The organism is Bradyrhizobium sp. LeoB3, assembly GCF_055456055.1.
The window spans coordinates 1-40,739 of record NZ_JBVBEF010000072.1; the positions used below are offsets into that span (position 1 = coordinate 1).

The 40,739-nt window shown below is 64.0% G+C and carries 40 protein-coding genes; 21 read left to right on the top strand and 19 right to left on the bottom strand.

Annotated features, from left to right (window positions below):
* Positions 1 to 419 precede the first annotated feature (419 nt).
* Together ACZXDY_RS32710 and ACZXDY_RS32715 are read right to left on the bottom strand one after the other, a co-directional pair.
* Complete coding sequence (locus ACZXDY_RS32710; protein ID WP_464348355.1) at positions 420 to 794, bottom strand: response regulator transcription factor; 375 nt, start codon at positions 792 to 794, stop codon at positions 420 to 422.
* On the bottom strand, positions 791 to 1,660 hold the full coding sequence (locus ACZXDY_RS32715) for a S1C family serine protease (protein WP_464348356.1): 870 nt from the start codon (positions 1,658 to 1,660) through the stop codon (positions 791 to 793). The genes ACZXDY_RS32710 and ACZXDY_RS32715 overlap by 4 nt, the downstream gene beginning before the upstream one ends.
* Before the next feature lie 179 nt (positions 1,661 to 1,839).
* On the opposite strand from ACZXDY_RS32715, the gene ACZXDY_RS32720 reads away from it, so the two are divergent.
* Both ACZXDY_RS32720 and ACZXDY_RS32725 read left to right on the top strand, forming a co-directional pair.
* Positions 1,840 to 3,069: an amidohydrolase family protein gene (locus ACZXDY_RS32720; protein WP_464348357.1), complete on the top strand. Its 1,230-nt coding sequence runs from the start codon at positions 1,840 to 1,842 to the stop codon at positions 3,067 to 3,069.
* 50 nt (positions 3,070 to 3,119) lie between these two features.
* Positions 3,120 to 3,521, top strand: a complete 402-nt coding sequence (locus ACZXDY_RS32725) for a DOPA 4,5-dioxygenase family protein (protein WP_464348358.1) — start codon at positions 3,120 to 3,122, stop codon at positions 3,519 to 3,521.
* 146 nt (positions 3,522 to 3,667) lie between these two features.
* Here the strand turns inward: ACZXDY_RS32725 and ACZXDY_RS32730 are convergent, their stop codons facing one another.
* Positions 3,668 to 4,111 (bottom strand): MarR family winged helix-turn-helix transcriptional regulator, encoded by a 444-nt coding sequence (locus ACZXDY_RS32730; RefSeq protein ID WP_028162613.1) that lies wholly within the window; start codon positions 4,109 to 4,111, stop codon positions 3,668 to 3,670.
* Positions 4,112 to 4,297: 186 nt separating this feature from the next.
* Here ACZXDY_RS32730 and ACZXDY_RS32735 point away from each other — a divergent pair, with 186 nt between their 5' ends.
* The 8 genes from ACZXDY_RS32735 (at position 4,298) to ACZXDY_RS32770 (ending at position 12,970) form a co-directional block, all read left to right on the top strand.
* Complete coding sequence (locus tag ACZXDY_RS32735; protein ID WP_464348359.1) at positions 4,298 to 5,476, top strand: substrate-binding domain-containing protein; 1,179 nt, start codon at positions 4,298 to 4,300, stop codon at positions 5,474 to 5,476.
* 158 nt (positions 5,477 to 5,634) lie between these two features.
* Positions 5,635 to 7,149, top strand: coding sequence for an amidase (locus ACZXDY_RS32740; RefSeq protein WP_464348360.1), 1,515 nt, complete (start codon positions 5,635 to 5,637; stop codon positions 7,147 to 7,149).
* Between the two features lie 36 nt (positions 7,150 to 7,185).
* Positions 7,186 to 8,043 (top strand): branched-chain amino acid ABC transporter permease, encoded by an 858-nt coding sequence (locus ACZXDY_RS32745; protein ID WP_282529974.1) that lies wholly within the window; start codon positions 7,186 to 7,188, stop codon positions 8,041 to 8,043.
* A gap of 4 nt (positions 8,044 to 8,047) precedes the next feature.
* Entirely contained in the window at positions 8,048 to 9,268 is a 1,221-nt protein-coding gene (locus ACZXDY_RS32750; RefSeq protein WP_464348361.1) for a substrate-binding protein, read from the top strand.
* Between the two features lie 7 nt (positions 9,269 to 9,275).
* Complete coding sequence (locus ACZXDY_RS32755) at positions 9,276 to 10,370, top strand: branched-chain amino acid ABC transporter permease (RefSeq protein WP_028162608.1); 1,095 nt, start codon at positions 9,276 to 9,278, stop codon at positions 10,368 to 10,370.
* Positions 10,357 to 11,091: an ABC transporter ATP-binding protein gene (locus ACZXDY_RS32760; protein ID WP_464348362.1), complete on the top strand. Its 735-nt coding sequence runs from the start codon at positions 10,357 to 10,359 to the stop codon at positions 11,089 to 11,091. Before ACZXDY_RS32755 ends, ACZXDY_RS32760 begins: the two co-directional genes overlap by 14 nt.
* Positions 11,084 to 11,785 carry an ABC transporter ATP-binding protein gene (locus ACZXDY_RS32765; RefSeq protein ID WP_464348363.1) on the top strand — a complete coding sequence of 234 codons (702 nt, stop codon included), beginning with the start codon at positions 11,084 to 11,086 and terminating at the stop codon, positions 11,783 to 11,785. The genes ACZXDY_RS32760 and ACZXDY_RS32765 overlap by 8 nt, the downstream gene beginning before the upstream one ends.
* 312 nt (positions 11,786 to 12,097) lie before the next feature.
* On the top strand, positions 12,098 to 12,970 hold the full coding sequence (locus ACZXDY_RS32770; RefSeq protein WP_464348364.1) for a DUF2778 domain-containing protein: 873 nt from the start codon (positions 12,098 to 12,100) through the stop codon (positions 12,968 to 12,970).
* 261 nt (positions 12,971 to 13,231) lie between these two features.
* On the opposite strand, the gene ACZXDY_RS32775 is transcribed toward ACZXDY_RS32770, so the two are convergent.
* The 9 genes from ACZXDY_RS32775 to ACZXDY_RS32815 form a co-directional block, all read right to left on the bottom strand.
* The gene (locus ACZXDY_RS32775) at positions 13,232 to 14,278 is read right to left on the bottom strand and encodes a uroporphyrinogen decarboxylase family protein (protein WP_464348365.1); all 1,047 of its coding nucleotides are present in this window, start codon (positions 14,276 to 14,278) and stop codon (positions 13,232 to 13,234) included.
* A gap of 37 nt (positions 14,279 to 14,315) precedes the next feature.
* The gene (locus ACZXDY_RS32780) at positions 14,316 to 15,185 is read right to left on the bottom strand and encodes a fumarylacetoacetate hydrolase family protein (protein ID WP_464348366.1); all 870 of its coding nucleotides are present in this window, start codon (positions 15,183 to 15,185) and stop codon (positions 14,316 to 14,318) included.
* Entirely contained in the window at positions 15,182 to 15,847 is a 666-nt protein-coding gene (locus ACZXDY_RS32785; protein ID WP_464348367.1) for a polysaccharide deacetylase family protein, read from the bottom strand. Before ACZXDY_RS32785 ends, ACZXDY_RS32780 begins: the two co-directional genes overlap by 4 nt.
* A gap of 11 nt (positions 15,848 to 15,858) precedes the next feature.
* Positions 15,859 to 16,659 (bottom strand): ABC transporter permease, encoded by an 801-nt coding sequence (locus ACZXDY_RS32790; protein ID WP_464348368.1) that lies wholly within the window; start codon positions 16,657 to 16,659, stop codon positions 15,859 to 15,861.
* Positions 16,660 to 16,667: 8 nt separating this feature from the next.
* Positions 16,668 to 17,474 carry an ABC transporter ATP-binding protein gene (locus ACZXDY_RS32795; protein WP_051396585.1) on the bottom strand — a complete coding sequence of 269 codons (807 nt, stop codon included), beginning with the start codon at positions 17,472 to 17,474 and terminating at the stop codon, positions 16,668 to 16,670.
* The gene (locus ACZXDY_RS32800; protein WP_464348369.1) at positions 17,453 to 18,208 is read right to left on the bottom strand and encodes an ABC transporter permease; all 756 of its coding nucleotides are present in this window, start codon (positions 18,206 to 18,208) and stop codon (positions 17,453 to 17,455) included. The genes ACZXDY_RS32795 and ACZXDY_RS32800 overlap by 22 nt, the downstream gene beginning before the upstream one ends.
* Position 18,209: 1 nt before the next feature.
* Positions 18,210 to 19,181 carry an ABC transporter substrate-binding protein gene (locus ACZXDY_RS32805; RefSeq protein ID WP_028162598.1) on the bottom strand — a complete coding sequence of 324 codons (972 nt, stop codon included), beginning with the start codon at positions 19,179 to 19,181 and terminating at the stop codon, positions 18,210 to 18,212.
* A gap of 53 nt (positions 19,182 to 19,234) precedes the next feature.
* Positions 19,235 to 19,957: a GntR family transcriptional regulator gene (locus ACZXDY_RS32810; RefSeq protein WP_464348370.1), complete on the bottom strand. Its 723-nt coding sequence runs from the start codon at positions 19,955 to 19,957 to the stop codon at positions 19,235 to 19,237.
* Positions 19,958 to 20,178: 221 nt separating this feature from the next.
* Complete coding sequence (locus tag ACZXDY_RS32815) at positions 20,179 to 22,137, bottom strand: putative bifunctional diguanylate cyclase/phosphodiesterase (RefSeq protein ID WP_464348371.1); 1,959 nt, start codon at positions 22,135 to 22,137, stop codon at positions 20,179 to 20,181.
* 303 nt (positions 22,138 to 22,440) lie between these two features.
* On the opposite strand from ACZXDY_RS32815, the gene ACZXDY_RS32820 reads away from it, so the two are divergent.
* Positions 22,441 to 24,054: a GMC family oxidoreductase gene (locus ACZXDY_RS32820; protein ID WP_464348372.1), complete on the top strand. Its 1,614-nt coding sequence runs from the start codon at positions 22,441 to 22,443 to the stop codon at positions 24,052 to 24,054.
* Between the two features lie 155 nt (positions 24,055 to 24,209).
* Here ACZXDY_RS32820 and hemE read toward each other — a convergent pair whose 3' ends face one another.
* A complete protein-coding gene (gene hemE, locus ACZXDY_RS32825; protein ID WP_464348373.1) occupies positions 24,210 to 25,253 on the bottom strand; it encodes a uroporphyrinogen decarboxylase in 1,044 nt (347 codons plus the stop codon).
* A 126-nt stretch (positions 25,254 to 25,379) separates the two neighbouring features.
* On the opposite strand from hemE, the gene ACZXDY_RS32830 reads away from it, so the two are divergent.
* Positions 25,380 to 25,601 carry a hypothetical protein gene (locus tag ACZXDY_RS32830; RefSeq protein WP_028162593.1) on the top strand — a complete coding sequence of 74 codons (222 nt, stop codon included), beginning with the start codon at positions 25,380 to 25,382 and terminating at the stop codon, positions 25,599 to 25,601.
* Between the two features lie 149 nt (positions 25,602 to 25,750).
* On the opposite strand, the gene ACZXDY_RS32835 is transcribed toward ACZXDY_RS32830, so the two are convergent.
* Complete coding sequence (locus ACZXDY_RS32835) at positions 25,751 to 25,981, bottom strand: SlyX family protein (RefSeq protein WP_208821557.1); 231 nt, start codon at positions 25,979 to 25,981, stop codon at positions 25,751 to 25,753.
* The gene (gene trhO, locus ACZXDY_RS32840; RefSeq protein WP_464348374.1) at positions 25,974 to 26,723 is read right to left on the bottom strand and encodes an oxygen-dependent tRNA uridine(34) hydroxylase TrhO; all 750 of its coding nucleotides are present in this window, start codon (positions 26,721 to 26,723) and stop codon (positions 25,974 to 25,976) included. Before trhO ends, ACZXDY_RS32835 begins: the two co-directional genes overlap by 8 nt.
* A 165-nt stretch (positions 26,724 to 26,888) precedes the next feature.
* Here trhO and ggt point away from each other — a divergent pair, with 165 nt between their 5' ends.
* The 6 genes from ggt (at position 26,889) to ACZXDY_RS32870 (ending at position 33,872) form a co-directional block, all read left to right on the top strand.
* A complete protein-coding gene (gene ggt / locus ACZXDY_RS32845; protein ID WP_464348375.1) occupies positions 26,889 to 28,475 on the top strand; it encodes a gamma-glutamyltransferase in 1,587 nt (528 codons plus the stop codon).
* Positions 28,476 to 28,718: 243 nt separating this feature from the next.
* Positions 28,719 to 29,339 carry a (2Fe-2S)-binding protein gene (locus ACZXDY_RS32850; RefSeq protein WP_464348376.1) on the top strand — a complete coding sequence of 207 codons (621 nt, stop codon included), beginning with the start codon at positions 28,719 to 28,721 and terminating at the stop codon, positions 29,337 to 29,339.
* A gap of 13 nt (positions 29,340 to 29,352) precedes the next feature.
* A complete protein-coding gene (locus tag ACZXDY_RS32855; protein WP_464348377.1) occupies positions 29,353 to 30,369 on the top strand; it encodes an FAD binding domain-containing protein in 1,017 nt (338 codons plus the stop codon).
* 2 nt (positions 30,370 to 30,371) lie between these two features.
* On the top strand, positions 30,372 to 32,645 hold the full coding sequence (locus ACZXDY_RS32860; RefSeq protein ID WP_464348378.1) for a xanthine dehydrogenase family protein molybdopterin-binding subunit: 2,274 nt from the start codon (positions 30,372 to 30,374) through the stop codon (positions 32,643 to 32,645).
* 145 nt (positions 32,646 to 32,790) lie between these two features.
* On the top strand, positions 32,791 to 33,177 hold the full coding sequence (locus ACZXDY_RS32865) for an FKBP-type peptidyl-prolyl cis-trans isomerase (protein ID WP_245287222.1): 387 nt from the start codon (positions 32,791 to 32,793) through the stop codon (positions 33,175 to 33,177).
* Between the two features lie 188 nt (positions 33,178 to 33,365).
* A complete protein-coding gene (locus ACZXDY_RS32870) occupies positions 33,366 to 33,872 on the top strand; it encodes a cupin domain-containing protein (RefSeq protein ID WP_464348379.1) in 507 nt (168 codons plus the stop codon).
* A 12-nt stretch (positions 33,873 to 33,884) separates the two neighbouring features.
* On the opposite strand, the gene ACZXDY_RS32875 is transcribed toward ACZXDY_RS32870, so the two are convergent.
* From ACZXDY_RS32875 to ACZXDY_RS32890, 4 genes are all read right to left on the bottom strand, one after another.
* Positions 33,885 to 34,337 (bottom strand): hypothetical protein, encoded by a 453-nt coding sequence (locus ACZXDY_RS32875; RefSeq protein ID WP_464348380.1) that lies wholly within the window; start codon positions 34,335 to 34,337, stop codon positions 33,885 to 33,887.
* A gap of 67 nt (positions 34,338 to 34,404) precedes the next feature.
* The gene (dld, locus tag ACZXDY_RS32880; protein WP_464348381.1) at positions 34,405 to 36,210 is read right to left on the bottom strand and encodes a D-lactate dehydrogenase; all 1,806 of its coding nucleotides are present in this window, start codon (positions 36,208 to 36,210) and stop codon (positions 34,405 to 34,407) included.
* Between the two features lie 139 nt (positions 36,211 to 36,349).
* The gene (locus ACZXDY_RS32885) at positions 36,350 to 36,544 is read right to left on the bottom strand and encodes a reverse transcriptase domain-containing protein (RefSeq protein WP_464348382.1); all 195 of its coding nucleotides are present in this window, start codon (positions 36,542 to 36,544) and stop codon (positions 36,350 to 36,352) included.
* Between the two features lie 175 nt (positions 36,545 to 36,719).
* Positions 36,720 to 38,246, bottom strand: a complete 1,527-nt coding sequence (locus tag ACZXDY_RS32890; protein ID WP_464348383.1) for an amidohydrolase family protein — start codon at positions 38,244 to 38,246, stop codon at positions 36,720 to 36,722.
* 238 nt (positions 38,247 to 38,484) lie between these two features.
* On the opposite strand from ACZXDY_RS32890, the gene ACZXDY_RS32895 reads away from it, so the two are divergent.
* From ACZXDY_RS32895 to ACZXDY_RS32905, 3 genes are all read left to right on the top strand, one after another.
* Positions 38,485 to 39,510, top strand: coding sequence for an alpha/beta hydrolase (locus ACZXDY_RS32895; protein WP_464348384.1), 1,026 nt, complete (start codon positions 38,485 to 38,487; stop codon positions 39,508 to 39,510).
* Between the two features lie 198 nt (positions 39,511 to 39,708).
* The gene (locus ACZXDY_RS32900; RefSeq protein WP_028162581.1) at positions 39,709 to 40,134 is read left to right on the top strand and encodes a VOC family protein; all 426 of its coding nucleotides are present in this window, start codon (positions 39,709 to 39,711) and stop codon (positions 40,132 to 40,134) included.
* A 26-nt stretch (positions 40,135 to 40,160) separates the two neighbouring features.
* Entirely contained in the window at positions 40,161 to 40,649 is a 489-nt protein-coding gene (locus ACZXDY_RS32905; protein ID WP_464348385.1) for a VOC family protein, read from the top strand.
* Positions 40,650 to 40,739 lie beyond the last annotated feature (90 nt).

The following is a 40,739-nucleotide window of genomic DNA, read 5'->3' on the forward strand; positions in this document are numbered from 1 at the left end:
CCGTGCTTTTTGTTGCACGGGACCCACGGGTGCAACCAGCACCCGGCTTTCCCTGCGCCCTCTGATATCGAGGAGGGTGAAACGGACGCAAAGCTCGGACGCAACGCGCCGCGAGAATGCAGATTCACATCCCCTCGCTGTTTGACAATTGAATCAGAACCTTCCTCCCGTCGTCCCGGGCTTGCGCGCCGCGGCGAAGCCTCTTGGCGTAGCCGGGACCCGGGACCCATAACCACCGGCCTTTGTGGTGTGCTCCGCTGCAACCGCTTGCTCGCGCCACAACACGACCCTGCGGTTATGAGTCCCCGCTTTCGCGGGGACGACGGAGAGAGCTGCCTGAGGGCAAGGCGACTTGCCCGCCGTAGCTCGTGACCACTATCGCGAGCGCGGTAGATGCAATTTAACCCGATCTCATCGCGCTACAGATGGATCACCCCGCGCCGCGCCGCATGCGCCACCGCATCGGTGCGGCCGGTGGCGTCGAGCTTGTCGAGCAGCGAGCTGACGTGGAATTTGGCGGTGTGCACGGATATCCCGAGCTGCCGCGCAATCGTTTTGTTCGAGGCGCCCTCGGCCATCAGCGCCAGCACGTCGCGCTCGCGCGGCGTCAGCTCGATCTCCGATCGTTCGCCCGCAGGCTGGCCGCGCGAGACCAGCGCGACGCCCGCTGCTTCGCCCGGCGCGGCAAGGCGCAAGCCGGCGACGCCGCCGAGCAGCGAGGCGAGCCGGTCCGCAAGTGCGGGATCGCTGACGTCGATGGCGATGAGGAGGGGAGGCGAGGTCTGTTCGCTCACGTCTCCGGCCTTTCCCCGACTGTCAGCTTGACCCGCACCGGCTCGCCGCCACGCCGCACCGCGACGTCGACGGTGGCGCCGACGCTGTCGGGCCCGAGCGCCCTGAGCAGGGCCCGCACGCCGGAAATCTTCTCGTCGTTCCAGCCGACGATCACGTCGCCTTGCCGGATGCCGGCGGCCGCCGAGGGGCCGGCCTTGTCGACGCTCATCACCATCGCGCCAATGCCGTCGTCGAGCTTGACCGGCTGCAGGCCGAGCCCGAGATAGCCGCGCGCGATTCGGCCATGGGTCTCCAGCCGGCCCGCCACGCGCGCGATGGTCGCGGCCGGAATGACAAGGACGCGCCGCGCGCCGAGCACGGCCATGCCGATGGCGTCGCCGGAGGCGTTGAGCGCGAGCCCACCCTCGTGGCTGGGCCTCAGGCGGACGTCGAGCTCGATGCGCGCATCGATGTCGCCGCCGCGCAGGCTCCGCCAGGTGCCGCCGACCAGCGATATCAGGCCGAGCGCCGCCGCGGGCACGCCACGCTCGGCGGCGACGACCAGCGCCAGCGATCCGAGCGCCGGTACCGCCGATGAAAGTTTGGTCGGCGCGATGTTGGAGGTCTCGACCCGCAACAACGCGACATCGGTGGTGTGATCGCGTCCGGCGATGGTTGCAGTCCGCTCCGTTCCGTCGGCAAAGCGGACGATGACCTCGCCTTCTTCTGCAAGCGCCTCGTCGGCGGTGACGACCAGGCCCGCTTTCCAGACAAAGCCCGAAGCACGCGAGCGGTGCGAGTGCACGGAAACGATGGCCGGCGCGACGCGGGCGACGATGTCGGCGATCGCGCCGGAGAATGTGGCAAGCACTGAGGGATCGGACATGGTAAAACTCCGTTGGATTTTCTCCGATCTGGGCACGCTCCTGCGCCGTTGGAAACTGCCCGGGTGGGCAGGCGTGAACCGCCGCGCCGGAACGGTATCCTTCTTGCATCAGATGTGCATTGCGGCCCTCGATACGAGGCCCAGCTTCTCAATTCTCCTTCCTGACTGGAATTCCCGATATGACTGACCTCTTGATCCGAAATGCCCGCTTGCTGGGCCAGGGCGACGCGCTTGCGGACATCGCGATTTCGGATGGCGTCATTGCCGAGATAGCGCCTCGCCTTGGCGGAGATGCCCGCCTGACGCTGGACGCCGGTGGAAACCTGGTGACGCCGCCTTACGTCAACGCGCATCTGCATCTTTGCAAGGTGTGGACGCTGCCGATGATGACGGAAGCAGCGCTTGAGGCCTATCACGGCGGCGGCATGAACGAGGCGGCGAAGGCGATCGATCTCGCCGCCGCGGTGAAGGAGACATACGACGCGTCCTGGATCATCCCGAACGCCAGGCGTGCGGTCGCGCTGGCGGCGCTGCATGGCAATCTGCACATCCGTGCCTTTGCCGATGTCGACACCAAGGCGCGGCTCGAGGGCGTCAAGGCACTGCTGGCGGTCCGCGAGGAATTCCGCGATATCGTCGATCTCCAGGTCGTGGCGTTCGCGCAGGACGGGCTTGCGCGCGAGCCGGGCGCCGACCGATTGATGCGAGAGGCGATGGCGATGGGCGCTGACGTCGTCGGCGGTATTCCCTGGATCGAATCCAATGCCGACGACATGCAGGCCCACATCGATTTCTGTTTCGATCTCGCCGCCGAGTTCAACGCCGACATCTCGATGTTGCTGGACGACGTCGGCGATCCCAACATGAAGACGCTGGAATCGATGGCGCGCCAGGCGATCGCGCGCGGCTATCAGGGACGCGCGCTGGCGCATCATTGCCGGGCGATGGCGCTCTATCCGCAATCCTATTTCGGCGAATTGACCGAGCTGTTGCGGCAAGCGCGCGTCAGCATCGTCAGCGACCCTCATACCGGCCCGTTGCATGCGCGGGTCAAGGAGCTCCTGCAACGGGGCGTCAATGTCTGCCTCGGGCAGGACGATATTTCCGATGCCTACTATCCATTCGGCAGGAACAACATGCCCGAGGTGGCCTTCCTTGCCGCGCATCTGTTGTGGATGACGAAGGAGCGGGACATCGATACGCTGTATGATATGATCACGTCGCGACCGGCAGCGGCGATCAATCTGGCGAAGTACGGAATCGAGGCGGGCTATCCTGCCAACCTTGTTGTGCTCGACCACCCTGATGTCACGAACGTGCTTCGCTTTCACGCGCCTCCGGCCGCCGTCGTCAGCCACGGACGCGTGATTGATCTTGCCCATATGCGCGACCTGGCGCAGATCAAGTGAAGGATCGGTCGGAAGGTTAAAGACGGATGAGCGATTTGCAGGAAGGTGCCATGCCGCGGTCGGCCGGCGAGATCGCGAGCTATCACGCCCATATCTACTACGATCCGGCCACAACGAGGCCGGAGGCCGAGCGCTTGAGGACATGGATCGGCGAACGCTTTTCGGTCACGCTCGGCCGATGGCACGACGTCAAGGTCGGGCCGCACGATCAGGCCATGTACCAGGTGGCTTTCGCCGCGGAAGTCTTTGCCGAGTTCGTGCCGTGGCTGATGCTCAACCACGGCAGCCTCAGTATCCTTGTGCATCCGAACACGCGCAATCCGCGCCGCGATCATCTCGTTGATCCGCTCTGGATCGGCCGCCCGCTCGCCGTGCACGGCGAGAAGCTGCCGGAAGAGAGCGAACTCGAGCAGGCGCCCCCGCCGAACACGACGCCGCATCTTCGGCCGTGAGTTTTGTGGTTTCGTAGGGTGGGCAAAGCGACTTCTTGCTCGATGGTTCAACAAGCGATGACAGAAGCGTGCCCACCGTCACGAGCGGAGCGCTTGATGGTGGGCACGGCGCTGACGCGCCTTTGCCCACCCTACAAGTTCACAACTCAATTCGCGCTGTCGATCAGATTTTCCAGCAGCCGCTTCAATTCGTTGGTGGACTTGTTGCCGTAGTTCTCGACGATGTGCGCTTCCTGGCTCATGGCGAGCGAGTTCAATCGCTGGCACAGAATTTTTCCGCGCTCGGAGCAGAACATCAGCACCTTGCGGCGGTCCTTCGGGTCCTGGACGCGGTAGACGAGGGCGTCCGACACCATGCGGTCGACGATCTTGGTCAGGGTCGGGTGGTTGAGCAGCACGGCTTCGGCGAGCTCGCCCATCGAACGGCCGTTGCCGTCGAACAGGACCTTCAGGATTCGCCACTGCTCGACCGGCACACCCTCCTTGGCCAGCCGCGATTCAAGCTGCCGGTTGATTTCCCGGTTGGCTTGCGCGAGCAGGTAGGCGAGATGTTCAGTGAGCGGGGTATCTTGGCTTGGCGGTTTGGCCACGATCGAAGACTTTGTTTTGACCCTGATGAGCGAATGACTGGCGCTGATTGCCCGTTCTATATGCATGGCAATTGTTGAAGTTTCAATATTTTCGCCTAGGATATTTGTCGAACGGGTGGGACAACCGGCGGCGCCGTGCATCGATGCACCGCGCGACAAGGGGCGAAGTGTCGGACAGGAGTGGGCGTGCTCTCAACAGTCAGCGTCAACAGCGGCGGCGCCCCCATGCCGCCCTTCGTGTTCAGAGGCCTGTCGGCGCCAACGACCGATCCCTCCTGGCATCCCGCTGATGTCGGCTTCAGCAAGCGAGGTGGCGCCCACAACAAATTGAGGGTCGCGAACTTCCTCACCTTCTCCGGCTCGCCGGGAATTTGGGGGCCGGCCACCACCAACGCGGTGTTGCTCGCGGTCTCCGAGATCAATCGTCGCGGCGGCATTTTGGGCCGCGAGATCGAATTGACGGTGCTGGATGCCGGCGGCCCGATCGAGGATGTCGTGCGCCGTGCCGCGGAGGCGGTCGCCCTTGACGAGGTCGACGTGATCATGGGCTCGCATATCAGCGCGGTCCGCGTCGCGCTGCGCAAGGTCACCGGCGGCCGGGTGCCCTATATCTACACGCCGGTCTATGAGGGCGGCGAGCGCACGCCGGGGGTGATGGCGATCGGCGAGACGCCGCGCTGGCAGAGCCGGCCCGCGATCCACTGGCTCGCCGATGTCAAGAAGGCCTCGCGCTGGTATCTGATCGGTAGCGACTATGTCTGGCCGTGGCAATCGCATCGTGCGGTGAAGAAATATATCGCCGAGTCCGGCGGGCAGGTGGTCGGCGAGGAGTTCGTCCCCGTCGGCGAGGACAATCATTCCGCCCATCTCGACCGCATCCGTGCCGCGCGTCCCGATGTCGTGCTGATCTCGCTGATCGGCACCGACAGCATCACCTTCAACCGCGCCTTTGCCGAGAGCGGCCTGGCGGCAACGACGCTCAGGCTGGCCGGCGCGATGGACGAGACCGTGCTGCTCGGCATCGGCGCCGACAACACCGAGAACCTGTTCTGCGCGTCCGGCTATTTCATCGGCATCGGCTCGCGCGCCAACGATGACTTCCTCAGTCAATATCGCGCCACGTTCGGCCCCATGGCACCGCCGATCGGTTCGGTCGCGCAATCCAACTACGAGGGTCTCCGCTTCCTGCAGGCGGCGGCCGAGCGCGCGGGCTCGCTGGCGTTCAAACCGCTGCTCACTGCGGGACGCAACATCGTCTATACCGGCGCCCGCGGGCCGATCACCATTCGCAGCGGCCGCGCGGAGATGCCGATGTATCTCGCCGAGGCCGACGGCCTCGATTTCAAGCTGATCAAGACGATCTGACGCACGCAAGGGATTGCGTCCGCGCGCGCCGTTCTGCAAAATAATTCTTGAAAAGGAAAATATTTCCGTCTGTAATACCCGGGCGGCCTCGGGTGGGACCGCGTCTTCGCATGCATTCCGCGGCCGCGCGCCATCATCAAGCTTCCAGGGAGAGTGTCTTGTCCGTCGTGCTTCCGACCCCAACGCAACTTCGCGCGGTCGCCGCGCAATGCGGCCTCGCGCTTTCCGACGAAGACGTCGCTTCGTTCCGCGGGCTGATGCAAAGTTCGGTCGACGCCTACAACCTCGTTGCTGCAATGCCCGACGAGGTACCGCCCGTGAAATATCCGCGCACGCCCGGCTATCGGCCGAGCCCGGAGGAGAATCCGCGCAACGCCTGGTACCGCAAGGCGACGGTGAAGGGCGCAGATTCCGGCAAGCTCAAGGGCAAGAAGGTCGCGCTGAAGGACAACATCATGCTGGCCGGCGTGCCCATGATGAACGGCTCGTCGACGCTCGAAGGTTATGTCCCCGATTTCGATGCGACGATCGTGACGCGCATGCTGGATGCCGGCGCGGAGATCGCCGGCAAAGTGCATTGCGAATCCTTCTGCATCTCCGGCGGCAGCCACACCAATTCCACCGGGCCGGTGCATAATCCCTACAAGATGGGCTATTCGGCCGGCGGATCGTCATCGGGCAGCGGCGTCGTGGTCGCGCTTGGCGAGGTCGACATGGCGATCGGCGGCGACCAGGGCGGCTCGATCCGCATGCCGTCCTCGTTCTGTGGCACCTATGGCATGAAGCCGACCTGGGGGCTCGTGCCCTACACCGGCGTGATGCCGATCGAGGTCTTCGTCGATCACACCGGGCCGATGACGGCAACGGTGGAAGACAACGCCTTATTGCTCGAAGTGCTCGCCGGCGACGACGGCTACGATCCCCGCATCAAGGCGCCCAAGGTCGATGAATATACCAAGGCGCTCGGCCAGGGTGTGAAGGGATTGAAGATCGGTGTGCTCAAGGAAGGGTTCGAGCAGGCCGGAGCGGAGCCCGCGGTGAACGAAAGCGTCCGCGAAGCGGCGAAGCGCTTCAAGGATCTCGGCGCCTCCGTCACCGACGTGTCGATTCCAATGCATCTGCTCGGCCCCGCGATCTGGATGCCGATCGGCACCGAGGGGATGACGCAGACCATGATGTACGGCGACGGCTACGGCCTGAGCCGTCCCGACCTCTATTCGACCTCGCTGATGGATTTCCACCGCGGCTGGCGGCGACAGGCGGATTCGCTTTCGGAGACCACCAAGCTGTTGCTGCTGTTCGGCACCTACATCAACAACACGTTCGGCCCGCGCCATTACGGCAAGGCCGTCAACGTCTCGCGCCGGTTGACGGCCGCCTATGACGCGGTGTTCAAGGACTACGATCTGCTGCTGCTGCCGACCACGCCTATGAAGGCGACGCCGCTGCCGCCGGCAAATCCGAGCCGTGAGGATTATGTCGCGCGCGCGTTCGAGATGATCTCCAACACCTCGCCGTTCGACATCTCCCATCATCCGGCGATGTCGCTGCCGTGCGGCATGGTCGATGGACTTCCGGTCGGCTTGATGCTGGTCGGCCGCCACTTCGAGGAATCCACCATCTACCGCGCCGCGCATGCCTTCGAGCAGTCCGGCGACTGGAAGAAGATGTGAGGGAACTGCCGTTGCACTTCGGCCGGATCGCGATGCATGGGTAGCGCATTCGTCGCCGCTTTCGAAATCCTGAGCTTCGGCGCGATCATCGTCCTTGTCGTGCTGGGGCTCGGGATCATCGCCAGCATGATGGGCATCTTCAACTTTGCGCAGGGCGAGTTCGTCCTGCTGGGTGCCTACATCACCTATCTCGCCTATAGCCATGGCCTCCCGGTCTGGGTCGGCATGGCGGCCGCGCCGTTTCTGGTCGGCGCGCTCGGCTTCGTGCTCGAGGCGCTGATCATCCGGCGCTTCTACGCGGCGCCGATCGTCGCGATGCTCGGCACCTATGCGCTCGGCCTGATCATCCGCGAATGCGTGCGCGGCCTGATCGGCGGGCTCTATCTCTCGGTGCCGGAGCCGATCGGCGGCTCGATCGATCTCGGCACCGTACACATCTCGGCATGGCGCTTCACCATCATCGTGATCACGATCCTGGTGATGATCGGCTGCTATCTCTTGCTGTCGCGCACCACGTTTGGCCTGCGGGTGCGTGCCACGCTGGAGAATCCGGCGCTGGCGCGGGCCTCCGGCATTTCCACCGCTGCGATGTACGGCACCACCTTTGCCTTCGGTGCGGCGCTTGCAGGGCTCGCCGGCGCGCTGCTGGTGCCGGTGTTCAGCCTGTTCGCCGATCTCGGCATCCGCTTCCTGATCCAGGGCTTTGTCGCGGTCATGGTCGGCGGCGTCGGCTCGTTCATCGGCCCGGTCGCGGGCGCGGCGGTGATCGGCACGCTCAGCGCAGCGCTGCCATGGGTGATGGCGCCGGTGATCGCCGACATCCTCGTCTTCGTGCTTGCCATCGTCTTCATCAAATTCCGGCCGCAAGGCCTGCTTTCGGGAAAAGGGGTCTAGTCTCATGCGTAGCGATCACTTGAAGTTAAGCCGGCGTCGTTTCCTGCAGAGCTTTGCCTTTGCCTCCACCGCGATCGCGACCGGCGTAGGAAGCTGGGTCATCCGTCCCGAATGGGCCAATGCCGCCGAAGGCCCGATCAAGGTCGGCATCGCCACCGACCTCACCGGCCCGATCGCCTATGCCGGCAATGCCGATGCCAACACGGCCAAGATGGTGGTCAAGGAGATCAACGATGCCGGCGGCCTGCTCGGCCGTCCCATCGAGCTTTTCATCGAGGACACCGCGTCCAATGAGTCGGTCGCGGTCGGCAACGTCCGCAAATTGATCCAGCGCGACAAGGTCGATCTCGTGCTCGGCGGCATCACGAGCTCGATGCGCAACGCGATCAAGGACCCGATCGTCGCCCGCGGCAAGACGCTCTACATCTACCCGCAGCTCTACGAGGGCAAGGAATGCACGCCCTATCTGTTCTGCACCGGGCCGACGCCGGCGCAGCAATGCGACGAGTTCATCCCCTGGCTGATCAAGAACGGCGGCAAGCGCTTCGCGCTGCCGAGCGCCAATTACGTCTGGCCGCATACCCTGAACGTCTATGCGCGCAAGGTGATCGAAGCCAATGGCGGCGAGGTGATCTTCGAGGAATATTACCCGCTCGACCAAGTCGATTTCAGCGCCACCGTCAACCGCATCGTCTCCAACAAGGTCGACGTCGTCTTCAACACGGTGATCCCGCCCGGCGTCGGTCCGTTCTTCAAGCAGCTCTATGAAGCTGGCTTCCTGAAGAACGGCGGCCGGCTGTCCTGCGTCTACTATGACGAGAACACGCTCAACATCAACCAGGCCAATGAGATCGAAGGCCTCGCGAGCTGCCTTGATTATTTCAAGGTGCTGACCAAGGACGATCCGGTCAGCGCCAAGATCCAGGCGACCTATGAGAAGGATTTCCCCGGCAATTTCCTGTTCGCCGCCGGCAGCGCCGCGACCGGCACCTATCGCGGATTGAAGCTGTGGGCCGCCGCCGTGAAGGAAGCCGGCAAGGTCGATCGCGATTCCGTTGCTGCGGCGCTGGATCACGCCAAGATCGCGGAGGGGCCGGGCGGCCCCGCCGAGATGGTGCCGGGCAAGCGGCACTGCAAGATGAACATGTACACCGCGGTCGCCAAGGGCGGCGTGTACGAGATCGTGGCCCGCAGCAGCGGGCTGGTCGACCCCAAGGAATGCTGAGCGAAGAATGGGCGCAACCGAGCAGGCGGTTCGTACGGGGATCGACGAACAGCCGGACATCTCGAAGGCTGAGCACGGCGCGGCCGCGACGCTGACGTCGCAGGCCAAGACGCCGCGCCGGGTCCTGCCGATCGTGGAAATCCTGGTGCTGCTGGTCGCAGTCTTCCTGCCGCTGGTGCTGCAGGATTATCTGACCGTCTTCGCCACCCGCGTCATCATCCTTGCGCTGTTCGCACTGTCGTTCGATCTCGTCTGGGGTTATGCCGGCATCATGAGCTTCGGCCAAGCCCTGTTCTTCGGCTCGGCCGGTTACGGCGTGGCGCTGCTGGCGCGCGACCTCAACGTCACGTCGATCTTTCTGGTGCTGCCGGCGGCGATGCTGATCGGGCTGATATTCTCGCTCCTGCTCGGCTGCTTCCTGTTGCTCGGCCGGAACCCGTCGAGCATGATCTTCGTTGCGCTCGGGACGCTCACCGGGTCCTATGCCGCCGATCGCCTGGCGCGCGGCTGGTATTATCTCGGTGGGCAGAACGGCATCCCCTCGATCCCGCCGATGTCGCTTGGCAGCACCGATATCACGGAGGGGCCAGTCTATTACTACCTCGCGCTCGGCATTCTCTTGGTCGTCTATCTCCTGTGCCGCTTCCTGGTGCGCTCGCAATTCGGCCTTGCGCTCGCGGGTCTGCGCGAGAACGAGCAGCGCATCGCTTTCTTCGGCTACAAGGCGCAGCACCTGAAGGCAATCGTCTTTACCGTCGGCGGCACCATCGCGGGCCTTGCCGGCGGACTCTATGCATTCCACGAGGGTTTCGTCTGGCCTAATATGCTGGGCGTCGTGATCTCGACCCAGGTCGTGCTCTATGTCCTGTTCGGCGGGTCGGGCACGCTGATCGGCGCCGTCATCGGCACCGTGATCATCGAGGGCGTCAGCTTCTGGCTGTCGGACAACTACCGCGACATCTGGCCGATCATCCTCGGCGTATTGCTGCTGCTAGTGATCCTGTTCCGTCCGCTCGGCCTGATCAGCTTCGTGCTCGGCGAGCGCGAGCGCGTCGGCAGCTTCGGCGGAAGAGCGAAGGGGAGCAGTCATGCCGCTCCTTGAAGCCACCGGCATCAGGAAGGTGTTCGGCAAGTTGACCGCGCTCGACGGAGCGGGGCTGACGGTCTCCGAGAACGAATTTCATGGCCTGATCGGCCCGAACGGCTCGGGCAAGAGCACGCTGATGAAATGCGTCGCCGGCGCCGAAACCCCGACCGAGGGCACCGTGCACTTTGCCGGCAGCGACATCACCGCGCTGTCGCCGACCGAGCGCGCCCGCGCCGGCATGAGCCTGAAATTCCAGATCACCAGCGTGTTGCCGTCGCTGACGCTTTACGACAACATCCTGCTGGCGCTGCAGGCGCAATGCTCGCTGCTCGACCTCGTGCTGTCGCGCACCCGCGGCATATTGCACGACCAGGTCATGGCGATGCTCACGCAGTTCCGCCTCGCCGATCGCGCCCATGATGCGGCGGCGACGCTGTCGCACGGCCAGCAGCAATGGCTGGAGATCGCGATGGCGCTCGCGGGCAAGCCGCGGCTGTTGCTGCTCGACGAGCCGACCGGCGGCATGAGCCTGGAGGAGCGGCGCGTCACCGGCGAACTGCTGCAACCGATCAAGTCGCACTGCTCGCTCGTGATCGTCGAGCACGACCTAGATTTCATCCGCGACATCTGCGACCGCCTCACCGTGCTCGATCAGGGGAAAGTGCTGGAGAGCGGCACCGTCGCCGAGATCCAGGCGAGCCCGGAGGTACAGGAGATCTATCTGCGCCGTGCCTGACAGTCAGTTCCTCGATATTATCAATCTCGACGCCGGCTATGGCCGCAGCCAGGTCCTGTTCGACGTCAATATGGGCATTCCCTGGCGCGGCGGCGTCGCCGTGCTCGGCCGCAACGGCGCCGGCAAGACCACGCTGATGAAGACCATCGTCGGCGAACTCGGCCTGTCCAGGGGCGAGCTCAAGTTCGACGGCAAGGATATCGGCCGCCGCCCGACCGAGGAGCGCGTGCGGCTCGGCATCGGCTATGTGCCGCAGGAGCATTCGGTGTTCGCGCGGTTGTCGGTGCGCGACAATCTCGCGGTCGGCGCACTCTATAATCACGACGCCACCGCCATCGACCGGGTGCTGGCGATCTTCCCGAAACTCGCTCAGCGGCTTGAACAGCCCGCCGGCACGCTATCGGGTGGCGAGCGCAAGATGCTGGCGATCGGCCGCGCGATGCTCGGCGATCCGAAACTGCTGCTGTTGGACGAGCCGACCGAGGGCGTCTGGATCGGCGTGATCGAGGAGATCACCGAGCGCCTGATCGAGCTGGCAAAGGACATCGCGGTCGTCATCGTCGAGCAGCATCTCGATCTTGCGCTGCGGGTGGCCGACTACGCCTATGTCCTCGACCGCGGCCGCGTCGCGCTGCAGGGCCCGGCCGCCGCAGTCAGGGACGACCCGGAACTGCTGCGGTATCTGGCTCCCTAAAGGGAGACTTGCGCGGGCCTTTCTGTCATCATTTTTCGGGGTGACCGGCCATTTGGTCTCGATTGTGCCCAAGTCTTGTTCCGTGATATCCAAAGTCAACTCGGTGAATCCTTATCTGGAGCCCGTCAGAGGCTCCGATGCGCCGAACGGGGTTAGATGGGTCAGATTGGGACAGCTGCAGGCGAGCGCCCGCGGGGTGGCGCTCGATGGGTGGGCAAGGCGACATTTTCTGTCGCCTCGTTCGCATTGGCGTCTGCCCTTGCCGTCTGGATCACAGAGATTAACCCCTTGGATTTGCTGCGTGGTTCGGCCTTGGCGAACACGTCCGCGGCGATTTCCTTCAACGATCGGTTCGGGGCGCGCTCGACGCTCGATTCCGCCTTCATCTACTACCCCTCGCGCCCGATGCTTCGTGGCAGCCGCAACGATTTCAACGCGGAATTCGCCCATATCCAGGGTTCGCTGACCGAGCAGCTTCGGGACACCCAGACTGACGAACCCGCGCAAGCCAGCCCGCCCAGCCCGGCGCCGACTCCCGCAGTCGCCGCGATTCCGCTGCCGCGGTCGCGTCCGGTCGATGCCAACCTGCAGGCAAGGAACGATCTGCCCCCGGCGCCGGCACCTGTGGCGCAGGCGGAGGAACGCTCCATTTGGCAGAAGATCACCGACTGGGTGCCAGGACGGGTGCAACTGGCGTCCCTCGAGCCGAATGGCGGAATCCTTCCCGGCACCGGACCGAGCCTGACCACGCTTGGCTATGACAGCACCACCGCCGTCTATGACATCACGGCGCGCACCGTTTACATGCCTGACGGCACCAAGCTCGAGGCGCATTCGGGTCTCGGCGGCCTGATGGACGACCCCTCCCGCGTGAATACCCGCAACGCTGGTGCGACGCCGCCCGGCATCTACGAGATGAAGCCGCGCGAGAAGCTGTTCCATGGCGTGCCGGCGCTGCGCATGACCCCGGTCGATGGCACGGATACGTTCGGCCGCGCCGGCCTCCTGGCCCATCCCTACATGCTCGGCCCGAACGGCGATTCCAACGGCTGCGTCTCGATCAAGAACTACGACCATTTCCTGAAGGCCTACCGCAACGGCGAGATCAAGCGGATTGTCGTCGTGGTCCGGCTCAACGACCGCCCGCCGCAGGCCGCAGCCACGCGCTCAGCGTCGCAGTCGTAGAAGCGGCCGGGGAGTTCGTTTCACCTCTCCCGCTTGCGGGAGAGGATTCTCTCCACCTAGGCAGTGCGACTCGCGGCAGACCCCCATCCCGGCCTTCCCCCTTTCAGGGGGAAGGAGTGCGGCGGCTAGAGGCTGCGTGTCACCTCCCCTTGGAAAGGGGAGGTCGGTTTGCGCGTGGAACGCGCAAACCGGGTGGGGATCATGTTTCTCCACTCGCACCTATGTCCCGGAGGCGCCCGACTCCAGCCCTCTCGGAGCGAGCTAACCGCCGATCTCTTTGCGCACCAGAGCGGCGGCGTCGCACATTGCCTTCAGCTTTCCGAACGCGACGTGCCGCGGCATGTATTTCATGCCGCAATCGGGCGCGACCACCAGCCGTTCGGCGGGCACCTGCTTCAGGCCGCTCCGGATGCGTCCGGCGACCGTCTCCACGGACTCGATCTCGGGATTGCCGAGGTCGAGCACGCCAAGCATGATCTTCTTCGACGACAGCTCCTTGAGCACGCCGAGATCGAGCTTCGGCTGCGCGGCCTCGATCGAGATCTGGTCGGCCGTGGTGTCGTTGAGCTCGCCAAGGAAGGAATAGCCGGCGGGCTTGTTCGAGCCCGGCACGACGGCGGCATAGCCGAAGCAGAGATGAACGACGGTCGGCACCGTGATGCCTTGAAGCGCGCGGTTGATCGCCTTCACGGCATAGCGCTTGGCGAGGTCTGGATTGTTGCGCACCCAGGGCTCGTCGAGCTGGATCACGTCGGCGCCGGCCTTTTGCAGGTCGAGCGCCTCGGCGTTGACGGCTTCGGCGAACGCCATCGCGAGTTCCTCGTCATCCTTGTAGAACTCGTTCTTGGCCTGCTGGCTCATGGTGAACGGGCCGGGCAGGGTGATCTTGGCCGCGCGGTCGGTGTTCTGCCGCAGGAACTGCATGTCGTGCAGTTCGACCGGGCGCGTGCGCTTCACCGGGCCGACCACGCGCGGCACCGGCGTTTGCGTACTGCCGGTGCGGGCGGTGATGATGGCGGGATTCTCGTCATCGATGCCTTCGAGCGCGGTGGCAAAGCGGTTGGAATAGCTTTCGCGGCGGATCTCGCCGTCGGTGACGATATCGATGCCGGCGCGCTCCATATCCCTGATGGCGACGATCGTCGCATCGTCCTGGGCTTCTTCCAGGTGCTCGGCCGGCAACCGCCACATCGCGTGCAGGCGGGTGCGCGGCACGACCTTCGACAGCATGGCGCGGTCGACCAGCCATTCCGGCTGCGGGTAGCTGCCGACAACCGTGGTCGGCAAGAGATGCATCGGGAGGTTCATGATAGTCTCCTTGTTGTTCTTGGTTCAGCGAGGCGCGTTACGCCGCGCGGGTTGCCGCGGCCGCGACTTCGTCCTTCACGGGATTGCGCAGCACGCCGATGCCGGAAATCTCGACCTCGACGACATCGCCTTCCTTCATCCAGAGCGGCGGGGTGCGATAGGCGCCGACACCGCCGGTGGTGCCGGTCACGATGACGTCGCCGGGCGCAAGCTCGGTAAAGGTCGAGCAATAGGCGATCAAGGCAGGGACGTCGAACACGAGGTCCGAGATCGGTGCCGCCTGCACCTCGACGCCGTTGAGGCGGGTGGCGATGCTCTGTTTGCTGATGTCGGAAAGCTCGTCGGTCGTCACCATCCACGGGCCGAATGCGCCGGTACCGACGAAGTTCTTGCCCGGGGCAAATTGCGAGGTGTGGCGCTGCCAGTCGCGGATGCTGCCGTCATTGTAGCAGGCATAGCCCGCCACATGCGAAATCGCAGCCTTGCGCGAAATCCGCCGGCCGGCCTTGCCGATGATGACGGCCATCTCGCCTTCATAGTCGAAACGCTCGGATTCCAGCGGGCGGATCATCGGCTGGCCGGCGCCGACCTGGCTGTTGGCGAAGCGGGTGAAGATCATCGGATGCGGCGGCGTCGGATGGCCACTCTCGGCAAGGTGCGTGGCGTAGTTGACGCCGATGCAAAGGATCTTGTCGGGATCGGGCACGGTCGGCAGCAGCTCGACATCCTTGAGCGCGTAGTCGGCGCGCTCGCCCTGCAGCTTCCTCAATTCGTCGAGCGAGCCCTCCGCAAGCAGCGCCTTCAGCGTCGGAAAGTTCTTCAGTCGCTTGCCGGTGTCGATCACGCCGGAATCGGTGACGATGCCATAGCTCGCGACACCAGCCGCCTTGAAACTTGCGATCTTCATGATTTGACACTTTCTTCGATGGAGGAAACGTAGGCGTCGATAGGCGACACGATCTCGCCCGAGCGGATCGGGACGCAGTCGGGCGGAAATTCCTGGCGGAAGTGGGCGCCGAGCGCCTTGGCGCGATCGAGGAAATCCTCGAGATGGTCCATCGCGCCGGTCGGCAGATCGTGCACCACCATCAAGGTCCAGGGCTGCGAACGGCATTGATCGAGCGCACGGCCGACCCAGCCGTCCGGATCGTCCCAGTCGCGCGGGATCGCATTCCAGAGCACACAGCTATGTTTGTTGCTCCTGAGGTAGTCGACCACGGACGGCTTGAGCAGACGGTCGTCGAGATTGCCGCCGCCGCCGAACGGGCGGAACCAGCGCTGCGGATGGGCGAGGGCGCCGATCGCCGCCTGCGTGCGGCCGATCTCGTTTTCCGCTGTATTCGCATCGATCTGCTGGCCGAGCGGAATGCTGTGGGTGAAGGTGTGGTTGCCGATCCAGTGGCCGTCGTCATGGGCGCGGGCCGCGAGCCTGCGCCGCGCGGGATCGCGGAGCTTCTCGCCGATCACGAAGAACGTCGTCTTGATGTCGCGCTCGCGCAGGATGTCGAGCACGCGCGGCGTGACTTCCGGCTCGGGGCCATTGTCGAAACTCAATGTCAGGTCGAACACGCTGGCATCCTTTACGTCGTCGGCTGCACGGCGCCGGACCCGACGTCGTCGGCAGCGCTCTGGCCGGCGCGGGTGCCGGTCTGCCAGATCGCGACCTTGCGCTCGATCCACTTGATCAAGGCGTTGAAGGCCATCGCCATGAACAGCACCAGCAGCACGCCGGCGAACACATGCGGGCTGTCCAGGATGGTGCGGTAGCGCGAGATCAGGTAGCCGATGCCGGCGGACGAGATCAGCATCTCCGACACCACCACGCCGACGATGACGAGCGCGCCGCCGACGCGCAGGCCCGACAGCACGGTCGGGATCGCGGCGGGAATGATGACACGGACGAGGCGCTGGCTCGTGGTTGCGCCCATGCTGCGCGCCGCTAGTATGAGCTGCGGGTCGATGGTCTGGATGCCAGCTGCGGTTGCGAGCATCGTCGGCAGGAAACCGTAGATCGAGGCGAAGGCGATCTTGGATTCCGTGCCGATGCCGAGCCAGACAGTGAACACGGGATACAGGATCACCAGCGGCACCGCATAGAGGCTCGATACCATCGGCATGATCAGCACGCGTGGCCGCGGCAGGCTGCCGACGATGGCGCCGAGCAGGATGCCGCCGCCGCAGGCGATCGCCATCGAGATCGCGACCTCATAGAGTGTCACCGCCAGCGCGTGGCCATATTCCGGCGCCTCGTTCCATCCGGCCCTGAGCGTCGAGGACAGCGACGGCAGGAACAGTTCCGGAATGAGACCGGTGCGCGGCAGGATCTCCCACAGCGCGATCAGGCCGATCACGATCAGATGCCGCAGCGTCTTCGCGCTCATCGCAAGCCTCACGCCGATTTGCGGATATGCCGCCAGATGCGGTCGCGCAGCGTGCCGAAGGCATCGCCGCTCAGCATCTCATAGGTGCGCGGCCGCGGCAGCGGCACCTGCAGATGGTCGACGATGCGGCCGGGCCGAGCCGACATCACGATCACCTCATCGGCGAGGTAGACCGCTTCGGTCAGGCTGTGGGTGACGAACACCACCGTCTTGCCGGTCGCCGACCAGATGCGCAGCAATTCGTCGCCCATGGTCATGCGGGTCTGCTCGTCGAGCGCGGCGAACGGCTCGTCCATCAGCAGCACCGGCGGATCCTGCACCAGGCCGCGCGCGATCGAGACGCGCTGCTTCATGCCGCCGGACAATTCATGCGGATGACGCTTGCCGAAACCGTCGAGCCCGACCAGCTTCAGCGCCTCCTGCGCCTTGGCGCGACGCTCCGCTTTCGCCACGCCGCGCAGCGCCAGCGGAAACTCGACATTCTCCTCCGCGGTGAGCCAGGGGAACAGGCTCGCCTCCTGGAACACCACGCCGACACGGTCCGGGTCCGGCTTGGGGATCGGCGCGCCGTTGATGGTGATGGTGCCCGTGGTCTGCTGGCGCAGACCCGCCATCATCATCAAAAGCGTCGACTTGCCGCAGCCGCTCGGGCCGACCAGCACGACGAAGCGGCCCGGCTTGATCTCGAGCGAGACGCTGTCGAGCGCGACCACGTCCTGCGTCGACGTCTTGAAGATTTGGCCGACATTCTTGACCTCGATCGCGCCGGCGCGCGGCGGAGGCTTTAGCGGGGTTACGTTCGCCAATGGCTGCATCGCGTTTCCACCCATCTGATCAGTTCGTTGAAGGTCATCGCGATCGCCGCGACCATCACCACGCCTGCCAGCAATTGCTTCATCTGAAAATTCTCGCCCCAGGTCGCGATCTGGTGGCCGATGCCGTCGCGCGAGGCGTACATTTCGGCGAGGATCACGCCGGTGAGGTTGAAGATCATGGAGATCCGCAACGCCTCCAGCAGCACTGGCAGCATGCTCGGCAGATAGACGCGGAACGCGGTCTGCGCCGGCGTCGCGCCGTAGGAGCGGGCGACCGTCAAATGCTCCACCTTCACCGACTCCACAGCCGTCGTGGTCGACATGATCACGATGAAGATGGTCGAGAAGAAGCCGAACCCGACCTTCTGCGAGAAGCCGACGCCGAACACCAGGATGAACATCGGCAGGAAGATCGATTTCGGGATGCTGAAGGCGAAGAACAACAGCGGCTTTGCCACTTCCGCAAAGTAGCGGTTTTCCGCGATCAGGAACCCGATCAGTGCGCCAAAGGGGACCGCGAGCGCGAACGCCGCCAGCACTTCGGTTGCCGTCACCATCAGATCCTTGCGGACGGCGGCGCGCTGCAGGAGATCGCCGAGCGTCACCAGCGTGTCGGACGCCGACGGCAGCAGCCGCGGATTGACGATGCCGGTGCGCGACAGCAGTTCCCACAGCGCAAAGATCGCGACCACGATCGCGATCCGCGCCAGCTTTATGGCAAGTGTATCCTGCATCTCAGAACTTCGTCGGCACCGGCTTGAACTTGGTGGAGATGATCTCCTCCACCGGCACGATATCCTTGAGCCCGCCGAGCTTGGCGAGATCAAGCGAAAGCTGCACGGCGGCGGGCACGTTCGCGGCACCCATGTTGCCGTCGGTCTCCAGCTTCAGAATCGTGTTCTCATATTCCAGCGCGGCGATCTCGGCCGGCATCTCGTAAAGCTCGGCGATCAGCTTCACCGTTGTGTCGCGGTTGGCGCGCATGAATTGCAGCGCGCCGTAGAGCGCGTTGACGGCCTTCTGCACCACCTCGGGCTTGGCATCGGCATATTTGTCGAGCACGATCCAGCCTGCGCTCAGATTCGGCGGCACTTCCTTGGCGTAGTCGAGGATGGTGCGGGCCTCGCCCGACTTCGCAATCTGGAAGCTGAGCGGCGAATAGACCACGGCGGCATCGACATTGCCCGCGAGCAGGTTCGGCACCAGGCCGCCACCGCCGACCGGCACGCGGGTGAATTCGAGCTTCTTGTCCTGCGCCGTCCACAGCGCGAGCAGGTCGGAGCCGGAGCCGGCCGAGGTGATCGCGACCTTCTTGCCGTTCAGATCCTTCACCTCGAGCGTCGACTTGACCGGCACCATCAGTTGCCAGCCGAAGCTGCCCATCGCGGCATTGGCGACGAGCTTCGACATCACGCCCTTCTTGCGCCCGGCCGACACCAGGGACGGAGGGTCGAGGATGATGTCGGCAGCACCTGCCGCCATCGCCTCGAAGGTCTCGGCACCACCGCGATAGATGGTCAGCTCGGCGTTGATGCCTTCCTTTTCGAACAGCTTCTGCCGCACGGCGGTCTCGGCGATCGTCGTCGGCCAATAGGTCTTGGTCGGCAGCCCGACGCGAATCGTCTCGGCCGCGGATGCGGCGATGGGCGCTGCGAGCACGGTGACGGCGACGAGCGACGCCAGGGCATGGCGGCGGGACATGGGCATAGTTCTGTTTCCTCCAGGATGACTGCTTGTTTTCCGGGAACTGCGCCCGGCCTTCAGTTCGTGCCGTTCACCTCCGAGATCCGGGGCGCGGCGAGCTCGACGAATTCCATGGTGATCGTGAAGTGCTTGGACAGCGCGATGACGGCGGCGTCCGCGTCGCGCCGGCGTACGGCTTCGACGATCGCAGCGTGCTCGGTTTCGACGTCGCGCGGCTCGCCGCGTCGGATCGACAGCCGGCGATAGCGCTCGCTCTGCTCGTGCAGTTCGTCGCGAAAGCCGAGCAGCCATCGCGAGCCGCAGGCATTGACGAGCGCGCGATGAAAGACGCGGTGGCGCACCACCCATTCCTCGTAATGCACGCCCGGCTGATCGGGATAGCGGTAAGGCACCGCCTTGAGCGCCTCCCAGGCGGCCTCGACGGCGGCGAGCCAGGCTGCGTCGCCGCGTTCGATCGAACGCCGCAGCGCCAATCCTTCGATGTCGATCCGCGTCTGCGTGACGTCGGCGAGATCGGCGAGCGAGACCGGGCTGACGCGAAAGCCGCGCTGGTCGGAGGCCTGCACCAACCCGTCCGCCACCAGTCGCGACAGCGCCTCGCGCACCGCGGCGAGGCTGACGGAAAACTGCTTGGCGAGCCCGGCGATGTGGAGCTTCTGCCCGGGCAAGAGCCGGGTCGAAAGGATGTCCGCGCGCAGCCGCTCCTGCACCGCAGACGTGAGGCTTCGCGGCCGCTCGTCGCCAAATCCCTCACGAAAACTCAACTCGATGCTGTTCATGGCGGCGGAGATTGACGGGCCCGACCACTGCCGTCAATCGAAAATCGATTTTTCCTATTCTCGAGTTCCGTGATGCGACGACGTGCCTCGCAGCGTGTTCACCGCGAGTGATGCTGGTATGGCGGATACCATTTCGCAGTCGCAAAAAGTCTGACCGCTTGAAGATGGGAGCAGGGCGACGCGCCATTGCAGTGGCAAGTCGGAATGGTTCGGCGTCCAGTCTAGGCCGCGTGGATCGACCGCTGCTTCTGATCGAGCAGAGCAGGGATCTGTTCGGCCGGAACCGGGCGGCCAATGAAATAGCCCTGGGCCTCGTCGCAATTGGTCTGGCGCAGATATTCGAGCTGGTCAGCCGTTTCCACGCCTTCCGCCACCACGCCGATGCGCAGCTCCTGCGCAAGCCCGATCACGGACTTGACGATCGCAGCGCAGTCGGGCTGCACCAGCATGTCGCGGATGAAGGATTGGTCGATCTTGATGCGGCTAAAGGGCAGTTTGCGCAAGTATGTCAGCGACGAGAAGCCGGTGCCGAAATCGTCGAGCGCAACCGTTACCCCCAAATCCAACAGCGAGTTCAGGATCGACAAGGCTGATCCATACTTTGCGATCAGCATCGATTCCGTGATCTCGATCTCGAGCCGTTCGGGACGCACGCCGGCTCGCGCAAGCGCCTGCACGATCGTCTGCAGGATGCCGGCATTGTTGAACTGCACCGCGGAGAAGTTCACGGCCACGCGGATGTCGTCGGGCCATTCCGCAAGCGCCAGGCAGGCGCGGTCGACCACCCATTCGCCGATCTGGTGAATCAGCCCGGTCTCTTCCGCGATCGGGATGAAGTCACCAGGCGACACCAGCCCCCGCTCGGGATGCTGCCAGCGCAGCAGCGCTTCGAACCCGGTGATGCGGTTTTCGCCGATCTCGATGAATGGCTGATAGACCAGGAACAACTCGTTCCGCTCGATTGCCCCTTCCAGATCCCGCCGCAATGCCAGGCGATCGCGCGCCGACTTGTCGTCGCCGGGTTCGAAGAAACAGATCGTGCCGGGTCCCGTCTTCTTGGCGCGATACAGCGCGATGTCGACGTGTTTCATGAGGTCGTGGGGCGTGTTGCCGTCGCGCGGCGCCAGCACGATGCCGACGCTGGTTGCCCCGAACGCTTCGCGTCCATCGATCACCAACGGATCGTCGAAGGAGGCAACGAAACACTCGGCGATCTCGAAGGCCTCTTTCGGCCTGGTCAGATTGGCCATGATCAGCGCGAACTCGTCGCCACCGATGCGCGCGACGTGCTCGGTGGCGCGGGTGCAGCGCTGCAATCGCGCAGCCGCCTGGATCAGAAACTCGTCGCCGGCGGGATGGCCGAACTTGTCGTTCACTTCCTTGAAGCGGTCGAGATCGAGCAGCAGGACGGCAAACTCCTCGCCGGTGCGTGCCAGCCGGTCAAGCGCGGCTTCCAGGTTTTCGTTGAAGGCTATGCGGTTCGGCAGCCCAGTCAGCAGATCCCGCCGCACGGTCCGCTCCGCCTCGAGCTGCACGATGATGCGCCGTGTGAATTCGAAGGAATTGACGAACACGGCGCGGAGCAGCACGGAGCCATAGATCGCGAGCAGGATTGCAACCAGCAGGTAGACGAAGTCGCCAATCCTGTACAGGCAGATCGTGGAGCCGATAAAGATCGGCGTGGTAAAGGCGATGGCGGCGATCGGGATGGTGGCGAAAGCGAGCGCGCCGCCCGCAAGCATTCCGGCGCAAAGACAGGTGATCACCAGTTGGCCGCCGTTGGAGGCGTTGGCAAAGAATGCCACCGGAACGATCGCCCACGCGGACCCCAGCACGACTGCGTTTAGCACCAATCGATGCATGGTTCGGCGAGAGACGAACTGCGGCTTTGCAATTCGTCGCGACGCGCGTGATTGCCATCCGAGCCATGCTGCGCCAAAGGCCACGGCCGCGGTCCAGATGCTGGCACGAAGCCAGTCCGCCGAGTGCCAGAGCGCGATCGCAAAGATGGTCGCGTTGCAGACGTTGGCCAGCATGAAGCCGACGGCATGGCCGAGCACAAGCGACATCTGCTCGGAGCGGATGTAGCCGGCGCCCGTCTCGTCCGTCGCCGGTCCGCCGAACGCGGCGAGATCGCCGGCGAACAATTTTGAGAAATATGAGCTCAGATACGTCCGCATCCCTCGCCCTGCAGGCCTGGCCCCAAGGCGGGCGCCGATTGCGGAACCTCGCTGCAAAGCTTTGACAAACTATGAATTATGGATCGGGCGGACATTGCAACAAGACGTTGTGATAACCGTGTGCGCGTGCATCGCTAACAAATCGATACAAATGCGCTTGACCGCGATTGAGCGCGGCGCCGGCGGAGCCGCCAACTGAGCGTGGCAGTCAGGGCCCTCAGGCGAAGGCGCATGGCCATAAGTCTTTTCAAATTGTAGCTTTGTCTGTACGACCACAGAAAATAAAAACCTGGGGGAAACAAAATGAACAATAACGATGACGGCTTGGAATTTGATTACGTCATCGTCGGCGCCGGTTCCGCCGGTTGCGTACTCGCCAATCGCTTGAGCGCCGACGGCAAGAACTCGGTGCTGCTGCTCGAAGCGGGACCCAGGGACACCAACGTCTGGATCCATGTACCGCTCGGCTACGGCAAGCTGTTCAAGGAAAAAACCGTCAACTGGATGTACCAGACCGAGCCCGAGCCGGAACTGCACGGGCGCCAGGTCTTTCAGCCCCGCGGAAAAGTGCTGGGCGGTTCGAGCTCGATCAACGGTCTGCTCTATGTGCGCGGCCAGCACGAGGATTACGACCGCTGGCGTCAGCACGGCAATGCCGGTTGGGGCTATGACGACGTGCTGCCTTATTTCAAGCGGGCGGAAGACCAGCAGCGCGGCGCGAATAAGTATCACGGCGCCGGCGGTCCGCTGCCGGTCTCGGACTGGCGGCATCACGATCCGCTGTCGGAAGCCTTCGTGAAGGCGGCGGCCGAGGTCGGCATTCCCACCAATCCCGATTTCAATGGCGCGACGCAGGAAGGCGCCGGCTTCTTCCAGACCACGACGCGGCGCGGGCGCCGCGCCAGCAGCGCGTTCTCCTATCTGCGCCCGGCGATGAAGCGCGGCAATCTGCATGTCGAGACCTCGGCGCTGGCGCAGCGCATCGTCTTCGAAGGCCGCCGCGCTCGTGCGGTCGAATTCAAGCAGGAGGGGCGGGTCCGCACGGCGCGTGCGCGGCGCGAGATCCTGGTCGCCGGCGGCGCCTACAACTCACCGCAACTGCTGCAGCTCTCCGGCGTCGGCCCGGCGGCGCTCTTGAAGAAGCACGGCATCGAGGTCGTGCTCGACCAGGCGGGCGTCGGCAATGATCTGCAGGATCATCTGCAGGTGCGGCTGATCACGCGCTGCCTGCAGCGCGTCACGCTCAACGACGTCGTCAACCATCCGCTGCGACGCCTTTGGGCGGGCGCGCATTATGCGGCCTTGCGGCGCGGCCCGCTGACGATCGCCGCCGGCACTTCGGGCGCATTCTTCAAGACCGATCCGCGACTGGCGACGCCGGACATCCAGATCCACTTCATCCCGTTCTCGACCGACAAGATGGGCGAGAACCTGCACATGTTTTCAGGCTTCACCGCCTCCGTCTGCCAGCTCCGCCCCGAAAGCCGCGGCTCGCTCCGCATCAAAAGTGCGGACGCTTCCGTGCCGCCGGAAATCCGCATCAATTATCTGTCGACCGAAACCGACCGCCGCGCCTTCATCGATGGCCTCCGCATCCTGCGCAAGATCCTTGCAGCGCCGGCGCTGAAGACCTATTGCGCGGAAGAGATCGAGCCGGGTCCGAAGACGATCAGCGATGAGGACCTGCTCGATTTCTGCCGCCGCACCGGCTCAACGGTCTATCACCCGACCTCGACCTGCCGCATGGGCAACGACGCGCTGGCCGTCGTCGACCAGCGGCTCAAGGTGCGCGGCATCGAAGGTTTGCGCGTGGTCGATGCCTCGATCATGCCCGACCTGATGTCGGGCAACACCAACGCGCCGACGATCATGATCGCGGAGAAGGCGTCCGATATGATTTTGGAGGATGCGCGCTGATCGCCTCTCCCTGCCTGCGGGAGAGGCCGGATCGCATCGCAAGATGCGATCCGGGTGAGGGGAGCCTCCGCGAATCCGTCTGCCACCATATACGCGGCGAGAGCCCCTCACCCCAACCCTCTCCCCGTAAGAACGGGGAGAGGGAGAAGAAATAGCTAACCCCGATACGACCGCACCCGCTGCACCATCTGCTCGACATGGGCGATCGGCGTCTCCGGCTGGATGCCGTGGCCGAGATTGAAGATCAGCCGGTCCTTGCCGTAATTCTCCAGCACATCGTCGACCGCGCGATCGAGCGCGTCGCCGCCGGCGATTAGCGCGAGCGGATCGAGATTGCCCTGCACCGCGACGCGGCTCTGCACGCGTTCGCGGATCATCGCCGGCTCCGCAGTCCAGTCGATGCTGACGGCGTTGACGCCGGTTGCTTCCACATAGGCGGGAAGCATGCCGGCAGCGCCACGGGGAAAGCCGATGATCTTGGCGCCTGGCACCTGCCTCCGCACGCCCTCGACGATGCGCCGCGCCGGCGCGATCGACCAGCGCTCGAATTCGCGCGGCGGCAGCACGCCCGCCCAGGTGTCGAATAGCTGCAGGCAGTCGGCACCGGCTTTCAACTGACCGACGAGATAGTGGATCGAATTCTCCACCAGTACGTCGATGATCTTTTCGAATGCCGCGGGCTGTCGATAGGCCATCATCCGCGCCGGCGCCTGATCGGGCGTGCCCTGGCCCGCGACCATATAGGTTGCGACCGTCCATGGCGCGCCGCAGAAGCCGATCAGCGCGATCCTGTCGTCGAGCTCGCGCCGCACGCGGCGCAGCGCTTCATAGACCGGCTCGAGCTTTGTGAAGTCTGCATGCGCGGCAAGCGTCTTCACTTTTTCGGGCGTATCGAGCGGATCAAGCCGTGGGCCTTCGCCGGCCTCGAACCGCACCGAGCGTCCCAGTGCATAGGGAATGACGAGGATGTCGGAGAAGATGATCGCCGCATCGAAGTTGAAGCGGCGGATCGGCTGCAGCGTGACTTCGGCGGCATAGTCCGGCGTGAAGCACAGATCGAGGAAGCTGCCGGCCTTGGCCCGCAATTCGCGATATTCGGGCAGATAGCGGCCGGCCTGCCGCATCATCCAGATCGGCGGGATCGGCTGGCGATTGCCGGCAAGCACATCAAGGAGCGGCTTGGGAGAATCTTGGGACAAGAAAGGTTCCTGCTGAAGCGGCTGACATTTTGACGCTTCTGTACACGGCGCGCCGCGTCTGGCCAAGGCAGAACTGGAACCGTCGGAGAGCACGGTGCGTTGATCCCGCGCAAATGGAGGGAGCATATGGCTGAGAAATTCAATCCGGCGCCGCATGACAAGCATGCCGATGACCCGCGCGAGGCGCTCGCCGCCGATCGCGAGACGCACGAGAAACTTGAGGCTGGCCTGGAGCACACCTTTCCGGCCTCCGACCCCGTGAGCGCGGCCCAACCTTCGCCGACCAAGCACGATGGCGAGAGCGAAGACCCGTCGCTCTGGGAAAAAGTGAAGGCAGTGTTCCGCTAGCCGTCGTCGCGAACGAGCCTCCGTCGTCCTCGCGAAAGCGAGGACCCATAACCACAGGATTTAGTGTTACGCTCTGAACTGAGTCCGGAGCCCATCTTGGATGGCGGTGGTTATGGGTCCCGGGTCAAGCCCGGGACGACGGCCACATTTCAATAATGCGGCGGCCGCTCGTTGATCGGAGCGGCCGTGTTGCTTTCGGCTTCCTGCAACCGCTCGCGCAATTCCCCCATTTGCCGCGTCAGCGCATCGATCTGCTTCCATTGCGCGGTGATGGTCTCGTTCAGCGTCTCGATCGTGTCGTCCTGATAGGCGATCCGCGTTTCCAGCGCATCGATGCGCTCGGCGAGTGTCTTCACATCAGGCGTCTTGGCGTCAATCATGGGCGGTCTCTTTTCCGCGCTCGCGCAAGCCGTGGCCGAGCGCGACCCGTTCGTCGAATACGAAACATTCGCCGCGCCAGCGGCTCTCCCGCTTCGGCATCTCTTCCAGATATTTCAGGATGCCGCCCTTGAGGTGGTACACTTCACCGAAGCCGCGCGCGAGCAAAAAGCTGCTCGCCTTCTCGCAGCGGATGCCGCCGGTGCAGAACATCGCGATCTTCCGGTGCCTGGCCGGATCGAGCTCGCGCGCGGCAAAGTCCTTGAACTGTCCGAAACTCTTGATGCCGGGATCGACCGCGCCCTCGAACGTGCCCAGCGCGACCTCGAAGGCGTTGCGGGTGTCGATCACAAGCGTGTCAGGATCGGCGATCAGCGCATTCCACTCGGCGGGATCGACATAGATCCCGACCTGCCGCGTCGGATCGACGGAGGCATCGCCGAGCGTGACGATCTCCTTCTTCAGCCGCACCTTCATTCGCTGGAATGGCATTGCGGAGGCTTCCGAGAATTTCAGTTCCAATCTGTCGAGCCGGCCGCCGAACAGCGCGCCGTGCCGCAGTTCCCCGACAAAGGCGTCGATCGCCTCGGCGCGTCCCGCGGTCGTGCCATTGACGCCCTCGCTCGCCAGCAGGATGCTGCCCCTCAACCCGAGACCCGCAGAAATTGCGTGCAGGGGGTCGCGCAGCTCCCGGTAATCGGGCAGACTGGCGAATTGGTAGAAGGCGGCGACTTTCAGCGGCATGGCGCGGATTTATCAGGCAGTTGGGCCAGCGAAAACCCTTAGTCGGATTTCCCGGCGCAACGCAGCTCTGGCATGCCAGCCATTGCAGAGAACGGCACGAATATGTCATGTAGCTCCCGCCTCGCCGGGAACTCCAATGCAGAACAACCAAGTGAGCTACCTTTAATGAGAAACTTCCATTTCGCCGGCCGCTCCACCGTCCACTCGCTCAACGGCATGGTGGCGACGTCGCACCCGGAGGCCGCGCTGGCGGCGATCGACGTGATGCGCGAGGGCGGCACGGCAGTGGATGCGGCGATCGCCGCGTCAGCGCTGCTGGCGGTGATCGAGCCGCAATCGACCGGCATCGGCGGCGACTGCTTTGCGCTGGTGCAACCGAGAGGCGAGGGCAAGATCACGGCCTATAACGGCTCGGGCCGCGCGCCGATGGCGGCGACCGCGGAATGGTATCTCGAGCGCAAGATCCATTCGGTGCCGCTGACCTCGGCGCATGCGGTGAGCATCCCCGGCGCCGTTGACGCCTGGCAGACGATCCTGAACGATCACGGCGAGTTTGGCCTCGACAGACTGCTGCAGCCGGCGATCAAGGCCGCGGAAGAGGGTTATGTCGTCGCGCCCCGCATCGCCTTCGACTGGAAGAACCAGTTCGAGAAACTGAAGAACGGCACCAACACCGCGCGCTATCTGTTGCCGCACGGCAAGCCCGCGGTCGCGGGCGACGTGATCCGCCAGCCCGAGCTCGGCAAGACGCTGCGTGCGATCGCAAAGGACGGCCCGAAGGCCTTCTACACCGGTGAGATCGCCGAGGACATGGTCGCGACGCTGCGCAGCATCGGCGGCCTGCACACGCTGGACGATTTCGCCAATCACTCGACCGAGGTCACCGCGCCGATCGGCACCATCTACAAGGGCTACGACGTCTGGCAGTGCCCACCGAACGGCCCGGGCATTACCATGCTGTTGATGCTCAACATCCTCTCGCGTTTCGATCTGACCAAGTTCCCCGCGCTCAGCGTCGAACGTTTCCATCTCGAGGCGGAGGCCGCGCGCATCGCCTACATGATGCGCGAGCAGCACATCGGCGATCCGCGGCACGTGCATGTGGATGTCGCCGGCATCCTGGCCAAGGAATTCGCCGACGAATACATCAAGAACATCCGCATGGACCGGCTGCTGGAACTGCCGAATGTCGCGCCGCCGATGAATCCGTCGACGGTCTACATCACCGTGGTCGACAAGGACCGCAACGTCTGCTCCTTCATCAACTCGATCGCGCACTCCTTCGGCTCGGCGATCGTCTCCAACAAGACCGGCATCCTCTTGCAGAACCGCGCCGGCGGCTTCCGCATCCAGCCCGGCCATCCCAACTGCATCGCGCCGGGCAAGCGTCCCCTGCATACGATCATCCCGAGCCTTGCGACCAAGAACGGCCGCGCGATCATGCCGTTCGGCGTGATGGGCGGGCAGTACCAGCCGGTCGGCCAGACCCGTGTGCTGACCAACATCCTCGACTATGGCTGCGACGTGCAGGAAGCGATCGATATGCCGCGCGGCCTGCATTACGAGGGCGTCTATCAGCTCGAGGACAGCGTGCCGGCCGCGATCGTCGAGGGCCTGAAGAAGATAGGGCACAAGACCACCAGCGTGGTTGCTCCGCTCGGTGGCGGGCAGGCGGTCTGGATCGACTGGGACAAGGGCACGCTGACCGGCGGTTCCGATCCGCGCAAGGACGGCTGCGCGCTCGGTTACTAGAGCATTTTCTCGGTTCTGATTGAATCAGAACTGAGGCTCTAGATTCTCCTCTCGACGCGTTTTCTTCACGCGAACCGGTATCCACTTCGCTCGAAGACGCTCCAAGCGCGTCTTCAGCATCCTGGAACTGGCGCTGCTTCACAGCGCTGTGCTTCGTCATCTCCGGAACAACGCTTCACCGCCTTTGTTAGGGCGGTGAGGCGCAGGCGTGCGCCGCAATTCCTTTCGCAAGCGGAGCCCGTCATGGATGACAAGACAAATCCGCAATCTCGTTCCAGCTTCAATCGGCGTTCGTTCCTCGCGGGAGCTGCCGGCGGCGCGATGTTCCCGCTGGCGGCGCGCGCGGCCGGACCGGCGACGACCACGATCCCTTCGACACAGGATCCCACGCTTCCCGTTCCGGTGACGCTGCGCGTCAACGGCCAGGACAACGCCCTCAACATCGATGCGCGCACCACGGTGCTCGACGCGCTGCGCGAGCATATAGGGCTCACCGGCAGCAAGAAGGGCTGCGACCACGGCCAGTGCGGCGCCTGCACCGTGCTGATCGAGGGGCGTCGCGTGCTGTCCTGCCTGACGCTCGCGCTGTCGGCGCAGGATCACGAGATCACCACGATCGAAGGTCTCTCCAACGGCGTCCGGCTGCATCCGATGCAGCAGGCCTTCATCGACCAGGATGCCTTCCAGTGCGGTTATTGCACGCCAGGCCAGATCATGTCGGCGATCGCCTGCGTGAAGGAAGGCCACGCCGGCAGCGACGAGGACATCCGCGAATATATGAGCGGCAACATCTGCCGCTGCGCCGCCTATCCGAACATCGTGGCCGCCGTGAAGCAGGCCGCGCCCGAAATCCTCTCTGGCTAGCAAGGGCATACCCATGCGATCCTTTGCCTATCAAAGAGCCGCCGATCCCTCTGCGGCCATCCAGGCGCTGGCGGCGGCAAGCGCCAGCAATAATCCCCTGACCGAAGCCGAAATCCAGCCGCTTGCCGGCGGCACTACGCTGCTCGACCTGATGAAGCTCGACGTGATGCGCCCGAGCGCAATCGTCGACATCAATCCGCTGTCGCCGACGTGGGCTACGGTCAGCCTGGAGAACGGCAGTCTGCGCCTCGGCGCGATGGCGCGGATGGCCGACGTCGCCGCCAATCCCGAGATCCAGCGGAACTATCCCGTCGTCGCCGACTCGCTGAAGCTTGCCGCGAGCGCGCAGCTTCGCAACATGGCCACCCTCGGCGGCAACGTGCTGCAGCGAACCCGCTGCACCTATTTCCGCGACGTCAGCTATGAGGCCTGCAACAAGCGCAATCCGGGCTCGGGCTGCGCCGCGATGGACGGCTTCAACCGCAGCCACGCGGTGCTCGGCACTTCGGACAAATGCATCGCAACTTATCCCGGCGATTTCGCGCAGGCGCTGATCGCGCTCGATGCGAGCGTGGACATCACCGGCAAGTCGGGCACCCGGACTATTCCCTTTGCGCAACTGCACAAGGCGCCCGGCAACACGCCGCAGCTCGAGACCACGCTCGAGCCGGGTGAACTGATCTCCGGTTTCACCATCCCCGGCCGCTGGCCGCGCTCGGCCTATCTCAAGGTGCGGGACCGCCAGTCCTACGAATTCGCTTTGGCATCGGCTGCGATCGCGCTCGATGTTCAGGACGGCACGGTGCGAGATGCGCGCATCGCACTTGGCGGTGTCGCAACGCTGCCATGGCGGGCGCGCGACGCCGAAGCTGAGCTCAAAGGCCAGAAGTTCGACGATGCACTGGCAGAACGAGTGGCTGAAATCGCCTTTGAAGGCGCATCCGCGCGTAGCCATAATGAATTCAAGATCGAGCTCGGCAAGCGCGTCGTCGCCCGCGCGCTGCATCAGGCCATGACCATGGAGATCTGACGATGACGACAGCCGCTCCCGCTCCCAAAGCCAATATGGGCCAGCCGATCCCGCGCTATGATGCCGTCGCCAAGGTGACCGGGACGGCGCAATATGCTGCCGACATGCCACTGCGCGATCCGGCCTATGCCTATCTCGTCACCAGCGCGATCGCGAAGGGCCGTGTCGACAACTTCGACCTGTCCGAAGCGCAGAAGGTGCGCGGCGTTGTCGATATCGTGACGCATGAGAATGCGGAGCACCTCGAGCCCGCAAAGTTCTTCAGCAATGGCGGCTATGCGTCCACGACCAATCAGCCGCTGCGATCTCCTGACATTGCCGAGGAGGGCCAGATCATCGCGGTCGTGCTCGCGGATACCTATGAGGCGGCGCGCGAGGCCGCGCATCGGGTCAAGGTGAGCTATACGGCGGCGACGCCGACTGCGAGCTTTCATTCGCCCGGCACGGTCGCGGCCCGCGCCAAGGGCCAGCTTGCGATGTTCAAGGACGACCCGAAGGTCGGCGATTTCGACAAGGCGTTCGAGGAGGCGGAGGTGCAGATTTCGGCCGAGTATGAAACGCCGCCGCAGCACCACAATCCGATGGAGCTGTTCGCCACCAGCGTCGCCTGGAATGGCGACAGCCTGACCATCTACGAACCAAGCCAGTTCGTCCACGGCCTGAAGAACGGAGTTGCGACCCAGCTCGGCATTGATCCGGACCGGGTGCATGTGGTCAATCCCTATGTCGGCGGCGCCTTCGGCTCGAAGGGCTCGATGACCCCGCGCACCGCGATCATGGCAAGCATTTCCCGTCGCCTCCGCCGCCCGGTGAAGCTCGTCGCCACGCGCGATCAGGGCTTCAACGTTTCGACCTACCGCGCCGAGACGCGCCATCGCGTCGAACTCGGCGCGACGAGCGACGGCAAGCTGACGGCGTTGCGGCACGAGGGCTGGGAAATTTCCTCGCGCGCGGACGCCTATTGCGTCGGCGGCACCAAGACCACGACGCGGCTCTATGACTGCCCGAAAGTCGACAGCCTGGTCTGGATCGTGCGTGCCGACCGCAACACGCCGGGCTTCATGCGCTCGCCGCCGGAAGTGCCCTACCTCTTCGCGCTGGAAAGCGCGATGGACGAATTGGCGTATCAGTTGAAGATGGACCCGATCGAGCTGCGGCGCGTCAACGACACGAACCGGGAGCCGATCGGCGGCAAGCCTTACACGTCTCGCTCGCTGATGGCCTGTTTCGATGAGGGGGCTAAGGCGTTCGGCTGGGCGGAGCGCAACCGCGAGCCCCGATCGATGGCGGACGGCGAGTGGCTGATCGGCTATGGCTGCGCCACCACCTGCTATCCGACCCAGATGGCGCCGGCCGCGGCCCGCGTGCGGCTGCGGCGCGATGGGCGCGTGCGCGTCGAGATCGCCGGTCACGAGATCGGCAATGGCGCCTACACCGTTATAGCGCAGGCGGCCGCCACGAGGCTCGAGGTTCCCGTCGAGAAGGTCACCGTCGTGATCGGCGACAGCGACTTGCCGCCGGCGCCGGTGGCCGGCGGCTCGAACTCGACCGCGAGCACCTGCTCCACCGTGATGATGGTGTGCGACCAGGTCAGGCAGCGGCTGCTCAAGGCCATGATGCCGAACCAAGGGCAGACCGTCGGCCAGACGCCGTCAGGCGGAGCCTCGCGCAGCGACCAGCGGCTCGATCTCGACCGTGAGGCAGCGTTCGACGCGCTCGGCGTCAGCGTGATCGAGGAATATGGCGAGTGGAAACCCGACGGCGCGCCGGCGGACTCATTCCGCGCCATGCATAACGGCCAGGTGCGCATGGTCGGCGGCCCGGAGTTCGGCGGCAGGATCGCCTACGCTTTCGGCGCCGACTTCGTCGAGGTGCGCGTCAACCGCTTCACGCATGAGATCCGGGTGCCGCGCGTGCTCGGCGCGTTTGCCGCCGGCCACATCATGAACCCGCGCACCGCGCGCAGCCAGCTGATGGGCGGCCTGATCTGGGGCGTGGCCTCCGCGCTGCATGAGGCAACCGAACTCGACGAGCGCTATGCGCGCTACGTCAATGACAATCTCGCCGACTATCTCGTCCCGGTGAACGCCGATATTCCTGACGTTGAGGTGATCCTGCTCTCGGAGGAGGACACGCAGATCAATCCGGCCGGCGTGAAGGGGCTTGGCGAACTCGGCAATGTCGGCACCAACGCGGCCGTCTGCAACGCGATCTTCCACGCCACCGGTCAGCGCATCCGGACATTGCCAGTGCGTTTGGAAAAGATCGAGGTATAGCGCGTCGAAAAAGAGCTAGGGAAATCGCCTGCCTTGCGTTAGAGACGTGCCGCCCTACGTAAAGAAGGTAGTTGCGATGCACTCCAGCCGACGTACCATCGTCAAGACCATCGCTGCCGTCGCGGCCGCGATTTCCGTTCCCGCCATGTCGAAGATGGCATCGGCCCAACCAGCAGGAAAAACCGTGACGACACCTTCAGGACTGCAGATTATCGATACCAAGGAGGGCACTGGTGCTTTCCCGAAGCCCGGCCAGATCTGCGTCATGCATTACACCGGCTGGCTCTACGAGAACGGCCAGAAGGGCAAGAAATTCGACTCGTCGGTGGATCGCAACGAGCCGTTCGAGTTTCCGATCGGCCAGCGCAAGGTCATCACCGGCTGGGACGAGGGCGTCGCCACGATGAAGGTCGGCGGCAAGCGCACCCTCATCATCCCGCCCAATCTGGGCTACGGCGCGCGCGGCGCCGGCGGCGTGATCCCGCCGAATGCGACGCTGATGTTCGACGTCGAATTGCTGGCCGTGAAGTAAAGGCCGGGTTCTCTCTCTCCGTCATGCCCGGGCTCGTCCCGGGCATCCACGCGCTTTCGACCCGACTGGCCAAGACGTGGATGGCCGGGTCAAGCCCGGCCATGACGAGCAGAGGTGTCTGGTTTCATCTGGCCTGCGACCGCGTTTTTCTGTAGCGTTGTCGCGACAGTCTTTTGAAGGCAGCAGAGATGACCGCCACCCACGACCACTCGCATTCCCACGATCACGACGAACGCTGGAAGCATGACGGCGTCCGCGTCATTCCCGGCAACCAGCTCGATCCGAACGTGCCGTCGACGGCCGGCATGGACCGCAAGGCCGCGATCAACTTTGCCCGCGTCGGCGCGCAAAAACTTTGGGCCGGCACCGTCACCATCAAGCCCGACGCCAAGACCGGCGCGCACCATCACGGCCATCTCGAAAGCATCATCTATGTCGTGAAAGGCAAGGCGCGGATGCGCTGGGGTGAACACCTGCAATTCACGGCGGAAGCCGGCCCCGGCGATTTCATCTTCGTGCCGCCCTATGTGCCGCACCAGGAGATCAACCCCAGCCCGGACGAAGTGCTCGAATGCGTGCTGGTCCGCAGCGACGGCGAGGCGGTCGCGATCAACCTCGACATCGAGCCGGTGGAGAAGCCGGAGACGGTGTTGTGGGTCGATCCGGTGCACCGGCATCCGGATGAGAAGAAGTGACGGAGCGGTACTCTAGAATTGCCGCGATCGATACTGCTCGTACTCCAGCCGGCACGCTTTGCTGAACCCATGCAGGAGGTCGATGGTGTGGTCTTTGACCATGCCTCGCATCTCGACGAAGCTCTTGTCGGGCTCGGCATAGGTATCGAGGATTCTCTGCGCAACCCGTTCGGCCTCGTCAACGATCTCGGCGGATGACAACACCCGCATCCGCGAGATCTTGGCATAAAGCCCGACCAGATCCGGAACGTCGGGATTCTCATGCTGGAGCGCGTCGATGTAGCATTTTGACGCGATCTCGATGAATTCGCGATAGATGTCCTGCCGGCGCAGATTTTCGCCGGCAGACCATTGCGAATGCACCATGGCGCGCTGGGTGAACCAGGCGGCCGTTGCCGACGTCAGCCCTCCGATGGCAGCACCGGCGAGTGCCGCAAAACCCGAGATCAGCGATGCATCGATCATTCGACGATCATAGCTGGGCGGCGTGGTTTGAAAAGTTCAGCCTATCATTGCTGACGGCTCGGTCGGCTCAAGAAGTCCAGCAGGCGCTGATCTTCGGCGCCGCGGCGGGGCCAGTGTCAAGCCCGGTCTTCCAATGCAGGCATTTGGTGGTTCGCCCGATCCCGGGATTGAAGGCATTGCAGGGGTCGAGCGCCTTGTAGTGTTCTACCAGCGCCGGCTTCGCGTGATAGAGATGGCCGACATTGTGCTCGGCCGGATATTCGGCGCCGCGCTGATCGAGCAGTTTCCACATCTGCTTCTCGATCGCCGAACAATCTTGTCCTTTCGCCACGATGTAGTCCTGGTGGAAGACGTGGCAGAAGAAGTGGCCGTAATAGAGCTTGTGCAGAAGCTTTGCGTCGATGTCGGGCGGCAGGCTTTCACACCACTGCTCGTCGTTGCGGCGGAGCGCGACATCCAGGGCAACGATGTCCTCGACCTCGCGGCCGTGGACGGCGCGATAGCGCACCGCAGCGCCTGCGGCGGCGAAGCGGTGGAGCATCGCCTTGGCGCCCTCGTCGTCGGTACAGGTGAAGAAGTCGCCGTTCTCTGAGGGAAAGATCGATTTCAAATATTGAGCGGCTTCCTCGATGCCGTCATCACCCATTTGCAGGATCAGGTGATGCTCGAAGCGATCGCGATACTCCATCATCCTCTTCGGCAGGTGACGGGGAAACAGCGAGCTTGCAAATTGCATGATTCTGTCGCTGAGGTTGCCCGGCAGGAAAGCTAGGCGCTCGCAAATGCCGTCAAAGCGTCCCTTGATTGCGAACAGCATGGGCAGCCAGGCGGTGCCGAGATAGTGGATCGCGAGAAAAGTATCCTTGCCGTATTTTTCCGCGATGTCGAAGGCTGTGCGGTGCAGATATTCGCCGGAGATCGGCAGCGATTTGAACCCGGCCAGGATGTGCCGGCGGATCGTCTCGAGTTCGGAAGGATCGTTGGAGCCAATATAGAAGGCGCCGGTTCGCGCGGTCTTGGCGAAGGTGTCGAGCCGCACCGCCATCAGCATGACCTTGCCGGCGCTGCCCGATGCCTCGAACAGCCGGTGCGGATCGGCATTGAAGCGAGCAGCGGTCGGCGCCTCGATGTCGCGGACATGCGTCGCATAATCATGGTCGGACGCCAGCCGGTTCGGATCGTTTGCGACGTCGGCTTCCGTGAAGGCTCCCTTCTCCAGCCTTTCCAGCATCGCCTCGGGATCATTGCCGAGATTGATGCCGAGATGGTTGACGAGATGAACGTCGCCGGCCTCATCCAGCCGGGCGAACAGGGCGAGCTGCGTGAAGGCAGGGCCGCGGTGGATCAGCGCGCCGCCTGAATTGTTGCAGATACCGCCGAACACGGAGGCACCGATGCAGGACGAGCCGATCACGGAATGAGGGTCCCGCCCCAGCGGCCGCAACCGGTCCTCGAGCTGGTAGAGCGTCGCACCGGGCAGGCACACCACCTGCTTGCCTTCGTTGACAAGATGGATGCCGGTGATCCGCATGGTGTTGATCAACACGATGCCGCGGTCATAGTCGTTGCCGTCGGGCGTCGAGCCACCGGTAAGGCCGGTATTGGCGGCCTGCATGATCACGATCTTGTTGGCGGCGGCGCAGGCTTGCAACACCCGCCACTGCTCGACGAGGGTGCCGGGACGGACCACCGCGACGACCGAACCATGTCCGAAACGGAAGCCGGTGCAGAATCTGCGGGTGCTCTCCATGCCGGTCAGCACATGGGATCTTCCGACGATACCGGAAAGACGCTTAAGGAGGGCGGCGTCATCCGTGACGCTCGTGCGGCCATCATTGATCGAGCCGGGTGACAGACGAACAGCAGGCTCCATGGCGAAGGGCTCCGACTATTTCAACACAGCCGTGGTCGTCTATTCGTAAGGCTGACTTCTCAGGAATGTCAAAAGCCAAGGGCCGGATTTTGCAACCTTGACGCAGGCGTGATGCAAGATCACCGTGCGAATAGACAAGTCATGAGTCGGCTTTGCCCCGCCGGCATAGGATCACGAGATCGTCGGCGTAGGTCACGATGCGAGTGCCGAGGCTTCGCTCGAGACCGAGCATCTTCCATCCCAGCACGAACCGGCGCATGTAGAGATTCGCCAGCAATGGGGAGATGGGTGAACCTTGCGGGATGCCGCGCCGCTTGTAACTCAAAGACGCCATGCGCTCTCCCGTCATTCCGGGGCTCGCGGAGCGAGAACCCGGAATCTCGCGCCACAGCGTCGGAAGAGAGAGTCCCCCGTCATTGCGAGGAGCGCAGCGACGAAGCAATCCATGCCTCCACAAGTGGTGAGATGGATTGCTTCGCTTGCGCTCGCAATGACGGTGAGCTTGAAGCTCACGCAAACACGCGGTGGTCAATCGTCCCGTTCGGCACCACGTAGCCGTAGCGCATGTTCGACGGTTCTACGCCGGCCTTTTCGTACTCGGCTCGCATCATCGCGAAGCGGTCGCCCTTCAATTCCAGCATCGCGCGCTTGGGCTGGACGTCGTAGAGCCGGGCATTGTTATCGCCGAAGATCGCGCGCTTCACCGGTCCGTCCGCAGGCCCGAGCGGCGCATAGCCGAACTTCTTCTGCATCGCCTCGGGGATCTCGAGCCTTCTGAGGCCCTCGATCTGCCATTGCGGTGCACCCGTCCAGAGCGAGTCCGTGCCCCAGCAGACGTGGTCGACGCCGAGGCCCTTGATCAGCGTGCCCATCAGCGCGGCGCAGACATTCGGCTCCGCCACCAGCGTGGTGGCAAACAATTGTCCGACATCGCCATAGACGTTGTTGACGCCATACTGCGCGGGGATGTCGGCGAGGTCGCTGGTCCAGGCAATGCGGCCAGTGCGCTCGAACTCGGCGAGCGCCACCTTGGGGTCGCCGCCGACATGGCGATAGGCGGAGTGATAGATGATGAAGTTGAGCTGCGGCCAGTCTTTCGCGGCTTGCCCGACATCGGCGACGTCGGCGAAGCCGCGCAGGTTCGGATATTGCTTCTCGATGCCCGGCGGGAACAGTCCCTTGTGCACGCAGACATTCTTGATGCCCGCCTTCACCATCTTCTCGTAGCCCTTGTAGGCGACCTTCTCGTCGTCCATCCGCCACGGATAGCGGCTGATCTCCTTGTGGGTGTTGTCGCCGATCGTGTAGCCCTTGCAGGACTCCGGCTTCAGCGCCAGCGCCGCATCGAGCTTGTCGAGCCAGCCGGGCTGGCCGGGCGTGAAGATCGCGTGACAGAACACCCGCCGCGAGCCGGCCTCGTCGTTGATCTTCTTGCGCGCGTCCGCCATCTGCTCGTTGGTCAGGAACCAGTCCTGCTCGATGTCCGATGGCGCCGACGAGATCAGCGCGATCTTGGTGTCGGAGTCGAGAAACATCTCTTTCTTGTAGTTGTTGAACTTCAGATCCTCGATGGTCTGCTCGTGGTCGCTGAGCTGCTTGTTCCAGCCGGCCTTGCCGACCGCCTTGCGCATCTCGACAAAGCCCATGATGCGGGTGTCGTCGCGCAGGAAATGCGTGTGCATGTCCATGATGAACTGGTCTTTCAGCGCGTCCGCGCGTTCCTGCGCCATCGCTGGCGTTGCGGCCTCGGCCCTGCTCACCGCGAACAGCGGTCCATAGACCTCGTTCATCGCCACGAAGGAGGCTGCCATGCCGGCGGCGGTCTGGAAGAATCTGCGGCGATCCATGCCTTGCCTGGCGCCGATCTCGTCGGCCATTGCGAGCAGCCGCGCCTCGACCTCGCGCTGCCGTTCGTTCTGCGGGTCGGGATAGAACTCGTCGCTGGAGACGATCTGGGTCGGGATCGGTGTCGGATATTGGCAAAGTTCCGACGGCATCAAAGCTGCAAGTTCTTCTTCGGTGAGATTGCTGCTCATGAAGTGCTCCCTGATTGCGCCGGGTTTTCTCCGGTCTGGCGGTGGCAAAGACTAGGCTCAGTTTTGCAAAGCGTCCGCGACTTCTTCCCGCGGCAATGTTCACAAACGCGTGCGCCGAGTCTTGCAACGCGTGCGTACAGCGCGATTATCTCCAGCTCTCTCGCAACGCCGCGCCAACGCTGCTAAAGTCGTGACCGACGATCGGACGGAGAATCCGAAACCACCGGGGAGATGAGCGATGGCGCGTTCCGAACACAGGGTCCCACGGCGCACGATCATCAAGAGCATCGGCGCCGGCATTGCCACCGGTGCAATCGGCGCGCCGCCCGCGCAGGCGGAGTCGGCGGTTCCCTCGCCCGGCGAGGAGATCTGGAGCAGCGAATACTGGGCGAAGAAGGGCGATGTCCCGCTTTGGATGTACCGCAAGCGGATCGGCGCCCCGCAAGCCGGAGAGCCGTCGCGGCCGGTAGTGTTTTTCGTCCACGGCTCATCGGTGACCTCGCGCGCGTTCGACGTCAGCGTGCCCGGCAAGGGCGAATACTCCGTGATGAATGAATTCGCCCGCTATGGTTTCGACTGCTGGACCATGGATCACGAGAATTACGGCAAGTCGGGTCGCACCTCGAGCAATTCCGATATCGCCAGCGGCGTCGAGGACCTGAAAGCCGCGGTCGAGGTCATCGCCGGTGCGACCGGCCGGCAGAAATACCATTTCGTCGGCGAGTCCTCGGGCGCGCTGCGCGCCGGCGCCTACGCCATGGCCGCGCCCGAGCGCATCGATCGGCTGGTGTTTGCGGCCTTCACCTACAAGGGCGAGGGATCGCCGACACTGGCAAAGCGCGCCGAACAGCTCGACTATTTCCGCTCGCACAATATGCGCAAGCGCGACCGCGACATGATCCGCTCGATCGCGACCCGCGACAAGCCCGGCACCTCCGACCCCGCGGTGATGGAAGCGCTCGCGGATGCGGAATTGCAGTTCGGCGACCAGATTCCGACCGGCACCTATCTCGACATGACCGCCAATCTGCCGGTGGTGCATCCGGAAAAGGTGCTGGCGCCGGTGCTGCTGGTCCGCGGCGAATATGACGGCATTGCGACGGTCGCCGATCTCGAAGAATTCTTCAACCGGCTGCCGAACGGCGATCGCCAGTTCGTCATCCTCCCCGGGACCGCTCATTCGGTGGTGCTCGCGATCAACCGGCAGTTGTTCTGGCATGTGACGCGCTCGTTCCTGACCATGCCGACGCCGATTGCGACGTAATGACGCGACTTTCTCCACCGTCATTGCGAGGAGCGCAGCGACGAAGCAATCCATGTCTTCGCAGGTGGCGAAATGGATTGCTTCGCTGCGCTCGCAATGACGGGTGGGGTTCCTGCCGCAAAAAATTTTGCACCCCCCTTGTCGGACTCCCGCCCGCCCATCCGTCCTTGGGCCGAACCCCATGCAAAGGAGCCCTTGATGTCCAAAATGATCTTCGTGAACCTGCCGGTCAGCGATCTCGCCCGCTCGACCGCCTTCTACCAGGCGATCGGCGCCGCCAAGAATCCGCAGTTCTCCGACGATACCGCCTCCTGCATGGTGTTCTCCGACACCATTCACGTCATGCTGCTCACGCATGACAAATTCCGGCAGTTCACGCCGAAGAAGATCGCTGACGCCAAAACGTCGAGCGAGGTCCTGATTTGCCTTTCCGCCGACGGCCGCGATGCCGTCGACGACATGGTTGGCAAGGCCACCGGCGCCGGCGGCAGTGCCGACCCCGGGCCGAAGCAGGATTTCGGCTTCATGTACGGCCGCAGCTTCGAGGATCCGGACGGTCACATCTGGGAAGTGATGTGGATGGATCTCGAAGCGGCCGCCAAAGCCGCGACCGCTGGCGCTTGATCGTCGATCGCGTAGAGGAGTTTCTCATGTCCAAGATTACCCCTTGCCTGTGGTTCGACGGCGAAGCCGAGGAAGCCGCCAAGCTCTACGTTTCGCTGTTGCCGGATTCCCGCATCGACACGGTCCAGAAGAACATCATCGATGGTCCCGCCGGCAAAGCCGGTACAGTGCTGTTGGTGGAGTTCACATTGGCTGGTCAGCGCTTCATGGCGCTGAACGGCGGGATGAAAATGGAATACACTTACGCCGCCTCGTTCGTGATCGACTGCGCGGACCAGGCCGAGGTCGATCGGCTCTGGGACGCACTGCTCGCCAATGGCGGCAAGGCCGAGCAATGCGGCTGGCTCAGGGACCGCTTCGGCGTCCCCTGGCAGATCGTGCCGAGCGTGCTGCCCAAATATCTCAGCGGCCCGGACAAGGCCGGCGCAGCGCGCGCGATGCAAGCCATGCTCGGCATGGTCAAGCTCGATATCGAAGGCCTCCGCCGCGCGTATGAGGGGAAGTCAGCGGCATAATCCGCGCAGATGCGTAGGGTGGGCAAAGCGCAGCGTGCCCACCTTTCTTGCACCGAACGTGGATGGTGGGCACGCTGCGCTTTGCCCACC

Bases quoted from the DNA above. Each gene is read 5' to 3' on its own strand.
- ACZXDY_RS32885 (WP_464348382.1), bottom strand. From the start codon at position 36,544: ATGGCGTCTTTGAGTTACAAGCGGCGCGGCATCCCGCAAGGTTCACCC.
- ACZXDY_RS32750 (WP_464348361.1), top strand. From the start codon at position 8,048: ATGCGTAGCGATCACTTGAAGTTAAGCCGGCGTCGTTTCCTGCAGAGC.
- ACZXDY_RS32805 (WP_028162598.1), bottom strand. From the start codon at position 19,181: ATGCCCATGTCCCGCCGCCATGCCCTGGCGTCGCTCGTCGCCGTCACC.
- ggt (WP_464348375.1), top strand. From the start codon at position 26,889: ATGAGAAACTTCCATTTCGCCGGCCGCTCCACCGTCCACTCGCTCAAC.
- ACZXDY_RS32860 (WP_464348378.1), top strand. From the start codon at position 30,372: ATGACGACAGCCGCTCCCGCTCCCAAAGCCAATATGGGCCAGCCGATC.
- ACZXDY_RS32775 (WP_464348365.1), bottom strand. From the start codon at position 14,278: ATGAACCTCCCGATGCATCTCTTGCCGACCACGGTTGTCGGCAGCTAC.
- ACZXDY_RS32720 (WP_464348357.1), top strand. From the start codon at position 1,840: ATGACTGACCTCTTGATCCGAAATGCCCGCTTGCTGGGCCAGGGCGAC.
- ACZXDY_RS32800 (WP_464348369.1), bottom strand. From the start codon at position 18,208: ATGCAGGATACACTTGCCATAAAGCTGGCGCGGATCGCGATCGTGGTC.
- ACZXDY_RS32760 (WP_464348362.1), top strand. From the start codon at position 10,357: ATGCCGCTCCTTGAAGCCACCGGCATCAGGAAGGTGTTCGGCAAGTTG.
- ACZXDY_RS32900 (WP_028162581.1), top strand. From the start codon at position 39,709: ATGTCCAAAATGATCTTCGTGAACCTGCCGGTCAGCGATCTCGCCCGC.
- ACZXDY_RS32745 (WP_282529974.1), top strand. From the start codon at position 7,186: ATGGGTAGCGCATTCGTCGCCGCTTTCGAAATCCTGAGCTTCGGCGCG.
- trhO (WP_464348374.1), bottom strand. From the start codon at position 26,723: ATGCCGCTGAAAGTCGCCGCCTTCTACCAATTCGCCAGTCTGCCCGAT.
- ACZXDY_RS32905 (WP_464348385.1), top strand. From the start codon at position 40,161: ATGTCCAAGATTACCCCTTGCCTGTGGTTCGACGGCGAAGCCGAGGAA.
- ACZXDY_RS32835 (WP_208821557.1), bottom strand. From the start codon at position 25,981: ATGATTGACGCCAAGACGCCTGATGTGAAGACACTCGCCGAGCGCATC.
- ACZXDY_RS32870 (WP_464348379.1), top strand. From the start codon at position 33,366: ATGACCGCCACCCACGACCACTCGCATTCCCACGATCACGACGAACGC.
- ACZXDY_RS32815 (WP_464348371.1), bottom strand. From the start codon at position 22,137: ATGCGGACGTATCTGAGCTCATATTTCTCAAAATTGTTCGCCGGCGAT.
- ACZXDY_RS32725 (WP_464348358.1), top strand. From the start codon at position 3,120: ATGCCGCGGTCGGCCGGCGAGATCGCGAGCTATCACGCCCATATCTAC.
- ACZXDY_RS32790 (WP_464348368.1), bottom strand. From the start codon at position 16,659: ATGAGCGCGAAGACGCTGCGGCATCTGATCGTGATCGGCCTGATCGCG.
- ACZXDY_RS32795 (WP_051396585.1), bottom strand. From the start codon at position 17,474: ATGCAGCCATTGGCGAACGTAACCCCGCTAAAGCCTCCGCCGCGCGCC.
- ACZXDY_RS32715 (WP_464348356.1), bottom strand. From the start codon at position 1,660: ATGTCCGATCCCTCAGTGCTTGCCACATTCTCCGGCGCGATCGCCGAC.
- ACZXDY_RS32890 (WP_464348383.1), bottom strand. From the start codon at position 38,246: ATGAGCAGCAATCTCACCGAAGAAGAACTTGCAGCTTTGATGCCGTCG.
- ACZXDY_RS32855 (WP_464348377.1), top strand. From the start codon at position 29,353: ATGCGATCCTTTGCCTATCAAAGAGCCGCCGATCCCTCTGCGGCCATC.
- dld (WP_464348381.1), bottom strand. From the start codon at position 36,210: ATGGAGCCTGCTGTTCGTCTGTCACCCGGCTCGATCAATGATGGCCGC.
- ACZXDY_RS32820 (WP_464348372.1), top strand. From the start codon at position 22,441: ATGAACAATAACGATGACGGCTTGGAATTTGATTACGTCATCGTCGGC.
- ACZXDY_RS32830 (WP_028162593.1), top strand. From the start codon at position 25,380: ATGGCTGAGAAATTCAATCCGGCGCCGCATGACAAGCATGCCGATGAC.
- ACZXDY_RS32810 (WP_464348370.1), bottom strand. From the start codon at position 19,957: ATGAACAGCATCGAGTTGAGTTTTCGTGAGGGATTTGGCGACGAGCGG.
- ACZXDY_RS32895 (WP_464348384.1), top strand. From the start codon at position 38,485: ATGGCGCGTTCCGAACACAGGGTCCCACGGCGCACGATCATCAAGAGC.
- ACZXDY_RS32780 (WP_464348366.1), bottom strand. From the start codon at position 15,185: ATGAAGATCGCAAGTTTCAAGGCGGCTGGTGTCGCGAGCTATGGCATC.
- ACZXDY_RS32865 (WP_245287222.1), top strand. From the start codon at position 32,791: ATGTCGAAGATGGCATCGGCCCAACCAGCAGGAAAAACCGTGACGACA.
- ACZXDY_RS32850 (WP_464348376.1), top strand. From the start codon at position 28,719: ATGGATGACAAGACAAATCCGCAATCTCGTTCCAGCTTCAATCGGCGT.
- ACZXDY_RS32755 (WP_028162608.1), top strand. From the start codon at position 9,276: ATGGGCGCAACCGAGCAGGCGGTTCGTACGGGGATCGACGAACAGCCG.
- ACZXDY_RS32875 (WP_464348380.1), bottom strand. From the start codon at position 34,337: ATGATCGATGCATCGCTGATCTCGGGTTTTGCGGCACTCGCCGGTGCT.